43 protein-coding genes and 2 pseudogenes (1 of these 45 running past the window's edge) are annotated in these 57671 nt (G+C 69.8%); 22 read left to right on the plus strand and 23 right to left on the minus strand.

Features of this window, described 5'->3' with window-relative positions:
* Together MET9862_RS29170 and MET9862_RS05065 are read left to right on the plus strand one after the other, a co-directional pair.
* Positions 1 to 402: pseudogene (locus tag MET9862_RS29170) on the plus strand (ribonuclease E/G); the annotation flags it as partial.
* Between the two features lie 357 nt (positions 403 to 759).
* Positions 760 to 1905, plus strand: coding sequence for a methyl-accepting chemotaxis protein (locus tag MET9862_RS05065; RefSeq protein WP_244612577.1), 1146 nt, complete (start codon positions 760 to 762; stop codon positions 1903 to 1905).
* A 118-nt stretch (positions 1906 to 2023) separates the two neighbouring features.
* Here MET9862_RS05065 and MET9862_RS05070 read toward each other — a convergent pair whose 3' ends face one another.
* The gene (locus tag MET9862_RS05070) at positions 2024 to 3178 is read right to left on the minus strand and encodes a pyridoxal phosphate-dependent aminotransferase (protein ID WP_142582020.1); all 1155 of its coding nucleotides are present in this window, start codon (positions 3176 to 3178) and stop codon (positions 2024 to 2026) included.
* A 230-nt stretch (positions 3179 to 3408) separates the two neighbouring features.
* On the opposite strand from MET9862_RS05070, the gene MET9862_RS05075 reads away from it, so the two are divergent.
* The 5 genes from MET9862_RS05075 (at position 3409) to aat (ending at position 7492) form a co-directional block, all read left to right on the plus strand.
* Positions 3409 to 4185 carry a DsbA family protein gene (locus MET9862_RS05075; protein WP_142582021.1) on the plus strand — a complete coding sequence of 259 codons (777 nt, stop codon included), beginning with the start codon at positions 3409 to 3411 and terminating at the stop codon, positions 4183 to 4185.
* A gap of 187 nt (positions 4186 to 4372) precedes the next feature.
* On the plus strand, positions 4373 to 4822 hold the full coding sequence (gene aroQ, locus MET9862_RS05080; RefSeq protein ID WP_142582022.1) for a type II 3-dehydroquinate dehydratase: 450 nt from the start codon (positions 4373 to 4375) through the stop codon (positions 4820 to 4822).
* Between the two features lie 43 nt (positions 4823 to 4865).
* Complete coding sequence (gene accB, locus MET9862_RS05085) at positions 4866 to 5339, plus strand: acetyl-CoA carboxylase biotin carboxyl carrier protein (RefSeq protein ID WP_142582023.1); 474 nt, start codon at positions 4866 to 4868, stop codon at positions 5337 to 5339.
* 9 nt (positions 5340 to 5348) lie between these two features.
* Positions 5349 to 6701, plus strand: coding sequence for an acetyl-CoA carboxylase biotin carboxylase subunit (gene accC / locus MET9862_RS05090; RefSeq protein WP_142582024.1), 1353 nt, complete (start codon positions 5349 to 5351; stop codon positions 6699 to 6701).
* A 116-nt stretch (positions 6702 to 6817) separates the two neighbouring features.
* The gene (gene aat, locus MET9862_RS05095; protein WP_142582025.1) at positions 6818 to 7492 is read left to right on the plus strand and encodes a leucyl/phenylalanyl-tRNA--protein transferase; all 675 of its coding nucleotides are present in this window, start codon (positions 6818 to 6820) and stop codon (positions 7490 to 7492) included.
* A 7-nt stretch (positions 7493 to 7499) separates the two neighbouring features.
* Here aat and MET9862_RS05100 read toward each other — a convergent pair whose 3' ends face one another.
* A complete protein-coding gene (locus tag MET9862_RS05100; RefSeq protein WP_142582026.1) occupies positions 7500 to 8141 on the minus strand; it encodes a DUF2155 domain-containing protein in 642 nt (213 codons plus the stop codon).
* Between the two features lie 161 nt (positions 8142 to 8302).
* Positions 8303 to 8719 carry an NADH:ubiquinone oxidoreductase subunit NDUFA12 gene (locus MET9862_RS05105; protein WP_142582027.1) on the minus strand — a complete coding sequence of 139 codons (417 nt, stop codon included), beginning with the start codon at positions 8717 to 8719 and terminating at the stop codon, positions 8303 to 8305.
* Positions 8720 to 9243: 524 nt separating this feature from the next.
* Between MET9862_RS05105 and MET9862_RS05110 the strand changes: the two genes are divergently transcribed.
* Entirely contained in the window at positions 9244 to 12966 is a 3723-nt protein-coding gene (locus MET9862_RS05110) for a vitamin B12-dependent ribonucleotide reductase (protein WP_142582028.1), read from the plus strand.
* A 494-nt stretch (positions 12967 to 13460) separates the two neighbouring features.
* Here the strand turns inward: MET9862_RS05110 and MET9862_RS05115 are convergent, their stop codons facing one another.
* The gene (locus MET9862_RS05115) at positions 13461 to 14195 is read right to left on the minus strand and encodes a helix-turn-helix transcriptional regulator (RefSeq protein WP_142582029.1); all 735 of its coding nucleotides are present in this window, start codon (positions 14193 to 14195) and stop codon (positions 13461 to 13463) included.
* Positions 14196 to 14513: 318 nt separating this feature from the next.
* Between MET9862_RS05115 and MET9862_RS05120 the strand changes: the two genes are divergently transcribed.
* Positions 14514 to 15236, plus strand: coding sequence for a Crp/Fnr family transcriptional regulator (locus MET9862_RS05120; protein WP_142582030.1), 723 nt, complete (start codon positions 14514 to 14516; stop codon positions 15234 to 15236).
* An 8-nt stretch (positions 15237 to 15244) separates the two neighbouring features.
* On the opposite strand, the gene MET9862_RS05125 is transcribed toward MET9862_RS05120, so the two are convergent.
* The 3 genes from MET9862_RS05125 to MET9862_RS05135 all read right to left on the minus strand — a co-directional run bounded on the left by MET9862_RS05125 (position 15245) and on the right by MET9862_RS05135 (position 20301).
* A complete protein-coding gene (locus MET9862_RS05125; protein WP_142582031.1) occupies positions 15245 to 17278 on the minus strand; it encodes a S8/S53 family peptidase in 2034 nt (677 codons plus the stop codon).
* Positions 17275 to 18255 (minus strand): phosphatase PAP2 family protein, encoded by a 981-nt coding sequence (locus MET9862_RS05130; protein ID WP_185156752.1) that lies wholly within the window; start codon positions 18253 to 18255, stop codon positions 17275 to 17277. The genes MET9862_RS05125 and MET9862_RS05130 overlap by 4 nt, the downstream gene beginning before the upstream one ends.
* Before the next feature lie 138 nt (positions 18256 to 18393).
* A complete protein-coding gene (locus MET9862_RS05135) occupies positions 18394 to 20301 on the minus strand; it encodes a hypothetical protein (RefSeq protein WP_142582033.1) in 1908 nt (635 codons plus the stop codon).
* 831 nt (positions 20302 to 21132) lie between these two features.
* On the opposite strand from MET9862_RS05135, the gene MET9862_RS05140 reads away from it, so the two are divergent.
* On the plus strand, positions 21133 to 22515 hold the full coding sequence (locus MET9862_RS05140; protein ID WP_142582034.1) for a cytochrome P450: 1383 nt from the start codon (positions 21133 to 21135) through the stop codon (positions 22513 to 22515).
* 372 nt (positions 22516 to 22887) lie between these two features.
* On the opposite strand, the gene MET9862_RS05145 is transcribed toward MET9862_RS05140, so the two are convergent.
* Both MET9862_RS05145 and MET9862_RS05150 read right to left on the minus strand, forming a co-directional pair.
* Positions 22888 to 24654: a monovalent cation:proton antiporter-2 (CPA2) family protein gene (locus MET9862_RS05145; RefSeq protein ID WP_142582035.1), complete on the minus strand. Its 1767-nt coding sequence runs from the start codon at positions 24652 to 24654 to the stop codon at positions 22888 to 22890.
* A gap of 103 nt (positions 24655 to 24757) precedes the next feature.
* Positions 24758 to 25696, minus strand: coding sequence for a pirin family protein (locus MET9862_RS05150; RefSeq protein WP_142582036.1), 939 nt, complete (start codon positions 25694 to 25696; stop codon positions 24758 to 24760).
* Positions 25697 to 25972: 276 nt separating this feature from the next.
* On the opposite strand from MET9862_RS05150, the gene MET9862_RS05155 reads away from it, so the two are divergent.
* Positions 25973 to 26584: an SOUL family heme-binding protein gene (locus MET9862_RS05155; RefSeq protein ID WP_142582037.1), complete on the plus strand. Its 612-nt coding sequence runs from the start codon at positions 25973 to 25975 to the stop codon at positions 26582 to 26584.
* Between the two features lie 172 nt (positions 26585 to 26756).
* Here the strand turns inward: MET9862_RS05155 and MET9862_RS30410 are convergent, their stop codons facing one another.
* The 6 genes from MET9862_RS30410 to MET9862_RS05185 all read right to left on the minus strand — a co-directional run bounded on the left by MET9862_RS30410 (position 26757) and on the right by MET9862_RS05185 (position 34127).
* Positions 26757 to 28505 (minus strand): flagellin N-terminal helical domain-containing protein, encoded by a 1749-nt coding sequence (locus MET9862_RS30410; protein WP_280178952.1) that lies wholly within the window; start codon positions 28503 to 28505, stop codon positions 26757 to 26759.
* Positions 28506 to 28787: 282 nt separating this feature from the next.
* Positions 28788 to 29516: an SDR family NAD(P)-dependent oxidoreductase gene (locus MET9862_RS05165; protein ID WP_142582038.1), complete on the minus strand. Its 729-nt coding sequence runs from the start codon at positions 29514 to 29516 to the stop codon at positions 28788 to 28790.
* The gene (locus MET9862_RS05170; RefSeq protein ID WP_142582039.1) at positions 29513 to 30148 is read right to left on the minus strand and encodes a DUF938 domain-containing protein; all 636 of its coding nucleotides are present in this window, start codon (positions 30146 to 30148) and stop codon (positions 29513 to 29515) included. Before MET9862_RS05170 ends, MET9862_RS05165 begins: the two co-directional genes overlap by 4 nt.
* A 98-nt stretch (positions 30149 to 30246) precedes the next feature.
* Positions 30247 to 31050, minus strand: a complete 804-nt coding sequence (locus MET9862_RS05175) for an alpha/beta fold hydrolase (RefSeq protein ID WP_142582040.1) — start codon at positions 31048 to 31050, stop codon at positions 30247 to 30249.
* Entirely contained in the window at positions 31031 to 32731 is a 1701-nt protein-coding gene (locus MET9862_RS05180) for a GMC family oxidoreductase (protein ID WP_142582041.1), read from the minus strand. The genes MET9862_RS05175 and MET9862_RS05180 overlap by 20 nt, the downstream gene beginning before the upstream one ends.
* Positions 32732 to 32738: 7 nt before the next feature.
* Positions 32739 to 34127 carry a UbiD family decarboxylase gene (locus tag MET9862_RS05185; RefSeq protein WP_142582042.1) on the minus strand — a complete coding sequence of 463 codons (1389 nt, stop codon included), beginning with the start codon at positions 34125 to 34127 and terminating at the stop codon, positions 32739 to 32741.
* Positions 34128 to 34312: 185 nt separating this feature from the next.
* Here MET9862_RS05185 and MET9862_RS05190 point away from each other — a divergent pair, with 185 nt between their 5' ends.
* The 7 genes from MET9862_RS05190 (at position 34313) to MET9862_RS05220 (ending at position 43622) form a co-directional block, all read left to right on the plus strand.
* On the plus strand, positions 34313 to 35245 hold the full coding sequence (locus tag MET9862_RS05190) for a LysR family transcriptional regulator (protein ID WP_142582043.1): 933 nt from the start codon (positions 34313 to 34315) through the stop codon (positions 35243 to 35245).
* A gap of 146 nt (positions 35246 to 35391) precedes the next feature.
* On the plus strand, positions 35392 to 36852 hold the full coding sequence (locus MET9862_RS05195) for an aldehyde dehydrogenase family protein (protein ID WP_142582044.1): 1461 nt from the start codon (positions 35392 to 35394) through the stop codon (positions 36850 to 36852).
* A complete protein-coding gene (locus tag MET9862_RS05200; protein WP_142582045.1) occupies positions 36849 to 37424 on the plus strand; it encodes a UbiX family flavin prenyltransferase in 576 nt (191 codons plus the stop codon). The genes MET9862_RS05195 and MET9862_RS05200 overlap by 4 nt, the downstream gene beginning before the upstream one ends.
* Before the next feature lie 178 nt (positions 37425 to 37602).
* On the plus strand, positions 37603 to 39303 hold the full coding sequence (locus MET9862_RS05205; protein ID WP_142582046.1) for a thiamine pyrophosphate-requiring protein: 1701 nt from the start codon (positions 37603 to 37605) through the stop codon (positions 39301 to 39303).
* A 1-nt stretch (position 39304) separates the two neighbouring features.
* Complete coding sequence (locus MET9862_RS05210) at positions 39305 to 40549, plus strand: alpha-hydroxy acid oxidase (protein ID WP_244612578.1); 1245 nt, start codon at positions 39305 to 39307, stop codon at positions 40547 to 40549.
* Positions 40550 to 40716: 167 nt separating this feature from the next.
* A complete protein-coding gene (locus MET9862_RS05215; RefSeq protein ID WP_142582047.1) occupies positions 40717 to 42183 on the plus strand; it encodes a sodium:solute symporter family protein in 1467 nt (488 codons plus the stop codon).
* Positions 42184 to 42188: 5 nt separating this feature from the next.
* Positions 42189 to 43622 carry an FAD-binding oxidoreductase gene (locus tag MET9862_RS05220; protein WP_142582048.1) on the plus strand — a complete coding sequence of 478 codons (1434 nt, stop codon included), beginning with the start codon at positions 42189 to 42191 and terminating at the stop codon, positions 43620 to 43622.
* A 106-nt stretch (positions 43623 to 43728) separates the two neighbouring features.
* Here the strand turns inward: MET9862_RS05220 and MET9862_RS05225 are convergent, their stop codons facing one another.
* The 8 genes from MET9862_RS05225 to MET9862_RS05260 all read right to left on the minus strand — a co-directional run bounded on the left by MET9862_RS05225 (position 43729) and on the right by MET9862_RS05260 (position 53418).
* Positions 43729 to 44208 (minus strand): TIGR02444 family protein, encoded by a 480-nt coding sequence (locus tag MET9862_RS05225; RefSeq protein ID WP_142582049.1) that lies wholly within the window; start codon positions 44206 to 44208, stop codon positions 43729 to 43731.
* A 9-nt stretch (positions 44209 to 44217) separates the two neighbouring features.
* Positions 44218 to 45564: an MFS transporter gene (locus tag MET9862_RS05230; protein WP_142582050.1), complete on the minus strand. Its 1347-nt coding sequence runs from the start codon at positions 45562 to 45564 to the stop codon at positions 44218 to 44220.
* Between the two features lie 162 nt (positions 45565 to 45726).
* A complete protein-coding gene (locus MET9862_RS05235) occupies positions 45727 to 46518 on the minus strand; it encodes an enoyl-CoA hydratase/isomerase family protein (RefSeq protein ID WP_142582051.1) in 792 nt (263 codons plus the stop codon).
* Between the two features lie 44 nt (positions 46519 to 46562).
* Positions 46563 to 48113, minus strand: coding sequence for an AMP-binding protein (locus tag MET9862_RS05240; protein WP_142582052.1), 1551 nt, complete (start codon positions 48111 to 48113; stop codon positions 46563 to 46565).
* Positions 48106 to 48639, minus strand: a complete 534-nt coding sequence (locus MET9862_RS05245; RefSeq protein ID WP_142582053.1) for a (2Fe-2S)-binding protein — start codon at positions 48637 to 48639, stop codon at positions 48106 to 48108. The genes MET9862_RS05240 and MET9862_RS05245 overlap by 8 nt, the downstream gene beginning before the upstream one ends.
* Positions 48630 to 49466, minus strand: coding sequence for an FAD binding domain-containing protein (locus MET9862_RS05250; RefSeq protein ID WP_142582054.1), 837 nt, complete (start codon positions 49464 to 49466; stop codon positions 48630 to 48632). Before MET9862_RS05250 ends, MET9862_RS05245 begins: the two co-directional genes overlap by 10 nt.
* Entirely contained in the window at positions 49463 to 52429 is a 2967-nt protein-coding gene (locus MET9862_RS05255; protein WP_142582055.1) for a xanthine dehydrogenase family protein molybdopterin-binding subunit, read from the minus strand. The genes MET9862_RS05250 and MET9862_RS05255 overlap by 4 nt, the downstream gene beginning before the upstream one ends.
* Before the next feature lie 134 nt (positions 52430 to 52563).
* A complete protein-coding gene (locus tag MET9862_RS05260; RefSeq protein ID WP_142582056.1) occupies positions 52564 to 53418 on the minus strand; it encodes a helix-turn-helix domain-containing protein in 855 nt (284 codons plus the stop codon).
* 427 nt (positions 53419 to 53845) lie between these two features.
* On the opposite strand from MET9862_RS05260, the gene MET9862_RS05265 reads away from it, so the two are divergent.
* The 4 genes and pseudogenes from MET9862_RS05265 to MET9862_RS05280 form a co-directional block, all read left to right on the plus strand.
* Complete coding sequence (locus MET9862_RS05265; RefSeq protein WP_142582057.1) at positions 53846 to 55210, plus strand: MFS transporter; 1365 nt, start codon at positions 53846 to 53848, stop codon at positions 55208 to 55210.
* A gap of 30 nt (positions 55211 to 55240) precedes the next feature.
* A complete protein-coding gene (locus MET9862_RS05270; protein WP_142582058.1) occupies positions 55241 to 56371 on the plus strand; it encodes an L-talarate/galactarate dehydratase in 1131 nt (376 codons plus the stop codon).
* Positions 56372 to 56397: 26 nt separating this feature from the next.
* Positions 56398 to 56801 (plus strand): annotated as a pseudogene (locus MET9862_RS05275) (hypothetical protein); the annotation flags it as partial.
* A 289-nt stretch (positions 56802 to 57090) separates the two neighbouring features.
* A protein-coding gene (locus MET9862_RS05280) for an HPP family protein (protein ID WP_142582059.1) crosses the window boundary here: on the plus strand, positions 57091 to 57671 show its 5' portion. 556 nt of this gene lie beyond the right edge of the window; the window shows 581 of its 1137 coding nt (coding positions 1-581); it begins with the start codon at positions 57091 to 57093; the stop codon falls past the right edge of the window.

Here is a 57671-nt window from a genome sequence, read left to right on the forward strand (position 1 = left end):
CGTGGCCGCCGCGGTGGTCGCGGCCGCTCCGACCAGCGCGGTCGCGAGGACGGCGCCGACGAGGCGGGCGAGGAGACGGACGCGGAGGCCGAGCGCGAGGAGGCCATCGCGGCCCTGGCGCCCGAGGAGCCGGTCAGCGCCGAGGCCCTGGCCGCTTCCGCCGAGACGCCGGCCGCGCCGGTCCCGCTCGAGACCGCGGTCGAGACCCCGGTCGAGGCCGCCATCGACCTGCCGGTCGCCGCACCGTCCGAGCCTGAGGCGGCAGCGGAGCCCGCTCCGGCGCCAGCCCCTGTTCCGCCGCCGGAGCCGGTCGCCGTGGTCCTGAGCACGCCCTCCGACCCCGACCGGCCGAAGCGGGCCGGCTGGTGGTCGCGCACCAAGGCCGCGCTCACGGGGGAGTGAGCGGCCCTGATCGATCCGGACGCGCGGCGTCCCACATGTCCGGCGGGGCTTTGCCCCGCCGTTCGCGTCTCGGTCTGACCGGAAAACGGTCATTCCAGGGCCGGTTGTGACGGCGTTCGACGGGAATCCGAGGATCACATTTCGGAGGCCTGCACGAGACCTTGAAAATCTGCTGGCAATTTAACCGGCGGTTGAGCACCTGCGCGGCATTCTCGTCTGACGCATAGCTGTCGGAGAGGGGCCACCATGTTTGCACTGTTCCGCGGAGGACGCCCTGCGGAGCTGCCGCCGGTGACGGCGCCGCTCCCGTCGGAGAGCCCCGCCGAGACAGCGCCTTCGGCGCGGGAGCCCCACCCGATGGACGATCCCGCCGTCCTGAAGCTGCAGGCCGGCCTCTCGGCCGCCGCCTCGGAGGCGGGCACCTCGATCGGCTGGATCACCCATGATTCCGCGCAGATGGCCGAGCAGGCCCGCCTGATCGCCGCGGCGAGCGAGGAACTCGCCGCCACGACGAGCGAGGTCGCCGCCCGCTCGCAGGCCTCCGCCGAGACCGCCGAACGAGCGCGCGCCGGCATCGCCGAATGCGCCGCCGACATGCGGCTCGCCGGCGAGCGGATGCAGGTGATCCAGGAGCGCGCCTCCGAGATCGGCGGCTGCCTCGACGGCTTCGCCGCCGCCGCCCGCCGCATCGAGGAGATGGCGAGCGCCATCGCCGCGATCTCGGCGCAGACGAACCTGCTCGCCCTCAACGCCACGATCGAGGCGGCGCGGGCCGGCGAGGCCGGCCGCGGCTTCGCGGTGGTGGCCGGCGAGGTCAAGGCGCTCTCCGCCCAGACCGCCAAGGCCACCGACGAGATCCGGGCCCGGCTCGGCGCCCTGCAGGGCGAACTCGCGGCCATGCAGGGCGCGGTCGACCAGAGCCGCACGGCGGTCGCCGCGGGTTCCGAGGTGATGGCGCGGGCCAATCACCGGGTCGAGGCCGAGAGCGCCGCCGTGGCCACCGCGGCCTCGGAGATGCGCGCCATGGCCGCCATCATGGACCAGCAGATCGCGGCCACCGGCGAGATCGCCTCCAGCGTCGGCAACATCGCGTCCGGCATCGACAAGTCGCGGCGCGAGATCGGGGACGCGATCGGCCGACTCGACAGCCTGGAAGGGATGAGCCGCACCCTGCTCGACCGCTACGCGGGCGATCCCCTCGTCCTGCGCCTCGGGCGCCTCCCGGCCGATTGCGCCTCCTGGCGCCGCCGCCTGGCCTCCGCCCTCGTCGGGCTGCTCCCGGTGGCCGAGGCGGCCGCGGTGGCGGTCCGTCCGGATCCGGCGCTGCCGGGCCCCGTCCATGCGGCCCTCAGCGCTGCCAATGCCCGGGCCGAGGCGATGCTCGGCCATATCCGCGCCGCCGCCTGGGGCGAGGCCGCCGGAGCCTTCACCGATTTCGAGGCTCGGATCGCCGACACGCTGAAGGCCGCCGAGGCCGCGATCCCGACGGCCGCCGCGGCCTGAAATCGGGGATCCCAAAGGGATTATCCCTTTGGCCGGAAGCCGGAGCTGTTGCTCCGGCGTCTCCACCGGGGCTCCGCCCCGGACCCGCGAGAGGGATGATCCCTCTCGACACCCGGGTTCAGCCGAGCCAGCCGCGCAGGCGCCGCACCGCCTCGCGGCACTCGTCCTCCGAGCCGGCGAAGGAGAAGCGCACATGGTGCGCCCCCTCCACCGGATCGAAATCGAGTCCCGGGGTCGCCGCGACACCCGCCTCGTCGAGCATCCGCCGGCAGAAGGCCGGCGCGTCGTTGGTGAGGCCCGAGACGTCGGCGTAGAGGTAGAAGGCACCGTCCACCGGGTGGGTGCGCCCGAGCCCCAGGCCCGGAAAGGCGTCGAGCAGGATCGCCCGGTTGCGGGCATAGCCGTCGCGCACCGCGTCGAGCTCCGCGCCCGCCTCGAAGGCCGCGAGCGCGCCGACCTGCGAGAGGTAGGGCGGCGAGATGTAGAGGTTCTGCGCGAGGCGCTCGACGGGGCGCACGAGGCTCTCCGGCACGATCATCCAGCCGATGCGCCAGCCGGTCATGCAATGGTATTTCGAGAAGGAGTTGATCACGACCGCGTCGGGATCGAATTGCAGCGCGGTCGCGGTCGGCACGCCGTAGCTGAGCCCGTGATAGATCTCGTCCGAGATCAGGGGCAGGCCGAGGCGCGCGGCCTCGGTGCAGAGATCGGCGAGGGCCGCGGGCGTGATCACCGTGCCGGACGGGTTGGCCGGACTCATCACCAGCACGCCCGCGAGCGGGGCCGTCGCATGGGTGGCCGCGAGCAGGGCGGCGGTCGGGGCGAAGCGGTCCTCGGGCCGCAGCAGCATCGGGGCCGGCACGAGGTCGAGGGCGTTGAGGATGCTGCGATAGGCCGGGTAGCCCGGCTGCGGCACGCCGACCCGGTCGCCGGCATCGAACAGGCTCATGAAGGCGAGGATGAAGCCCGCCGAGGAGCCCGTCGTGACCACGACCCGCTCCGGCGGGACCGCGACGCCGTAGCGCTCGCGGTAATCGCGGGCGATGCGCTCCCGAAGGGCGGCCAAGCCGAGCGCCTCGGTATAGGGCACGCGGCCGGTCTCCAGGGCGCGGCGCGCCGCCTCGATCACCGGCCGCGGCGCCGGTGCCGAGGGCTGGCCGACCTCCATATGCACCACGCCGGCACCCGTCCGCTCCCGGGCGGCGGCCGCGGTCATCACGTCCATGGCGAGGAAGGGGGCGACCGCCGCGGCGCGGCGTGAGGGCAGGGGCATGGGATCTGGTGTCCGCAGGTCTCGAGCGGGTGTCTCGTCTCGCGGCCGAATGGCCGGCTTTCCGGTGCCCGGCAAGGGACGCTTCGCCACGGGAGCGGCCGGACGGTCCGGCCTCCGGCACAGGACGGGCCCCCGCGATTGCCGGGCGCCGTGAAAACGCCTAACCCGGCCGCTACCGATCCGCCAACCGCCGTCCGGCCCGGCCGGCGCCCCGCGCGCAGCGAGGACGCATGCTCTTCTCCCGTTCCCTCCCGATCCTGGCCCTCGGTCTCGGCCTCGCGGTCGCGCCGGCGCTCGCCCAGCAGCAGGGAGCCTCGCCCTTCACCGATGCCCAGCGGCAGGCGATCGAGGCGATCGTCAAGGACTACCTCGTCAAGAACCCCGAGGTTCTGCAGGAGGTGATCGCCGAGGGCGAGAAGCGGCAGCTGGAGACGCAGCGCCTCGCGCAGGCCGCCGCCTTGAAGGAGTCGAAGGACGCGCTCCTCAACAGCCCGCACGACGTGATCGCCGGCAACCCGAGCGGCGACGTCACCCTGATCGAGTTCTTCGACTACAATTGCGGCTATTGCCGCAAGGCGCTGGTCGACGTGCAGACGCTGATCAAGAGCGATCCGAAGCTGCGCGTGGTGATCAAGGACTTCCCCGTCCTCGGCCCGGAATCGCTGGAGGCCAGCCAGATCGCGCTCGCCGTGAAGCAGCAGCTCAAGGGGGAGAAGCTGTTCGAGTTCCACCAGAAGCTTCTGGAGTCGAAGGGCCGCGTCAACGGCGCCCGCGCGCTCGAGGTCGCCAAGGCGATGGGCCTCGACGTCGCGAAGGTCCAGAAGGATGCTCAGGGGCCGGAGGTGAAGGCGGCGCTCACCGAGAACCGGGGGCTCGGCGACAAGCTCGGTCTGTCCGGCACCCCCGCCTTCATCATCGGCGAGGAGATCATCCCCGGCGCGGTCGGCGTCGAGCCGATCCGCAAGACCATCGCGGACGTGCGCCAGTGCGGCCACGCGTCCTGCTGAGCGGCCGGTCGTGAGGGCCGCGGGCCTTGACCGGTAGCGCGCCTTCGCCCGGAGCACGAGGGCCGGGCCGTTCCGCGGTGTCGCAGTTTCCGCGACGAACCGGGGTGCCCTGCGGCGGAGAATGCTCTAAGAGCGGCCCCGCCGCCCGGCCCGGGCGAAGCGATCGCACGATGCCATGAATCCGGCCATGATTCCGATCCACGTCCTCAACGGGCCGAACCTCAACCTTCTCGGCCGCCGCGAGCCCGGGATCTACGGCACCGCGACGCTCGCCGACATCGAGCGCGACCTGCGCGCCCAGGCCGAGGGCCTCGGGGTCACGCTCACCGTCCGGCAGACCAATCTCGAGGGCGAGCTGGTCGGCTTCGTGCAGGAGGCGGGCCTGGCCGGCGCGGGGGTGCTCATCAACGCCGCCGCCTACACCCACACCTCCGTGGCGCTCCGCGACGCGATCAGCGGCAGCGGCGCCCTCGCGGTCGAGGTGCATCTCTCCAACGTGCACGCCCGCGAATCCTTCCGCCACGTCTCCCTCATCGCCCCTGTCTGCGCGGGCGTGATCTGCGGCTTCGGTCCCGACAGCTACGGTCTCGGCCTCGACGCGCTCGCGCGCCTGATGGCCCGCCGGCGCGCGCCTTGAAGCCGACCTCGCCGTGAACCTCCCTTCGAAGAAGACTGCCCCGATGCCCAAGCACGATTCCATCGATCCCGACCTCGTGCGCGAGCTCGCGAACCTCGTCACCGAGACCGGCCTGTCCGAGATCGAGGTCGAGAAGGGCGACCTGCGCATCCGCGTCGCCCGCCGCCTGGAGCCCGTCAGCGTCCAGGTCGCGGCGCCGGCCCCCGTCGCTGCGGTGAGCGCCCCGGCGCCGGCCGTTCCGGCCCCGGCCGCCACCCCGGCCCCCGAGCGCGGCCGGGCCCATCCCGGCGCCGTGCCCTCGCCGATGGTCGGTACCGCCTACCGGCGGCCCTCGCCCGACGCCAAGCCCTTCATCGAGGTCGGCGCCCGCGTCGAGGTCGGCGACAAGGTCCTCCTGATCGAGGCGATGAAGACCTTCAACGAGATTGTGGCGCCCCGCGCCGGCACGGTCAGCGCGATCTTCGTCGAGGACGGCCAGCCCGTCGAGTTCGGCGAGGCGCTGCTGGTGATCGAGTAAGGCGGGTCCATGTTCGACAAGATCCTGATCGCCAACCGCGGCGAGATCGCGCTGCGTATCCTGCGGGCGGCGAAGGAGCTCGGCATCGCGACGGTGGCGGTCCATTCCACGGCCGATGCCGACGCCATGCATGTGCGCCTCGCCGACGAGAGCGTCTGCATCGGCCCGCCCGCGGCCCGCGAGAGCTACCTCAACATCCCCTCGATCATCGCCGCCTGCGAGATCACCGGGGCCGATGCGGTGCATCCGGGCTACGGCTTCCTCTCCGAGAACGCCCGCTTCGCCGAGGTGCTCGCACACCACAATATCGGCTTCATCGGCCCGAAGGCGGAGCATATCCGCACCATGGGCGACAAGATCGAGGCCAAGCGCACGGCGCTCGCGCTCGGCATCCCCTGCGTGCCAGGCTCGGAGGGCGGCGTCGAGGATATCGACGAGGCCAAGCGCGTGGCTGCCGGGATCGGCTATCCGGTCCTGGTCAAGGCGGCGGCCGGCGGCGGCGGGCGCGGCATGAAGGTCGCCCGCACCGAGGCCGACCTGGAACAGGCGATCGGCCTCGCCCGCACCGAGGCCAAGGCCGCCTTCGGCGACGACGCGGTCTATCTCGAGAAGTATCTGGAGAAGCCGCGCCATATCGAGGTGCAGGTGCTGGGCGACGGCCGCGGCGGCGCGGTGCATCTCGCCGAGCGCGACTGCTCCCTGCAGCGGCGCCACCAGAAGGTCTGGGAGGAGGGCGGCTCGCCCGCCCTCAACGACGCGATGCGGGCCGAGATCGGCGGCATCTGTGCGGGCGCGATGCAGAAGCTCGGCTATCTCGGCGCCGGCACCATCGAGTTCCTCTACGAGGACGGGCGCTTCTACTTCATCGAGATGAACACGCGCATCCAGGTGGAGCACCCGGTCACGGAGATGATCACCGGGATCGACCTCGTGAACGAGCAGATCCGGGTGGCGGCGGGCGGCGACCTCTCGGTCTCGCAGAACGAGATCCGGGTCGAGGGCCACGCCATCGAGTGCCGCATCAACGCGGAGCATCCCGCGACCTTCCGGCCCTCTCCGGGGCAGATCACCTACTATCATCCGCCGGGCGGCCTCGGCGTCCGCGTCGACTCGGCCGCCTTTCAGGGCTACCGCATCCCGCCGAACTACGACTCGCTCATCGGCAAGCTGATCGTGCACGGGCGCACCCGCAACGAGTGCCTGATGCGCCTGCGCCGGGCCCTCGACGAGTTCGTCATCGACGGCGTCGACACCACGCTGCCGCTCTTCCGCACGCTGGTGCGCAATGCCGACGTGCAGAACGGCCTCTACGACATCCACTGGCTCGAACATTTCCTGGAGAAGGAGGGGCTTCCGGCCTGAGCCGGGTGCCACCTCCCACCTTGTGGCCGGGGCCTCGGATCCGGTACGCCTGGGAGCCCGGCAGTTTGCTGCGGCCGGCTCTGGCGTAACGGCCGAGCCCGCGTCACACTGGACCCATGCACGACGGCGCCCGCGTGGAGATCACCCCGGAGATCCTGCTCAAGGCCTATGCCGCCGGCATCTTCCCGATGGCCGAGGACGCGACCGACCCGACCCTGTACTGGGTCGAGCCGCGGGCTCGGGGCGTGCTGCCGCTCGACGGTTTCCGCGTGTCGCGGAGGCTCGCCCGCACGGTGCGCTCGGACGTGTTCGAGGTCCGCAGCGACACCGATTTCGACGCGGTGATCTCAGGCTGCGCCGCGCCGCGCCGCGACAGCGAGCGCACCTGGATCAACGGCCGCATCCGCGAGCTCTACGGTGCCCTGTTCGACCGCGGCTACGCGCACACGGTCGAGGTCTATGCGGAAGGGCGCCTCGTCGGCGGGCTCTACGGCGTCTCCCTCGGCGCGGCCTTCTTCGGGGAGAGCATGTTCCACACGGTGCGTGACGCCTCGAAGGTCGCCCTCGTGCACCTGATGGCGCGCCTCAAGGCCAGCGGCTACCGTCTGGCCGACACGCAGTTCGTCACCGACCACCTCGCCCAGTTCGGGGCCGAGGAGCTGCCGCGCCATGTCTACAAGAGGCGCCTCGCCGAGGCGCTCACTCACCACGCCGACTGGAATTTTTGGCCGAGCGACGGCAGCGTCAGCGGGGGGCGGGCGCTCGCGGTGCTCGGGCCCGTCGAGACCTAGGCGAGCCTTACCGGAACAGGGCGTCGAAGATCGATTGCGGCTGCGGCGGGGCCGGCGCAGGCCCCTCGTTCGACGGGAAGAACTTGCGCGAGGGCTTCTGCCGCGGCTGCACCGGCACGCCGCGCGGCGCCTCCACGTCGACCTGACCGGCGGCGTTGATCTGCTGGGCCGTCTTCGTCGCGTCGCGGCCCTTCTTCTTCTCGGGCTTGGAGGCGAGCGCCGGCACGTCCTCCTGCTCCTTGGCCTCGGCGATCACGTCGGTGCCGCCCTTACAATCGACGAGCCAGACGTCGTAGATCGGGTGCTCGATGGCGTGCAGGCCCGGGCTCGCGGCGAACATCCAGCCGGTGAAGATGCGCCGGTACTTGTTGTCGAGAGTAACCTCGTCGACCTCAAGGAAGGCCGTGGTCTTGGCGCTCTCGGTGGGCGGCCGGGTGTAGCAGACCCGCGGCGTGAGCTGCAGGGCGCCGAACTGCACCGTCTCGTCCACCGCCACCTCGAAGGAGACGATGCGGCCGGTGATCTTGTCGAGCCCGGAGAACACGGCGGTCGGGTTCTTGATCTTGTCCGCCGAGGCGGGCAGGGCGCCGAGGATGAGTACGGTCGCGGTGAGCGCGGCGCGCGACAGGCGTGCGGGGATGCGGCTCAAGGCTCAGGCCCTCCGGGCATGCGCGGGATGGACGTCGCGCGGCCCGTGTTCGGTGTCTCTCAACGGACCTTCCCGGCCTCGCGGCCGCTGGAAGGACTCCCGGTCGGGAGCGTCGTGGCCGGCACTCAAGACCCGAACGGTGGTGAATTGAGGGCGAAGGCCTACGCGTCGGGCGTCCACGGCACGTAGTCGCCGGTCGCGGCCGGTCGCGCGCCCCAGGAAAGCTGCGAGCCCTTCGGCCGGTAGGCGTCGGGCGAGCCGGTCTGGTTCTCGACATGCGGCTTCTGCCAAGCGCGGGGCTGGTAATCCTCCTCGCTCGGCGGAACGTCCCCGTTATGGCAGAGCCAGGCGCGCCAGCCCGGCGGCACCTTCGAGGCGTCGGCATAGCCGTTATAGACGACCCAGCGCCGCTCCGGCCCGACTGAGCGGTCGATCAGCGGCCCGATGGCCTTGTAGTACTTGTTGCCGAGCTCGTCGCTGCCGACGAAGGTGCCGCTGCGCGCGGTGTACATGGCGAGCGAGACCGTCTGGCCGTTCCACCACGTGAAGATGCGCAGAAGCGTGTCCTTGAGAGCCATCGCCGTTCCCGAGCCGTCCGCCGAGCCCCGCGCAGGCGCAGGGATTCCTGCGCGGTTATGGTGAGCCCGCGCCTGCGAGTCCAGCCGAAAGGCGGCGGCAGCATGGGCCGGAGTGTCGCCGAAATGTCGCTCCCGGACGCGGCCCGCAGGAATCGAGGCGGGCGGGTTGCCGACGCCTGTGAATCCAAAATTTTCCCGCTCCGAATCCCGGAAGCCGAAAGAGCACTTAGCGGCGGGGTGCCGGATATCCACAGGGATTTCGCATTCTCTACCACATCTAGCGGGGAACTCGGAGCCGGCACACCACTTGTTGACGTGACGGCGAGCCCGGCGTTAATCTCCGGGTCATGGTTCGGGCGCCCCGGGCGAGTGGTTTCGAGGGGCGTCCCGAGCCTTCACGTCATAGCTGCCGGCCCTGACTCCGCGTCGCGGATGTAGCGGAGCCGGCATCCCCAGAGTTGGGACCATAACCTGCGCAGCCGCGCGGGCAGGGTCGTCGTGCCCTGTCGGGAGAGGTGTGTTTCATGCGGTTCGAGCGTCGCTACACCACGGCCGGCCAGCCTCCCTATGCGGCCATTGCCTTCCGCAAGGTCCTGAGCGAGATCCGCAATCCGGACGGCTCGGTGGTCTTCCGCCTCGATGGCATCTCGGTGCCCGAGAGCTGGAGCCAAGTGGCGAGCGACGTGCTCGCCCAGAAGTATTTCCGCAAGGCGGGCGTGCCCGCGCACCTGCGCAAGGTCGAGGAGAACGACGTTCCCTCCTTCCTCTGGCGTTCGGTCGCCGACGAGGCGGCGCTCGAGGCGCTGCCTGAGGAGGAGCGCTACGGCTCCGAGACCTCGGCGACGCAGGTCTTCGACCGGCTGGCCGGCTGCTGGACCTATTGGGGCTGGAAGGGCGGCTACTTCTCCTCGGAGGAGGACGCCTCGGCCTTCATGGACGAGCTTCGCTTCATGCTCGCCCGCCAGATGGTGGCGCCGAACTCGCCGCAATGGTTCAACACCGGCCTGCACTGGGCCTATGGCATCGATGGCCCGAGCCAGGGCCACTATTACTGCGACTGGAAGACGGGTGCGCTGACGAAGTCGGCCTCGGCCTACGAGCATCCGCAGCCGCATGCCTGCTTCATCCAGTCGGTCCAGGACGACCTCGTCAACGAGGGCGGCATCATGGACCTCTGGGTGCGCGAGGCACGCCTGTTCAAGTACGGCTCCGGCACCGGGTCCAACTTCTCGATGGTGCGGGCGGAGAACGAGAAGCTCGGCGGCGGCGGCAAGTCGTCGGGCCTGATGAGCTTCCTCAAGATCGGCGACCGGGCGGCGGGCGCGATCAAGTCCGGCGGCACCACCCGGCGCGCCGCCAAGATGGTGATCGTCGATATCGACCATCCCGATATCGAGGCTTTCATCGACTGGAAGGTGAAGGAGGAGCAGAAGGTCGCCGCCCTGGTGACCGGCTCCAAGGTCGTTTCGAAGCACCTCACGCTGGTGATGAAGGCCTGCACGCAGTGCGAGGCGGAAGGGGATGCCTGCTTCGACCCCGAGCGCAACCCGGCGCTGAAGCGCGAGATCCGGGCCGCCCGCAAGGCCTCCGTGCCGGACGCCTATATCAAGCGCGTGGTGCAGTTCGCTCGCCAAGGCTTCACCAAGATCGAGTTCCCGATCTACGACACCGACTGGGATTCGGAGGCCTACCTCACGGTCTCGGGCCAGAACTCCAACAACTCGGTCTCGCTGACCGACGGCTTCCTGCGGGCCGTCGAGGCGGATGCCGACTGGAACCTCACGGCCCGCACCACGGGCAAGGTCTCGAAGACCCTGAAGGCGCGCGACCTCTGGGAGCGGATCGGCGAGGCGGCCTGGGCCTCGGCGGATCCGGGCCTGCACTTCAACACCACGATGAACGATTGGCACACCTGCCCGTCGGGCGGCCGGATCCGGGCCTCGAACCCGTGCTCCGAGTACATGTTCCTCGACGACACGGCCTGTAACCTCGCTTCGACGAACCTGCTCACCCTCTACGACCGTGAGACCAAGCGCTTCGACGTGGAGGCCTACGAGCACCTGAACCGCCTCTGGACGGTGGTGCTCGAGATCTCGGTGATGATGGCCCAGTTCCCCTCGAAGGAGATCGCGGAGCTGTCCTACCAGTACCGGACGCTGGGCCTCGGCTACGCCAATATCGGCGGCCTGCTGATGACCATGGGCCTGTCCTACGATTCCGATGCGGGCCGGGCGCTCGCCGGCGCGCTCACCGCGATCATGACCGGCGTGGCCTATGCCACCTCCGCCGAGATGGCGGCCGAGCTCGGCACCTTCCCGGCCTACGATGAGAATGCCGACGCGATGCTGCGGGTGATCCGCAACCATCGCCGGGCGGCCCATGGCGAGGCTGCGGGCTACGAGTTCCTCAACGTCATCCCCGTGCCCCTCGACCACGCCAACATCCCGCAGGCCGATCTCGGCGCCCATGCCAAGGCGGCCTGGGACCGGGCGCTGGCGCTCGGCGAGGAGCATGGCTACCGCAACGCGCAGGCCACCGTGATCGCGCCGACCGGCACGATCGGCCTCGTGATGGATTGCGACACCACCGGCATCGAGCCCGACTTCGCCCTGGTGAAGTTCAAGAAGCTCGCCGGCGGCGGCTACTTCAAGATCATCAACCGCGCGGTGCCGGACGCGCTGCGGGCGCTGGGCTACCGGGAGTCCGAGATCGCCGAGATCGAGGCCTACGCGGTCGGCCACGGCTCGATGGGGCAGGCGCCGGCTGTGAACCCGGGCTCGCTCCGGGCCAAGGGCTTCTCGGACGAGAAGATCGCGGCGATCGAGGCGGGCCTGAAATCGGCCTTCGACATCAAGTTCGTGTTCAACCGCTGGACGCTCGGCGACGACTTCCTCACAGGGACCCTGAAGGTGCCCGCCGAGAGGCTGTCGGACCCGACCTTCGAGCTGCTGCCGTTCCTGGGCTTCTCGCGGAAGGAGATCGAGGCCGCCAATACCCATATCTGCGGGGCGATGACCCTGGAGGGAGCACCCTTCCTGAAGGTCGAGCACTATCCGGTCTTCGACTGCGCCAATCCCTGCGGGCGGCTCGGCAAGCGCTACCTCTCGGTCGAGAGCCACATCCGGATGATGGCGGCGGCCCAGCCCTTCATCTCGGGGGCGATCTCCAAGACCATCAACATGCCCAACGACGCGACGGTGGAGGATTGCAAGGCGGCCTACCTGCTGTCCTGGCGCCTCGCCCTCAAGGCGAATGCTCTCTACCGCGACGGCTCCAAGCTGTCGCAGCCCTTGAATGCCGCCCTGATCTCGGATGAGGCGGACGAGGCCGAGGAGGCGATCGAGGCTCTGGTCCAGGCCCCGGCTGCGGCCAAGGCGGCGATCGCCGCCGAGAAGATCGTCGAGCGGGTGATCGAGCGCGTCGAGCGCATCCGCTCCCGCGAGAAGCTGCCGGCCCGGCGCAAGGGCTATACCCAGAAGGCGGTGGTCGGCGGCCACAAGGTCTATCTCCGCACCGGCGAGTACGATGACGGGCGCCTCGGCGAGATCTTCATCGACATGCACAAGGAGGGCGCGACCTTCCGGAGCCTGATGAACAACTTCGCCATCGCGATCTCGCTCGGCCTGCAATACGGCGTGCCGCTGGAGGAATATGTCGAGGCCTTCACCTTCACCCGCTTCGAGCCGGCGGGCTTCGTGCAGGGCAACGACGCGATCAAGAACGCGACCTCGCTGCTCGACTACGTCTTCCGCGAGCTGGCGGTCTCCTATCTCGGCCGGGCGGACCTCGCCCATGTGAACCCGAACGAGATCGGCGGCACCGTGATCGGCGGGGGCGAGAGCGGCGACACCACCCGCGAGGGCCCGAAGCCCGCGCCCGCCTCGATGGTCGTCTCGCGCGGCCTGCTGCGTGGTTCTGCAGACCGGCTGACCCTGATCCAGGGCGGCCCGGCGGGCGGCACGGTCGGCATCGGCTCGGCCTCGGCCGGTCAGAGCGCGCCGGCCGGCGGCACGGTCCACGCACTGCGCGGCGCCACCGCGCTGAAGGCGGAGCCGGCCGAGGCCATCGAGAGCCTGCCCTTCCAGCAGCCCGAACCGGCCGAGCGCAGCGTCGCCGACCGTCGGGCCGAGGCGAAGATGAAGGGCTATGTCGGCGAGGCCTGCCCGGAATGCGCGAACTTCACGCTCGTCCGTAACGGCACCTGCCTCAAGTGTGACACGTGCGGGAGCACAACAGGGTGCAGCTAGTTGTTCCGGCTTGTTTTGTCGCGCGCCCAAGAATTATCCTGAAGTGTGGATATAAATAGGCGCGGGATCTTGCTTCGTGTATCCAAGCTTGAAGCAGCGGCGGCTGGGCGACCGGCCGCCGCTTTCGTTACTCAACGGACAAGTCGATGTGCGACGTTTGATGGATTTGTCCCAGCATCGAGATGGTTGGTGTCGAGGCGATGCCTCCACGCTTCTTGACTGAACGAAACCTCCCGTTCGACGATGCGAGCAGCCCAAGGCTTGCCATGGCGCCAGAGGTGCTTCGTCCACAGCCCATGAAGGCCCGCGGCCCGAAGTCCGGTGAGGATAGTCGCTGTGCACGATCATCCTGCACCTGGATGCGCTCCCTGGCCGCATCCGCATCGGGGCGAACGGCTCTCCGGCGAGGCCGATGCCTGGCATGACGGAATGCGCCGCCGAGGCCGCACGACCACATGATCGGCACAGGACATGCCGCCGACCTCCCTCGCCAGTCAGCCCGGCATACCCTGACCGATCATCGGTCGGGGACAGAGAAGGAGCAGACGGATGAGGGCGGCTTGGCGATGCGTCCCCGTCTTCTCGAACAGGCGGCGCAGGTGAACGCGCCCCGTGCTTGGTGCGATTCCGCGGCGGGCTGCGCTCGTCGCCAAATCGTTGCCGGCCAGCAACTCGAGAGCGAAGGCCGCCTCCGTAGGCGTCAGTCCGAAATGATCCCGCAGCGCGTTTCCGTCGGGCAGCCGGATCCGCGCGGGATTGATCAGGCGCAGGAGGATTGAGGCCTCGGTGGGCGGGAAGCCGGGCGTCGAAATCGGGCTCGCCGCAATGAGCAGGGTGTCGTCCTCGCCCACGAGCCGTATCGCGCTCCCGCATCCGTCCGCGGCGCAGCGGGCGATCATCTTGCGGAGCGCCATACTGGTGTTAGGCGCCCTGGCGCGCAGATATCCGTCGACGAGGAACAGGTGAGCACCGCCGACGATGGCTCGGGCGGCACGGTTCAGGAAGAGCGCGCTCCCGGTCCTGTCGACAACCGCCACCCCTTCTTCGAAATGCTCGACGAAGGCGTAGAGAGCGGTGTCCACACCCGTGGAAAGGGTCGAAGGATGGGCGGAAGCGCGCTGCTGCGTCTCGACGAGGCCTGGCCTGTGGAATGCGCCATGGCTCGGCGGATGGGGATCGGCTCGCGAAACGCCGTGCTGGAAGGACACTCTGTTGGTGGCAGCTATCATGCGCGGCCCCTGCTGAGGTTCGAGTCGAACGACCCTCTTGGACTCCGATCGTAGGACACCGCGATGCCGTGTGGATGTGAGCCTCGTCACGCTCGCGGCGCAGAGCGCCCATCCTTGTCCGAAGCGCCCGTCGCTGTATCCTGTGATCCTCGCTTCCTGGGAGCGAGGACGCGGGGACGCTGCGGATGTGGTCGGCCATGCGCGAGCCGGGACGAAGCGGCGCGTCATCGCGGCACGACTTGGCGGTGGGGCCAGAGCTAGGCGCGGTTCGCCGCGAGCGTCCGGTCGCCTCTCGGCGATCGGGCGGGAGCCTGTCCCGTGCCGCCCGGTAGGATCGAGGCGCGGTTCGACAAGCACGCCGCGCTGTCGCGGCACGAGTTGTTCCGCGAGGCGCCCCAGGCCGTCATCGAGCGCCTCGCCCTGCGGGCGCAGCCGCTCACCTTCCGCCCCGGCGAGCGCATCTTTTCACGCGGGGACGAGAGCCATGGGCTGCTCGCCGTGGTGAGCGGCTACGTCCGGATCTCGACGGCGGGCCCGGAGGGACGGTCAGAACTGGTCATGAACCTGATCGGCCCGAACGAAGTGGTCGGGGAGGTCGCCCTGCTCGACGACGGACCGCGCACGGCGGACGCCATCGCTGCCACGCGCTGCTGCTTGGTCCTGATCGAGCGGCGCGACCTTCTTCCCCTCCTCGGCGATTGCCCGATCCTGGCCGTGCGTCTCTTGGAGATCCTGAGCAGGCGCTTGCGGCGTACCAGCCAGCAACTGTCCGACCACGCCTTCGCGGGAGCCGAGCAGCGGCTGGCGAAGGCGCTGCTCGCGCTGGCGGGCGATGCGGACCGCGACGGCGTGCGCGTGCTGACCACGCAGCGCGAGCTTGGCCATATGATCGGCCTCTCGCGCGAAGGCGTGAACCGCCATCTCTCGGCCTGGCAGCGCAAGGGTTGGATCGCTCTGGCCCCGGGGGCCTGCAGGATCTGCGACCACGCGGCCCTGCGGATCATCGCTCTGGGCAACGAGGGGACGGATGCCGGGCCGTGATCGGGCCGTCACGCCGGTTTCAGGTTCCCGCCGCCCCGCCTCGCAATTCCGGCGGGCGTGGTCGGCACATCGGTCGCGGGCGGGAGGGGCGGATCGGCCAGGTGACGGGCGAGTTGGGGAGCCGCCGCACTGGTGCCGACCAGACGGACGACGCCTCCGCTCCTGCTGCCACCGGCAGGGACACCCCGGAGGGCGTCGGAGCTGTCGCACGGAAGGAGAAAGTCCGGGCCTGCACGCCACGCGAGAGGGCCGGGGCGCGCCGGCCCCGCCGACGCGTAGGGCGACGGGCGGCCTTTGGCGATCATGTAGCCGCCGGCCACGTGCAGGCCGGTTGCCCGCGCCGTGGCGATTCCATTGAGCGTGCCGGAGCGGCTGATCAGCGAACCCGCCTCGTCGAACATCCCCTCGGCATAGGTGAGGGCGGCCTCGGCGGCCCGGTCCGCCTCCCACGCGTCGTCCCGGAAATAGGATCGCTTGGCCCCCGTGCGGGCGCCCATGTTCGGGTCGCTCCGCGCCACGTAGGCGTGAACCTCGGTCCCGTCCGCGAGGCCCGAGACCGTGATTCGCCAACTGCCGTGCTCCGCCCCGCCGCGGGTCGCCTGAACCGCAAGCAGCCAGACCGTGTCCGTGCCGCGTACGATCGGGCCGCAGATCCGGAAGGTGGGGGATGACGCGTTCGACGCCGGCACGGATGCGCCCGCCGAGACGGCCGCACCGCTCGGCGCGGTGAGCGTGACGGTCACGGGATCGGCGTCGCCGGCGATCCAGACCTCGGCGAAGCAGACGACCGGATTGTCGGGAAGCAGGCGCCAAGTCCAGGCGACGGCGTCGGCCGATCCGGGGTGACGGATGTGAGCGATGTGGCTCCCGCTCAGGTAGCTGTTGCCGGCCGGCAGGACGATCTCGAGCTTCGGCTTGCCGGAGGTGCCGTTGAAGCCGGCCACGAAAGCCTGCAGGGCCTCCTCAAGGTCCGAGGTGCCATTGTGGGGGCCGGTCGTGATGCCGTAGCTGACATTGATCACGACATGCTTCGTGTGTTTCGGATCGATGAAGGACAGGATGTAGCGGATGCCGTCGAACACGTAGGCCTTCAGCCAGACGCCGGTCGCGTCCGCGATGCAGGCGTCGGAAAACTGGACGAAGACGATGTCCGCCTTCGAGGCCGGATCGGTGGCGGCCCGCCAGCTCGGCGGATCGCGCCTGTCCCCGCCCGGTCCCGCCGGGCCCAGGCGCGATGAGACCGGCATCCGCCCGGCCAGTGCGTCCATCACGTGCGCCCCATGGGACTGGCGGGCGCGGAGACGTCCGAAGCCGCCCTCCGCGTAGCCCCCGTCCTCGTCGATGCTCCCGCCGCTAGCGTGCAGGGCGATCCACTCGTCGAGGTCGATCTGGTTCGGCGATGACAGGGACTCGACTCCGCGCCGGAACTCAAGGCCGTAGCGGAATGCCTTCGGGACCTCGCCGAAGAGGCGGTCGACGCCCGCGCCGTCCTTGTACTGGACCGGCTGCCGGGACTGGGTCTGATCCCAGATGCTCCGCACGCGTGTGCTTGCGGGCCCGCGCAGGAACTGGGCCGCGGCGAAGGGGCAGCCATCGTCGAGCATACCGATGAGCAGCGATCCGGGTCGTTTGCGAGACTTCCTGTGATGGCGCAGCATGAGTGTCTGCTGCGGGATGCTCACCGGCTCGATCGGCAATGACAGTTCGACCCGATCGACGCAGGCATCCCAGATCGGGATCGCTTCCGGCTTCGTCACCCCGTCCGAACCGGTGAACGCGGTGGCGAACCGGCCCTGGTCGCTGTCCGGCCCCAGCGCGATAAGAATTCCGGCCTCCTGCTGCATCCGGGCCGCGAAGGCAGTCGCCGAGCCGGCCTGCTTGAACGCGATGAGGAGGAACAGCGGCGGCGTCTTGCCGTCGGCGGGCTTGAAATCGCTGAAGTCCGTGGCGATCGCGTAGCGGAGATAGGGGCCGAAGCAGCGCGGCGATGCGGGCCCGAGGCTGCCGTCCTGCGTGGTCACGGTCTCACCTCCATCGCTCACGGGAAGCGTCCGACCCACTCGGCGCTGGCGCGCGCCCAGACCTGTTCCATCAGCGGCGAGGGGGAGATCGGCGCGCCTGTCGCCTGCGCATAGAAGGGAGCGCCGAGTCCTTTCTGAGTCGGGCTGAACGGGTTGAAGTCCGTCTTCATCCTGTTCGGATCGTCGATCGCCGCCGCGAGGAAGGTCCGGCCGGGAAACGCCACGCCGCTGGTGCAGCGTCCCACGACGTACTCGCCGAGCGCGGTGCCCAGCATGCGCCCCGCCAGGCTATCGACCGGGAAGTGGACGCCGGCGATGACCCTGTTCGTGGCGATGCGCGCGGCCTGCCGTTCCAACTGCTCGACGACCTTCGGATGGTTCGGTTCGAGGCCGAGCAGGGCCTTCAGAACATGGACGACGGCGTAGGCCTGCGTCGCGTGCCCGCTGGGGAAGCTCCCATGTCCGGGCGTGGTGATCATCGGCTGGACCTGGGCGCTGTACTCGACCGGGCGCCAGCAGGCGAGCGCCTGCTTGATCCGCATCTCCACGTAGACGCAGGTTTGCAGGACGATGTTCAGGAGTTCGAAGGTGCGCTTGGTCCGATCCGGATGCAGGTAGACGATGGATGACCAGAACGCATATTGCGGATCGATCTGGGCCAGGATCTCGGTCGCACGCTCGCTGCGCAGCTCCGACCAGCTGAGGACGAGGGGGATCTGGGCCTCGAAGGTGGCCGCCTGCGGTCGCCCGATCTCCGCGATCAGCTCGCTGCCGCAGGTGACCTTGTAGCCGGAGGCCGTGCCCTCGAACGCGATACCCTGCAGCAACGCGCCGACGGCGATGTAGGCGCGGACCCAGGGCTCCCAGCGGTCGAGCTGGGCCGGATCGTCGATCGCGGGGAGGCCTGGTGCGTGGCAGGTGGTGTCACCCGTCACAATGCCCTCGCGCTCCAGGATCAGCGCATCCACCATGACCGGGTTCGCGAAGGCGTCGGCCATGGTGCCGATAAGCGCCCCGCCGGCGCCTCCTGCTCCACCTGCTCCCCCGGCCCCGCCCGCGCCGCCGGCCCCACCGGCGCCTCCCGCTCCGCCTGCTCCGCCTAGCTGTGCCATCCCGGCCGCTCCCCACAGTTCAGGTCATCGCCCACGCGGCAAACCGGCCGCCGCCAAGCAGCGCGCCCAGTCCCGCCCCGTGTCGAGATCCGCGTTCGGCATTCGCGCCAGGTAGCTGTCCACTGTCAGATTCGGCTCCAGGTGTCGGACGTTGCGGACCGCTTCCCGGGCCTCATCCATCCGGCCCTGATGGACGAGGGCGATCGTCAGGACGCGCCAAGTCGAGGAATGCATGCGGTTCAGTGCCAGCGATGCGCGTGCCAGCCGCTCGGCGCTCTCGTAGCGGTGGGCCGACAATTCTGCGGTCGCGCCGAGGGACTCGAAATAGTAGCGGTGCGGGTCGAGCGGCGAGAGTTCCAGCGCGCGCCGCGTCGCCTCGACCGCGGCATCGCTCTGGCCGAGGAAGGCCTGGATGGTGCCGCGATAGAGCCAGCCCAGAGCGTGGCTTGGGTTCACGTTGATGGCTTGGTCGCATCGCTGCCGGGCCACCTCCAGATCCTTCAGCAGATGGCAATGGACGAAGCCTTCGGTCGCGAGGGCGAGGGCGTCCGAGGGGTCGCGATCGAGCGCGGCGCGGGTCGCCCGCAGGGCCTCTGCGGCCTCCTGAACGCGGTCCTCGGACCACCCGCGCGTGAGGCGCAGGATGAACCAGTTGCCGAGGAGCGCGTGCGGGGCGGCCATGCGGTTGTGGCGGTTGATCAATTCGTCGAGGAGCGTTCGGGTCTGAAGGAAGTCCTGCTTGTTGGAGCGGTGCATGAGCGCAATGCTGCCGAGGAGCAGGGAGTAGCTCTCGAGGCACGGCAGGGGCTGAGTCCGGATTTGCTCGACCTCGGTTTCGAAGATCGCCGTGTGGACCTCCTGGGCGATCCGACTGGTCAGTTCGCTGTCCGGCGCGAGGAGGTCGCCGACGCTTCCGCTCGACCGGCGGGCCCAGATCACTTGGTTGTTGCTGGCCTGGCACAGCTCTGCCGACACCAATACGCGGTCGCCGTCGGCGACGTAGCTGCCGGTCAGGACGTAGGTGGCGTTGAGAACGTCGGAGACCTGTGCCGCGAGGTCGGGGCGATTGCGGAAGGCGGCGGTCGAGAGGCGGGAGACGACCTTGAGGTTCACCGCCTTCGACAAGCGGCAGATCACGCCATCGGCGATCAAGTTGCCGACATCGAGATAGGCGCGCGTGTCGCTCCGGGCTTCGAACGGCACCACGGCGATCGTCGGAGCCATGGGCCGTCCGTAGTCCCGCCGGCCGGTGAGATAGGGCTGCGGCGAGGCTGGGCCGAGCCGGTAGGCCCGGACCGGCATGTCGAAATGCTTGAGGAAGCAATCGCCCAGATCTTCGCAGGTGGCGTCGATGCCGTTCGTCAGCGCGTCCCGCGCTGCGGCGTTGCCGATCGTCTCCCCGGGCTGTCCAAGGCCCGCCAGGGCGGCGGCCAGCTCCATATAGGCCGACATCCCGGCGATCGTCTCGCCAGGGCCGGCCAACGTCGCCAAGCGCGCGGCCAGATTGATGCCCGTTCCATAGACATCCTGCGCATCGCACCAGGCGAATGCAGCGTTCAGACCGGCACGGAGGTGGAAGTGCTGATCGCTCGGAAACCCGGCGTTCTGCCGGGCCGCCGCACGATGCATGGCGTGGGCGGCGGAGGCTGCGTTGAGGACGGTCTCGAACCGGACGAGCAGGCCATCCCCCAGGCTCTTGACCAACACGCCCTGATGCCGGGGCAGGATCTCCCGGGTGACAGTGCCGACGAAGTCGGTCCAGCGGTGGATTGTGTTGTGCTCATGCTGCTGCATGAGCCGGACCGACTCCACAAGGTCGACGAGCAGGACAACAACCTTCTCGCGTACGAGACCCCGGCTCGCGGGGTTCGCGCCAACATGATCGGAAAGGATGGTTTGCTCATCAAGTCTGATGGCGCTGCCCTCATCCAAATCGAATCGGCACGTCCTCCGGCGCGTTTCTGAATAGCATATCAGTCCCGGAACCTCACGCTCCATCAAGTCCAGATTCCGGCCTTGCGGCCAGAGCATCTTTGCTTGCTGGTTGGAGTGCGGAGCAAGCGATTGCGCGGCCCCAACATTTCTCGCCCGCCAGCAACGCTGGGGTGCCTCGCCGGCACCGTCTTGGGTCTGCGCTTCTCGGCGGATGTTCGCTGAGCATGTTTCTCAGCGTCGCTGGCGTGGCTCACGATGACACTCTCGTGTCCCCGTCGATGGTGCTGGGGGGCCGCATCCGCGGTCAATCTTCAGGCGCAGCGCTCGCCCCACTCTGCGCAACGGTTCGCTGATCAGACTGAGCTCCGTCGTCCGCGCACCCGATGTGATCCCGCTCCACCTGAGTCGAAGCCTGAGCGCAGGCGAGATCTGCAAGATCATTCAACGCATCGGCTGTAGCGGGTGTGCAAATCAGTACGAAGATCGTTGTCATTGCAAGAACACGCATTGCAAGACTCCATCGCGTTGCAAGCATGTTCTACATGCGGCCGGTGAGTGTGGCGTCCTTCGTTCGGATTACGCGCTTGAGCGAGTATCGCCACCGCCTCCGACTGGCCGCGCCTGCCAGAATTTTGTTTCGGTATGCGGCTTGTAATTCATATTTGTAATGTAACTCATGATACAATCTTGATGCGCGCTGGGACGAAAATTGACATCGTAAAAAATCGCGTCGATGATGATTCGATTTTCAGGGTTTTCTGTGTGATTCTTGAGGCTGCGGTTGCCAGGACTGCGACTTGCATCGGATTTGCTGATGGAGGTGCGACGATGCCCGTCAACACCATCTCTCATCTCCCTGGCACAACGGCAGATTCGCTTCCTCGGCCACCGCCGGGCCCGCAGGGGCTTCCTCTCATCGGAAGCCTTATTCCGTTCGCTCGCGATCCCTTGGGCTTCCTGACGGACTGCGCGCGCCGGTACGGCGACGTCGCCGCATTTCGTGCCGGTCCACAGACGATGCTCATCCTCACGCATCCGGATGAGATCGAGAGAGTGCTCGTGAAGGAGCACGGCGCCTTCCCGAAAGATCGCCGGTTCTGGCGACAGGTCACGGCCGTTTTCGGCAACGGCCTCCTGACCAGCCAAGGCGACCTGTGGCAACGTCAGCGCCATCTCGCCGCTTCCGCGTTCGCGGGGCCAAAGCTCGCCGCTTATGCCGAGATCATGGCGGATGCGACAGAGCGCACGCTTGATGCATGGCGCACTGGAGAGGTGCGCGACCTGCACGTCGAGATGATGGCGCTCACCCTGAAGATCGCCGCCAGGGCCCTGTTCGGCACGGAGGCCGACGAGGATGTCGCCGTGATGGAAGCGGCTCTCGACGATGTGCTCGGCGAAATCGCCACCCGGATCACGCGACCCTTTCCGATTCCGGATGCCGTGCCGCTGCCCGGCCATCTCCGCTACCGGCGTGGCCTGCGCCGGATCGAAGCGATTGTCGCACGCATGATCGCCGAGCGGAGGAGGTCGTCGAGCGGCACGCTCAACCTTCTCTCTGCCCTGATGAATGCCCGCCATGAGGACGGCTCGGCGATGTCTGATCGGCAGCTTCGCGACGAGGTCATCACCTTTCTGCTCGCGGGACACGAGACGACCGCCCTGGTGCTCTCCTGGACGATCCACCTGCTTGGCCAGCATCCGGACATCGACGCGAGCCTGGCCGCAGAGGCGTGCGAGGTCCTGGGGGGACGCTCGGCCGGGATCAGTGACATGCCGCGCCTGCGTCTTGCCGAGCGGGTCGTGACCGAGAGCATGCGCATCTATCCACCGGCCTGGGCGTTCGGTCGTGAGGCGCGGCAGGACTGTGTGATCGGCGGTTACCGCGTTCGGGCTGGAACGCCGATCTACATTCTCCCCTGGATCATGCATCGCGATCCGCGCTTCTTCGACGAGCCCGAGGCGTTCCGCCCGGAGCGCTGGGCAGGCGATCTGGCACGGCGGCTGCCACGCTTCGCCTACATGCCGTTCGGGGGTGGTCCTCGCATCTGCATCGGCAATCGCTTCGCGATGATCGAGTCGGTGCTGATCCTTGCCAGCTTGGTCCGGCGATTTCGGTTCGTCATCCCAGCCGACCGGAAGGTGATCCCGTTTCCATCGATGACCCTGCGATTACGGGGTGGGCTGAGAGCCAGGATCGCGGAGCGACTCTGATCGAAGGATCGAGCCCGCGTGCGGCCCGCGCGAAGGCGATCGGGAGCTGGACGCACGAGGATCGTCGGTTGCGATCCAGACCGTGAGAACGACCGGGTAACGACTTGGTCGATGCGAGGAGACGCATGCGGTCGACGCCATTCGCGCTCGCAGCACGCGTCCTGCGCCCCCTCGGAATGCCGCGATCCGTCCGCGGACGATCGGAGGCCGAGGGCCTGTCAGGGCCGCAAGCCGCGCCGGAGGCCCGATGAGCCCAGGATCGGCTCCTGGCGCTAGAGCCGCTCCCGATCGCGTTGCAATCAAGAACGGCTCCAAGCCTTTTTCAACGCGCGCTCTCTCGCCGAGCCGGCATCCAATTCGGCGGAGAGCGCTCTAGCCGGCCCCGTTCGCCGAGACGGCCATATTGCCCTGGATGAGGTCCCGGCCGGCATAGATGCCGCCGACGACCTCCAGGTCGAGACGCTCGGCGTCGCGGCGGCGAACCTCCTCCATGATCGCGCGCGCCGCCTCGGGCTCGGCCCCGACCGTCAGGAGCGCCGTCTCGCCGAGGGCCAGCGCAGACTCGACGGTCTCGCGGACTTGGTAGGTCACGCCGGCCTGGATCAGCTCGACCGCGTGCTCCCGGTCGCGGGCGCGGGCCAGGACCGGCACCAGAGGGAACTCTGCCTTGGCCATCTCCGCGATACGCTTGGCCATCGCGGGGTCGTCGACGCAGATCAGGATCGCCCGGGCCGTCATGGCGCCGGCCGCGCGCAGGATATCGAGCCGGGTGCCGTCACCGTAATAGACCTTGAAGCCGAACCCTTCGGCCAAGCGGATGTTGCTCGGGTTCGTGTCGATGATCGAGACGGAGCAGCCCTGCGAGATCAGCGGCTGGCTGGCGATCTGCCCGAAGCGGCCGAAGCCCACGATGAGCGCGCTGCCGACGAGATCCTCGGGGGCCTCGACGCCGTCGGTGGACAATGAGGCCTTGGGCCCGAGGCGATCGAAGGCGATGACCATCAGCGGCGTGATCGCCATCGACAGGATGACGGTGGCGGTCAGGACGGCATTGGTGGTGCCGCCGATGATGCCCGCGCTCGCGGCCGCCGCATAGAGGACGAAGGCGAATTCGCCGCCCTGCGCCATCAGGGCCGCGCGCTCCAGCGACTCGGCGTGCGAGGCGCGCAGAGCCCGGGCCACGCCGTAGATGAGAAGGCCCTTCACGGCCATGTAGGCGGCGACGCTCGCGAGGATCAGGCCCGCATTCGCGGCAATCACGGTCAGGTCCAGCGACATCCCGACGCCCAGGAAGAACAGGCCGAGCAGGATGCCGCGGAACGGCTCGACATCGGCCTCCAGCTGATGACGAAAGCTCGATTCGGAGAGGAGGACGCCGGCCAGGAAGGCGCCCATGGCCATGGAGAGGCCGCCGAGCTGCATGGCGAGCGCCGAGCCGAGCACCACCAGAAGGGCTGCTGCCGTCATCACCTCGCGCGCTTTCGCTGCGGCGAGCAGGCGAAACAGCGGGTTGAGCAGCCACCGACCCGCGGCCACGAGCGCGGCGACCGAAGCCAGGGCGATCACAACCGCGACGGCGCGCTCCATTCCGCTCGCCTCGGCGCCGCCCGGCGCCAGAAGCGCGACGGCGGCAAGGAGAGGAACGATGGCGAGATCCTCAAGGAGCAGGATCGCGACGATGCGCTGGCCCTTCGGCGTCGAGAGCGCGCCGCGCTCCTCCAGAAGCTGCATGACGATCGCGGTCGAAGTCAGCACGAAGCCGGTGCCGGCCACGAAGGCCACGCTGACCGGGAAGCCCAGGGCGATTCCGACCAGGGTGAGGGCCGCGATGCAGGCGCCGACCTGGGCGAGGCCGAGGCCGAAGATCGCGCGGCGCATGCCCCAGAGCCGGGAGGGCTCCATCTCCAACCCGATGATGAAGAGGAACATCACCACGCCGAGTTCGGCCACATGGAGGATGGCGTGCGCATCCGTGAACAGGCCGAGGCCGAACGGGCCGATCGCGAGCCCCGCCAGGAGATAGCCCAGCACCGACCCGAGCCCGAGCCGCTTGAAGATCGGGACGGCGATGACGCCCGCAGCGAGCAGGGAGACGACTTGGACGAGGTCGCTGGCGGCCCCGGACGCTTCGACAGCCATGGCGTAGTCCTACCTCGTGAGCGGGGAGCAGCGCCGAACGAGCGCCGGGCTTCGGAGAGACCGCGATCACGCCGCCGTGAACGAGGGCCGCGGTCGCGTCAACTCAGGGGTAGTGGACGGGCGGGGGATCCTCGGGCAGCGGGATGAACTCGGCGTCATTCGGCACGGTGTCGAATCGGCCCTGGCGCCAATCCTCCTTGGCCTGCGCGATCCGCTCGGGCCGCGAGGAGACGAAGTTCCACCAGAGGTGGCGCGGGCCGTCCATTGGCTCACCGCCAAGCACCATGAAGCGGGCGGCTTCCGTTGCGCGCACGCTGATGCGGTCGCCGGGGCGGAACACCAGCAGCTGCCCGGGCCCGAAGCCGTCGCCGGCGATCTCGATCGCGCCCGTCACCGTGTAGATCGCGCGCTCGTCGTAGGTGGGATCGAGGGGCAGCACGGCGCCCGCCTCCAGAGCCACGTCGGCGTAGACCATCGGGCTCGAGCTGCGGACGGGCGAGCGCGTCCCGAAGGCCTCGCCGGCGATCAGGCGCACGGTCTTGCCTTCGCCGGTGAGCACGGGCAGCGCTGCGGCATCGTAGTGCTCGAAGGCGGGTGCCTGCTCCTCGTCGCGGGCCGTCAGCGCGACCCAGCTCTGGATGCCGAACAGCCGGGAGCCGGTCCTGCGCAGGTCGGGGGCTGTCCGCTCCGAATGGGTGATGCCCCGGCCGGCCGTCATCCAGTTCAGCTCGCCCGGCCGGATCGGCAACTCGGTCCCGAGGCTGTCACGGTGCATGATCTCGCCGTCGAACAGGTACGTGACGGTGGACAGTCCGATATGCGGGTGGGGCCGCACGTCCATGCCGGCGCCCAACAGGAACTCGGAGGGGCCCATCTGATCGAAGAAGATGAAGGGCCCGACCATCCGGCACTCGGTCGAGGGCAGCGCGCGGCGCACCGCGAAGGATCCGAGATCGCGCGAGCGCGGCACGACAATGGTTCGAATCGTGTCGCAGCTGAAACGGTCGCCCGGAACCGGGTCGTCGGCACTATGCCAGCTCATCGCTCATGCTCCCTGTTCGACCGGGACGAACCCGGCGGGTCACGATGCACCCTGAGGGCACGCCGTCAGAAGCAGTCTGCGCGAAACGGCTTGGATCGAAAACAGAAACAAACGAAATGCATCGTTTCCGAATGGAACTAGATCGGCGGAGCTTCGGCCGATCACGCGAGGGTCGGGACGATCCCGGCCGAACCTGTAATCGGCGGCCTGCCACGGTTGGAACGGCTCCGGGAGATCGGCCTTGTCTCCGTAACTCCGACCTCGGATGCCAGCCTCTTGGACAAGTTCCTCTACTATCTCATCACCTGTCTCGAATCCGCCTTGTCGGTCGTCGGCATCCGCGCGACGTACGAGCAGCCGCGCTACGCGGTGGTCGGGCGCCTGGACCGCGGCGTCGAGATCCGAGCCTATGAAGGCCGCGTGGCCGTCGAGACCGCGACGAAAGGCCAGCAGGACGGCGAGGCGTTCGGGCGGCTGTTCCGCTACATCACCGGAGCGAACCGCGATGGCGACCGCATCGCCATGACGACGCCGGTCGAGACCAAGGGGCGCCTGATCGCGATGACGGTCCCCGTCGAGCAGGGCGCGGCGGGTACGATGCGGTTCTATCTACCGCACAAGGTGGTCGAGGCCGGGGCGCCCGAACCGACCGAGCCAGGCGTCAGGCTGGTCCGCATCCCGCCGGAGCGACTGGCGGTGCTGCGCTTCTCGGGCAGCGCGACGCCCGAGGCACGGGAGGAGCAGGCCCGCATCCTCACCGAGGTGCTCGACAAGGCAAGTCGGAAGCCGGCGGAGCCGCCCTTCTTCATGGGGTACGACCCGCCTTTCTCGATCCCCTTTCTGCGCCGGAACGAGATGGCCGTGCGGTTGCCATCCTCGGGGCCGTGACCCGGGACGCGTGTCGAGTCCTGATCTGATGGGATGGGGCGAGCCCGCCTCGTTCCCGATCACGCTGTCACAGTCCAAGAGCGTGCATTGGCCTTGACGACAGGTTGGGGCGGCTCCGAGCCAATCCGCACGAACTCCGGCACCAGACACCTCATGGAGGCCGGTCATGCCCTTACTGCCGGAACAGCGTGAGGATGGTCTGGCTCGAGACGTTCGCGATCGAGAGCGCCTGAAGCGCCAACTGTTGCTGCGTCTGCAGGGCTTTCAGCCTGGTTGATTCCTCCTCGATGTCGGCATCGACGAGGATCCCGAGTGCCCGGACGTTGGCCTTCATCAACGTGTCGAGGAACGCCCTCTGGCCGCCGACCTGCGTGCTGGCTGCCCCAAGCTTCGCGCCCGCATCGGTCACGCGCGCAATCACGCCTTCGACCTGATTGATCAGGCTTGAGATCAGGCCGGTCCCGGCCTGTGCGATGTCGATGCTCTGCACGGAGAAACCCGTGGCGATGTCGACCGTGTCGAGGAGGCCGCGCCCCAGCCCGCCGATGGCGTCGGTGCCGCTGCCGACGATCTGGCCGCTGCTGCCGCTGCCATAGCCGAGGCTCAGGTCGGCCGTTGTCACAGGGGTGACTGAGATGTCGTCGAGATGCCAGTAGCTCGGCACCTGCTGTGCCTCGAAGCTGAGCACCGTGCTGGTGCCCGTGGCGGTGACGGTGAAGGTCTCGTGCGTGTAGGGTTGCGCGGCCGTGTTGGTGAGCGACAACAGCGGCGTACCACCCCAGGAGGCCGTGAAGCTGCTCGGGGTGCCCCCGGGGTTCTGCAGCCAGAATTCGAGGGTGTAGGTCTGGCCTGGCACGGTGGCGAGGGTCCGGCTCACGGTCGTGGTTCCGGTGACGGTGCCGAGTGCGAGGCTCCGGGCGCCGCTATGGGCCGGAACGCCGGGCGAGACATAGGTGGCGTCTCCCGACACCGTCCACCCGGCCAAGCCGCCCTCGAAGCCGCCGTTCGTCATGAGGTCGGTACCCGTGCCGCCGGCCCCGGCGCTTGTCCGATCGACGACCAGCGAGCGTGCCGCTCCCGTCGCGGTGGTCTCGAACGAAAGTCGCCCGGCGGCGTCGAGCCCGGCGGTAACCCGACCGGCGAGCGCCGGGGTGCCGGCGATCTCGTTGTTCAAGGCCGCCACCACCTGCGGGGGTGTCACATGCGTGAGGTCGGGCACCGCGGCGGCTAGGCGCGCTGCATCGAGAACGAGATCCTGGGGCAAATTGCCGTCGACTTGCAGAGCGAAGCGCACGGATTGCCCCCCGCTCAGATCGACGGTCGCCGGCAGCGCGGCACCGCCGGTCACACGGGCGGTGGTGGCCGGGACGGCACCCCCGCTCGCTGCGGCATCGTAGAGCGCGATCTCCGTGGTGCGGATCTCGACGTTGGAGAGCCCGACCGTGCCGTCGATGCCGCGAGAGAAGGCGACAGGGATCCGCTGGATCGCCCGATAGAGTGGGTCCGCCGAGTTCACGGCGAGCCAGTTCTCGCCGGAGCTGACCGAGGAGGCCGCCGTCGCCTTCATGGTGGCCTGGAGCGCGGTGATCTCGGTCTGGATCTTGGAGCGGTCCGCGCCTGGCTGCAGGGCGGTCTGCAGCTTGGCACGCAGCGTGCTGAGATTGCCGAGAACTGCGGTCAGGCCATTGTAGGCGATGTCGATCGACGAAGCGCCGAGGCCAAGTGCGTCCTTCACGGCCGAGAGCGAGGCGTTGTCGGTACGCACCGCCGTGGCGATCGACCAGTAAGCGGCGTTGTCCGAAGCATTGGAGACGCGCTGGCCCGTCGAAATACGGTTGCTCGTCTTATCGAGCTGCTGACCAATCCCTTTCAGCGTCGTCAGAGCGGTCATCGCCGCAATGTTCGTCAGCAGGCTCGTCACGCTTCGCCTCGGAACATCCGCTGTATTGATGTATGTTATATTCGTTCGGCTTGTCTGCTGGACTAATTGCAGCAAACAAGCGGCGTCATTCGGAGTTGTATCGATGGTTAATTTCGAGTTGGTTAATGCCTCTGCTCGACGCAACCGAAAATGGTTCGGCCTCGTTCAGGCATGATCCGTGACTATCCTTCAGGCAATGTGCCGACGGCGCTCTCGGCATTCCACAAGCGATCTGCCACGATCGCGCGCGCCGCACCGGATGCATCCCGGCCAGTGGCTCGCTCAGGCTGGGATCCGCGTGCCATCCCAAGCAAAGACGCCACCGGTGTCCTTCGTCCCGAGGCTGCCGAGCACACGCAGAAGATGAGCCGCGCTGATATCGGGCTGAAAGATGCCGTCGGCTCTCGGGTCTGGCCGGTAGGGTCGCGACAGGTCGGACGCGACCGTGCCGGGATGCAAGCCGACGACAATCGCGTCCGGTCGGCTGCGGGCCACTTCGATTGAGAGGGTGCGCAGGATCTGGTTCAACGCCGCCTTCGAGGCGCGGTAGGTGTACCAGCCGCCGAGCCGGTTATCGTCGATCGAACCGACCCGCGCCGACAAGGCCGCGAACACGCAGCGTCCCCTTCGCGCCAGCATCGGCACGAAATGCTTGGCGACGAGCGCCGGGCCGATCGTGTTGACTGCAAAGACGGTGGCCATCGCCGCAGGATCGAGCGCCTTGACCGTCTTCTCGGGTGAAACGCCATCTTGATGCAGGATACCGGTCGCGACGATGACCAGGCCGACAGGTCCAGCCTCGCCGACCTTGGCTGCAGCCTCGGCGATCGTCGCCTCGTCGCCCAGGTCGATCGGGTGTGTGCGAACGCTGGGCGGGACTGACGGCTGCGCGCGCGAGAGCGCGAAGACCGGCGCGTAGGCTTCGCTGGCAGCGAGTTTGCAGACCAGAGCCTGGCCGATGCCGCCGGAAGCGCCGACAACGACTGCACTGGTCGCGCTCGACGCAGTCATAGCGAAGGGCCGCCGATGCTCACGGTGGATCGGTCTGCCTTGCGGAAGATCAGGCTGAGGTTGTTGGCGGGCATCGCGACACGCTCGGCGAGATGGAGCCCGTGCGCGTCGGCGGTCGCCGCGACGGCCTCGACATCCCGCACACCCCAGGACGCGTTCCTGGCACGCAGGCTCTCGTCGAACGCCGCGTTGCTCTGCGCTGTATGGGCGCCATGCTCCCGAAACGGGCCGTAGAGACAGAGCAGTCCGCCCTCCGACAGAGTGGCTCCTGCGCCAGCCATCAGCCCGGTGGTCGCGTCCCAGCCCGCAATATGGATCATATTGATGGCGACGACCGCGTCGGCCCGCGCCACCGGCCATGGCTGCCGGGACGCGTCGATCGTCAGCGGCGCGCGGAGGTTGGGGAGGCCTGCGTCGCGCGCATGGGCAACGATGCTGCGGCGTGCCGCTTCGTCCGGATCGCTGGGCTGCCAATCCAGGGCAGGCAGGGCCCGGGCGAAGTGAACGGCGTGCTCGCCTGACCCGCTCGCGATCTCGAGGATGAGGCCGCTGGCCGGGAGAACGCGCTTCAGGACCTCGACGATCGGTGCGGCATTGCGGGCAAAGGAAGGCGAGAACAGAGCGTCCGACATGAGGAACTTATAGCGCTGGGTCGTCTGAGCTGCGCGACCCAGCGCTGCGACATGGTTGCCTCTCAGGAGCGTACCCGCGATCCTCGCTCGACGCGGGTTTATATGATTCTGTTCTCGATCGAGAATCTCAGAATGATGTCTATGATGCCCGCAGGGTCCTGATCCTGGGGGGCGTGGCCCAGTTCCGGCAGGTGATGAACCTCCACATGAGGACAGGACTGGGTTACGGCATCGATCTGCACCGCGCTGCCGTAACGGTCCTTCTCGCCCTGGACGAGGAGGAGAGGTACGGTCAGGGCCTGCAAAGCCGATCGGACATCCCATTCGCCCCGCCCGGGATCGAGCCAGGCGTCTCTCCATCCCCGGAAGGCGCCCTCCGCATCCAGGTGCTGCAAGGCCAGGCGCTGCTTCAACGCGCCGGTCTCGAACGCCTTGGCGGCACGTCTGACGCCCTCGAGCGTGACGGCCTCCACCACGACGTGCGGCGCGATCAGGGCCGCTCCTCGTATGCGCAGGTCGCCGGACGCCGCCGCGAGAGCGGCGATCGTCGCGCCGTCCGAGTGGCCGACGAGAATGCAGTCGCGGATGCCGGCCGCGTCGAGCACGCGCGGGAGAACCTCCGCCGCCTCGCGCTCCAGGTAATCGATGGAACGGGGCAGCGTGACCGCGCTTGATCGCCCGTATCCCGCGCGGGAATAGGCGAAGACCCGGCATGTCGACGCCTCGGCGAGCGCGTCGGCGAATGGCCACCAGCCATCGGCCGAGCCGAGCCCCTCGTGAAGGAGCACGAAGGTGGTGGATCGCCGCGGTCGTAGAGCGGCGCGCCGGTATTCGAGACGCTGCGTACCGAGATCGAGGAAGCCGGAGGCGGGTTCCTCGGCCTCACGCGGCTCGGAGGCCATCGGCGATCTTCTCGGCGATCATCAGGGTCGGAATGTTGGTGTTGGCGCTCGGCAGACGCGGCATGACGGAGGCGTCCGCGACCGTCAATCCGTCGATCCCGATGACGCTGCCGGCCGGGTCGACGACGGCACCGGGATCGCCGCGATCGCCCATCCGGCAGGTGCCGCTCGCGTGCCAGACTCCAAAGACGCTCTCACGCACGTAGTCCGCGAGGGCCGTCTCGTCGTCGACGATCCGGGGGAAGTCGCGCCCGCCCGTGAAGCTGCGCAGCATCAACCGGCGGAAGGGGCGCGGCCCATCGAGCAGGCGCGCGAGGGCCGCCGTGATCAGGCGGTTGCGCCGGCCGACGCGGCTCAGCCGGCGGATCGCCGGGGAGAAGCTCGCCGGGAAGATCTCTGCCGGGTCCGGGTTGAGGTGGGGCGAGACGGCGAGCGCGACGAGGCGCCGGACGCCATCCGCGAGGCGGGCAAGGTCGCGCGGATCGGACAGGAGATTGAGGTCGATCGCGGGGCGGCCCGCGGGATCGGTCGGGTCGAGGCGCAGGGACCCGACGGAATGAGGCTGGTTCACCCAGAGGAAGTGGAGGCCGAGCCGCGCACCGAGGGCGTGCCAGCCGGCCCGGGCGGAGACCGTGAGGTACATGTCCGACGCGCTACCCCCGGGCAGGCCTGAGGAGTAGCGCATCGCCAGGAAGCTCGCCCGGCGCTGGTGCGCCTCCAGCCGGAGGGCAGGCGGCAGGAACTGCGCGATCGTCAGGGCCGGATGATCGCGCAGGTTCGCGCCGACACCGGGCCGGTCGGCGGTGACCGCGATCCCACAAGCCCGCAGGTGTTCGGCCGGACCGATCCCGGCGCGCAGCAGCAGGACGGGCGTCTGCAGCGCCCCGGCGCAGAGCACGACGCGGCGGGCAGCTACGACGCGCTCGGTCCCGTCCGGCAGCCGTAGCCGGGCGCCGGTGACGCACCGTCCCGCCCGCTCCAGCGCCCGGACCTCGGTGCGGGCCGCGATGGCGAGGTTCGGCCGCGCCCGGACCGTGACGTCGAGATAGGCCTCCGCCGACGAGACCCGGGCATCGTCGCGGTTCGAGAAGGCGGGCGGGAACAGGCCGTCCGCGAAGTCCCCGTTCTGGTCGAGCCGCCGCGGCAGGCCGCTCGCGTCGAAGGCCCGGAAGGCGGCGTGGGCGAAGGGCGGCCAGACGGGCTCCAGAAGGCGCCGGATCGGCAGCGGACCCGCGCGTCCGTGCAGGGGGCCGTCGCAGTCGAGGTCAGTCTCGAGCCTGCGGAACCAGGGCAGGACATCGTCCCAGGCCCAGCCCCGGCAGCCCGCCTCCGCCCAGGCATCGTAGTCGCGCGGCAGGCCGCGATTGGCGGACTGGACGTTGATGCTCGACGAGCCGCCCATCACGCGGCCCTGCTCGTAGGGGCGCCGCCGTGCCTGCCCGTCCGGCCCCCGCGTCACCGCCGCGTCGAGGCCGGGCCAGATATAGGTGTCGCCGTGGAACAGCGGCATCGGGTAGCTGTCGCGGATCGCCTCCGGCACGGCGCCGGGCGGCGTGTCGATCCCGGCCTCCACGAGCAGGACGCGGCGCCCCGGATCCGCGGACAGCCGGTTCGCCAGGACGCAGCCGGCGGAACCGCCGCCGACGATCAGGACATCGACGGAATCAGGCAGGTTCTGCATCGGGGGCTCAGGCGGACGCGGCGTCGCGCCAGTCGGCCTCGGGCACGATGACGGCGGCGAGGTCCACGGCGTCCTCGCCCGGCACGCGGATACGGGTGAACTTCATCGGCGGCGCATCGAGAGGCGCGGTGGCGTCGAGGCCCATCTTCGCGCCGACCCCGTCGCGGGTGGAGGGATCGAGCTTCGAGCCCTGACTGCCCGCGATCACCACGAGGTCGCGGTCGGCCTGGAAGCGGGTCGAGACCGCCCACTCGACCTCCTGCGGATCGTGGATGTCCACATCCGTGTCCACCACGACCGCGTGCTTGATGTCGTAATGGGCGGCGAAGGCGCCGAGGAGCACGTTCTTGGCCTCGCCCTCCTGCGACTTCCGCAGCTTGACGTAGAGATGGTAGCGGCCGACGCCGCCGAGCGAGAGGTGGACGTCCTCGACGCCGGGGAAGCTGCGCTGGAGCGAGGCCAGGATCGTGGCCTCGCGCGGGATCGCGCCGAGGAGGAGGTGCTCCAGGCCGCCGCCGACGATCATGTGGAAGATCGGGTTCTCGCGGTGGGTCACCGCGTCGACCGTCATGACGTGGCGCTTGGCCCGCTCGCCGTAATATTGCGGGAACTCGCCGAAGGGGCCTTCGAGCTCCCGCACCTCCGGCAGGATCCGGCCCTCGATCACGATCTCCGCGGTGGCCGGCACGCGCACGTCGTTGGTCAGGCACTTCACCACGTCGAGGGGGGCGCCGGTGAGCGCGCCCGCGATCTCCAGCTCGTCGTGGCCGAGCGGCACGATCGCCTGCGAGGCCAGCAGGCAGGCCGGATCGACGCCGACGACGAGCGCGACCTCCAGGCCCCGGCCGGCAGCCTCGGCCTTCCGGTAGAAGTTGTCGGTGTGGCGCGGCAGGACGAGCACGCCGATGCGGTCCGGCCCGCTGACCTGGCAGCGCAGGATGGCGACGTTCTGCGCGCCCGTCTCGGGATCGCGCGAGATCATCAGCCCGGCCGAGATGTAGGGGCCGCTGTCGTGCTCGTTCAGCGTCGGCACGGGCAGGATGCGCAGGATGTCGATGTCGGAGCGGTGCACCACATCCTGGGCCGGGCCGGTCTCGCGCTCATGCCAGGGCAGCGGCTCGGCGCAGGCGCGCTGGAACTGCGCGATCAGGCGGTCCTCGCGGGTGCCGAGCGCCTCGGCCATCCAGGCGCGGCTGGAGACGAGGCCCGAGACGATGGTGCCGGGCCGGCCGCCGGGCCGCGGGAACAGGGTGGCGCTGCGCCCGTCCAGGCGGTTGGCCACCGCCGCCGCCTCGTGGCGCAGGCCGATGCCGGGGCGCGCAACGCTGAGGCGCCCGATCGCGGCGAGGCGGTCGAGCCAGTCGCGCAGGGAACGCGCGGGGACCGGGTCGCTCATGATGTCCTCCCGTTCGCCGCTCGTCGTCGGCGGCGTCGTTCTCCCCTGGTTAGGACGTTCGCGGAGCGCGCCAAAATAAGGATTGTTGATACCGGCGATCAGACAGTCTGAATTGCTCCGCCAGCACCGGCATGGTCCAGTCGGAGACGGTATGGCCGCAGAGCCGGACCGGGGAGGCACGAGCGTTGGACCTGCGCCAGATCTCGTATTTCGTGGCGCTGTTCGAGGAGGGCAGCGTCACCCGCGCGGCGCAGCGCATGAACGTGGTGCAGCCGGCGCTGAGCATGCAGATCGCCAAGCTGGAGCGGGAGCTCGACCAGCGCCTGTTCGACCGGCAGCCGAAGGCGATGGTGCCGACCGCGGCCGGCCGCACGCTGCACAGGCTCGTGCAGCCGATCCTGCGCGACGTCGCCGAGGCGCGGGCGGCCATGGCGCGGTTGTCCGAGAGCGTGTCCGGCCGCGTCACCGTCGGCATCCTGTCCTCGCTCGCGATGAGCGTCGTCCCGAGCGTGCTCGCCCGCTTCTCGGCCGCCTATCCCCAGGTCGAGCTGTCGCTGGCCGATGGCTACAGCAGCACCTTCATCGAGGGCGTCGGCAACGGCAGCCTCGACCTCGCCGTGATCAACAAGCCGCCGCGCCGTCTCGGCCTGCTGGTCGACCCCCTGCTCGACGAGGAGATGGTGGTGGTGGGCGGGCGCGACACCCCGCTGCCGATCCCGGTCCCGGTCCGCATGCGCGACCTGACGGAGCTCGACCTGATCCTGCCCTCGCAGCGGCACGGCCTGCGTCTCGAGCTCGACCGGCGGGTCGGGTCGGAGGACATCGCGCTGAGCCCCAAGCTCGAACTCGACCTGCCGCCGGCCATCGCCGATTTCGTGGCGCGCTCGGACTGCTTCACCGTTCTTCCGAGCGTCGCCGTCAGCCGCCAGCTCGCCGAGGGAAGCCTGAAGGCCTACCGGATCGTGGCGCCGCGCATCACGCGCCAGCTCGTGATCATCCACCACCCGAAGCATCCGCTGAGCCCGGCGGCCATCCGCTTCATCGAGATGCTGTCGGAGGATCTCTCCGCCGCGGCGAACGCGCTGCAGGCCCATATCGTGACCGGCCCGGAGCGGTGACCGCCGCACGCATGCAGTCCCGCTGATCGCGCCTATCAACCTTCCTTATTCGACAGGCCCGCCCGCAGGCTCCTACGATCGGCGGAAACCGCCCGCCCGACGCCCGGGGCGTGGGGGATCTCACGATCGAGGGCGGGGAAACGACCATGGACGGCAACGCGCATCATTGGATCGATGGCGAGTGTTGCGGCACGCCGGCGGCGGAGAGCCTCGACCCGGCCGATGGCAGCCTCGTCGGCCGCCTCGCCGATGGCGGCCTCGGCGAGGCGCGGGCGGCGGTCGCCGCGGCCCGGCGCGCGTTCGACCGCGGCCTCTGGGCCTCGTCCCCGCGCCTGCGCCAGCAGGTCCTCCTGCATTGGGCCGCGTCCCTCGAGGCGGAGCGCGAGCGGCTCGCCGAACTCCTCACCCGCGACAACGGAAAGGCCATCGCCCAGTCCCGCGGCGAGATCGCCGGTGCGATTTCCGAGGTGCTCTACTATGCGGGCCTTGCCCGACACATCCCGGGCCACGTGCTGGAGCCAGAGCCGGGCGTGCTCTCCACCATGCTGCGCGAGCCCGCGGGCGTCGCCGGCATCATCGTGCCCTGGAACGCCCCGGCCGTGCTGCTGGTGCGCTCGCTGGCCCCGGCGCTGGCGGCGGGCTGCACCGCAATCGTCAAGCCGGCCGCGCAGACCGCGGTGTTCAACGCCGCCCTCCTGGCCCCGCTGCTCGCCGCGCCGGGCCTGCCCGCGGGCGCCGTCAACGTCATCGTAGAGACAGGCCATGCCGGGGCCGAGCATCTCTCGGTCTCGCACGACGTCGACGTCCTCAGCTTCACGGGCTCCACCGCCACGGGCAAGGCGATCATGCGCGCCGCCGCCGACAGCATGAAGAAGCTCTCTCTGGAACTCGGCGGCAAGTCCGCCTGCCTCGTCTTCCCCGATGCCGGGATCGATGCCGTGGCGGGCAGGATCGCCGCGGCTGCGACCATCATCTCCGGCCAGCAATGCACGGCGGCGCGCCGCGTCCTCGTGCACCGCTCCCGGCTGCCGGAGATGCGCGCGGCCCTCACCGCCGCGCTGTCCGCCCTCCGAGTCGGGCCCGGACTCGATCCGGCCACCCAGGTCGGCCCGCTCATCGATCGTGCGACCCGCGACGCCGTCGCGGCCCGTGTCGAGGCGGCCTGCGCCGACGCCGACGCGGTGCTGCTGCGGCCGCGCGTGCCCGAGGGGCCCGGCGCCTTCCTGACGCCCGCGCTCGTCGAGCACGCCGACACGCGCGCGGATTTCGTACAGGAGGAGATCTTCGGCCCCTTCCTCGTCCTCGAAGGCTTCGAGAGCGAGGCGGAGGCGGTTGCCAGAGCCAATGACAGCGTGTTCGGGCTCTCGGCGAGCGTCTGGACCCATGACGGCGCCCGCGCCCTGCGGGTGGCGCGGGCTCTGCGGAACGGCACTGTCTGGATCAACGACCACAACAAGCTCTTCGCCGAAGCCGAGACCGGCGGCTACCGGCAGAGCGGGCTGGGCCGCCTGCACGGCTACGACGCCTTCATGGACTTCACCGAACTGAAGCACGTCTACCAAGCGCCGGGCCTGATCGGGGGCCAGGCCGAGGGGGCGTCCGCATGAGCCGCAACCTCCCCCTCGTCGTCGGCATCTCGGGCGCCTCGGGCGTGGTCTACGGGATCCGCCTGCTCGAGATCCTGCGCGACCTCGACATTCCGGCCCATCTCGTGATGTCGCGCTCGGCCGAGGTAACGCTGGCCCACGAGACCGACCTGAAGGTCGCCGACGTCCGCGCGCTCGCGGCGAAGACCTATGCCCAGGCCGATATCGGCGCGGCGATCTCCTCCGGCTCCTTCCGCACCCGCGGCATGATCGTGGCGCCCTGCTCGGTGCGGAGCATGTCGGAGATCGCGGCCGGCACCACCACCGGCCTGCTGACGCGGGCCGCCGACGTGGCGCTGAAGGAGCGTCGCCGCCTCGTCCTGATGGTGCGCGAGACGCCGCTCCACACCGGGCATCTGCGGACGATGACGGCGCTCTCCGAGATGGGCGCGATCATCGCCCCTCCCGTGCCCGCCTTCTACGCCCGGCCGGAGAGCCTCGCCGAGATGGTCGACCACACGCTCGGCCGCGTCCTCGACCTATTCGAGATCGATGCCGGCTGCGTGCGGCGCTGGCGTGGTGATCCGGAGTGAGCGCGCGCCATCATTGATGGTGATTGCCTGCATAAGACAAGATTATTTGCCAGAATTATTGTTCCGGCGTTGAATTGGAAACCAAAAAACGGCCCATCGCGAGCGCGAGCGAGGCCGAATACCGGGCCTTTCTCCCATTCGATGGGGCCGGCCGGGGAACAAGAACAGGGAGGTCCGAATGAAGGTCGAGCTTCAGCCAGGGACGCGCGCCGGCGAGGTACAAAGCGCGGCAGACGTCCTGCTCCGGCAGCTCACCGCCTGCGGCATCGACTATTTCTTCGCCAATGGCGGCACGGATTTCCCGCCGATCGCCGAGGCCTTCGCGCGCGCGGAGGCCACTGGCGAGAACGTACCGCGGCCGATGGTGATCCCGCACGAGAACCTCGCCGTCGCCATGGCCCACGGCGTCTACATGGTCTCGGGCCGGGCGCAGGCCGTGATGGTGCACGTGAATGTCGGCACCGCCAACGCGGTCAATGCCGTGCTCGACGCCAGCCGGGACGAGACACCGGTCCTGCTGTTCGCCGGCCGCTCGCCCTATTCGGAGGCCGGCCGTCACGGTGCTCGCACCCGATACATCCATTGGGCACAGGAGATGTTCGATCAGGCCGGCATGCTGCGCGAGGCCGTGAAGTGGGATTACGAGCTCCACCTGCCCGAGCAGGCCGGGGAGATCGTGGCCCGGGCCCATCAGGTCGCCATGTCGGCGCCGCGCGGGCCCGTCTACGTGACCCTGCCGCGCGATACGCTGGCGGGCGCCGCGGCCCTGCCGGGTGCTGCCTCGGCTCCTGTCCTCGCGGCGGTCCCTGCGCCCCACCCCGATCCGGTCGCCGTCGCACAGCTCGCCGGCTGGCTCGCCGAAGCCCGGCGGCCCGTGATCGTCACCGCGAGCGCCGGGCGCAGCGAGGCCGGCTTCCGGGCGCTCGCCCGCTTCGCCGAGCGCCATGCGGTGCCGGTGGTCTCCTTCCACCAGCGCTTCCTCAACATCGCCACCGATCATCCGAGCTTCGCGGGGTTCGAACCCGGCCCCTGGATCCAGGACGCCGACCTCGTCATCGCCCTCGACTGCGACGTGCCCTGGATCCCCTCGATCCAGAACCCGCCGGAGGGCGCGCGCATCGCCCATCTCGGGATCGATCCGGCCTATACCCGCTACCCGATGCGCGGCTTCCGGGCCGATCTCTGCCTGCCCGGCGAGACGGCCACTCTGCTCGATGGGCTGGAGCGCGCCCTCGAAGGACGCCAGGACGAGATCCGCGCCGCGGAGCGCCGGGCGGCGATCGGGCAGCGCCGGACCGTCGCCACGCAGCTCTCGGCCAGCGACCCGATCACCCCCGAATGGATCAGCGCCTGCCTGACCGAGGCCGTCGGGCCGGAGGCGATCATCGTCAACGAGTATCCGCTGCGCCTCGACCATTGCCCGCGCACGCGAGCGGGGACCTATTTCGGGCTGAGCCCGGCCGGCGGCCTCGGCTGGGGGCTCGGTGCCGCGCTCGGCGCGAAGCTCGCGGCGCCCGACACGCTCGTCGTCGCGACCTTGGGCGACGGCGCCTACATCTTCGCCAACCCCACCGCGAGCCACTGGGCCGCGGCGGCACACGGGCTGCCGGTGCTCACGGTGGTCTTCAACAACGCCCTCTACGGCGCCGTGCGGAACTCGACGCTCGCCATGTACCGCGAGGGCTACGCGGCGAAGGAGCGCGGGCGCATGCTCGCCGATCTCGGGCCCTCCCCCGATTTCGAGCGGGTGGTGGAGGCGAGCGGCGGCCTCGGGCTGCGCGTCGAGACGGCCGAGGCCCTGCCCGGCGCCCTCGCCGAGGCGGTCGCGGCGGTGCGCGCCGGCCGGCAGGCTCTCGTCAACGTCGTCTGCGAGTACTGAGGTGACGGCGACTCATCCGAGCGTCGCCGAGGCCGTCGCGGGGCGGGGCACGGCGCCCGTCCGCGCTGCCGGATGGGGCAGCGGCGGTCTCGACGGGCGCGCGGCCCTCCTGCGCCGCCGCTACCCGACGATCGCCGACCTGATGGTACGGGCGCGCCGCCGGACGCCGCGCTTCGCCTACGATTTCGTGGCCGGCGGAGTCGGCGACGACCTCTGCCTGGCCCGCAACCGCGCCGCCCTCGACGCCATCGCGATCACGCCGCGCCTCGGGCTCGACATGACGCGGGTCGACACCACGGTGCGGCTGTTCGGGCGGGATTACCGCGCGCCCTTCGGCGTCGCGCCGATGGGACTTGCTGGGCTGCTCTGGCCGGGCGTCGACGACGCGCTCGCCCGCGCCGCGCAGCGCGCCCGCATCCCCTACGTGCTGTCGACGGTGGCCAACACCACGATCGAGCGCGTTGGCGCGCTCGCCCCGGACGTGTTCTGGTACCAGCTCTACGGCGTGCCCGAGAACGACCACGCCGTCTCCTTCGACCTCGTCGCTCGAGCCGAGCGGGCCGGCGCCCACGCCCTCGTCGTGACCCTGGACGTACCGGTGCGCTCGAAGCGTACCCGCGACGTGCGCAACGGCCTCGTCGTACCCTTCCGCCCGACCCTGCGGACCGCTCTCGACGTCGCCCGCGCGCCGCAATGGGGCTTGGCCATGCTGCGCCACGGTCAGCCCCGTTTCGAGAACTTCCTCGCCTATGCCGGTCGGCAAGCGAGCACCGCGGATCTTGCGAGCTACGTCTTCCAGAAGATGACCGGTCCGATGACCTGGGAGACGGTGGCGCGCCTGCGCGAGGCGTGGCCGCGCGCCTTCCTGGTCAAGGGTCTGCTGCATCCGGACGACGCCGAGAAAGCGGTGTCGCTCGGCGTCGACGGCATCGTCGTGTCCAATCACGGTGGCCGCCAGTTCGACGCGGCGCCGGCCTCGATCGATGCGCTGGCCGAGATCGCCGCCCGCGTCGGAACCCGCACGAGCCTGATCGTCGACGGCGGCATGATGAACGGCCTCGACCTGTTGCGGGCCCTGCGCCACGGCGCACAGGCGGCCTTTGCGGGCCGCGCCTTCCTGTTCGGCTACGGCGCGCTCGGCGAGGAGGGCGGCGACCACGTCGCGCGCCTCTTCGAGGAGGAGCTGCGCCTCGCCCTCGCCCAGAGCGGCTCCGCCTCCGTCGCGGAGGCGCGCGCCACCCCCTGAAAGCCTGACACGGTCAACGGCACCCACGACCACACCGGTCCAACGAGGTCGCCGAGCCGCCCAATCCGGAGGAGCACCGATGACGACCGTACACGACCGCCACCCGGCAGGCTGCAGAGCCTTGCCGGAACGCCCCCTGCTGACCTTCGGCCGCTGAGGAGGCGATCATGCAAGCGAGTTGGACCGTCCTGTCGCTGACGGGACTCTACATGGCCGTCCTCGGCGTGATCAGCTTCGCGGCGAAGCGCTACGCCGACAGCGCCAAGAGCTTCACCTCCGGCGGCACGACCTTCCCGGCCATCCTGATCGGCTTCCTGCTGATGTCCGAGTTCATCGGCACCACGGCGAGCATCGGCACCGCGCAGGTGGCCTACAGCCACGGGATCTCCGGGGCCTGGAGCCTCGCCGTCCTCGGGATCGGCTTCATCCTCTACGCGATGCTGCTCGCACGCCGCTTCAAGGCGCTCGGCGAGAACACCATCTCGGGCGCGCTGTCGCGGATCTACGGACCGAAGGTCAAGGTCGCGACTTCCGCGATCATGATCTTCGCGATCCAGATCGTCGCGATCTCGGTCTACACGAGCGGCGGCGCCGTCCTGTCGAGCATCCTCGGCATCGATCGCACCGTGGCGATCGTCCTCACCGGGATCGTGGCGGTGCTCTACGTAACGGTCGGCGGCATGCGCTCGGTGATCTACACCAACGTGCTGCACGCGCTGGTCAAGTATCTCGGCATCGTCATCGCCTTCGTGTTCGCCCTGAACCAGGTCGGCGGGATGGGCGAGCTGCAGGCGCGGCTGCCCGCGCGGATGTTCGAGGCGAGCACAGTCGGCTGGCCGCAGATCATCGCCTGGTTCATCGCGGCGACCGGCGCGATCTTCTCGACCCAGTACGTGATCCAGGCGATCAGCACGGTGAGCGACGGCCCCAAGGCGCAGCGGGCGAGCCTCTACTCGGCGCTCCTGCTGATCGGGTTCAGCCTGTTGGCGGCCGGCATCGGCCTGTGCGCCGCCGTGCTCTCGCCGAACATTCCGCCGCTCCAGGCCTTCCCGAGCATCATCGCGCGGATGGACACCCTCACCGCGGCCTTCGTGGTCGCAGGTCTCGCGGGCTCGCTGTTCGGGACGATCTCGGCCGTGAGCATCGGGACCGCGACGCTCCTGTTCAAGGATTTCTATCAGCCCCTGTTCAAGGATCGCGGCGACAGCCAGCGCTCGCTCATGTTCGTGCGCATCGCGACGGTGGTGGTCGGACTGATCCCGCTGCCCTTCGCGATCCTGGCGCCCGACGTGGTCAAGGTGACCTTCCTCGCCAAGGCTCTCCGCGCGACGCTTGCCGTGCTGGTGCTGCTGCTGTTCTACGCGCCCTGGTTCGGCACGCGCCTCGGCGCCCTGATCAGCATCCTGGCCTCCCTCGTGCTGACGATCGGCTGGTTCCTGCTCGGCGATCCCTTCGGCATCGACAACACCTACATCGCGGTCGCCATCCCGATCGTCGTGATGAGCGTCTCGCACCTGCTGCGCGGGCTCACCGGCGAGGAGCGGCCCGGCCATCTGCCCGAGGTGGTGACCGGCGAGGAGAATGCGTCTGGACGCGCGCTGCCCCTGCACTCGACGCCCTCGCGGGCCGGGTGAGGGCGGTGTCCGACGTAGGGTCGGGAGCGGAGCTGCCGGCGCAGCTCCGCGACAGGCTCGGCGCGATCCTCGGCGCGCAGGGCCTCGTGGCGGATGCAGGCACACGCTACGGCGAGTCCTGGGGCGGGGCCTTCACGGCGCCGCCGAGCCTCGTGGCCCGGCCCGGCTCGACGGCAGAGGTGGCGGCGACCGTCGCGGCCTGCGCCGAGGCCGGGGTCGCGATGGTCCCGCAGGGCGGCAATACCGGCCTCGCGGGCGGTGCCCAACCGACCCGGCCGGGCTGCGTGATCATCTCGCTGGAGCGGATGCGGGCCGTGCGCGCGCTCGATCCGGTCAACGACACGATCACCGTCGAGGCTGGGATGACGCTGGCGGAGGTGCAGGCGCGGGCCGCCGAAGTCGACCGGCTCTTTCCCTTAAGCCTCGCCTCGGAGGGCTCCTGCCAGATCGGCGGCAACCTCTCGACCAATGCGGGCGGCACGCAGTGCCTGCGCTACGGCAATGCCCGCGCCATGGCGCTGGGCCTGGAGGTCGTGCTGCCGGACGGGCAGATCTGGGAGGGCCTGCGCGGCCTGCGCAAGGATGCGACCGGCTACGACCTCAAGCAGCTCTTCATCGGCGCGGAGGGGACGCTCGGCATCATCACCGCGGCGGTGCTGCGCCTGCTGCCGCGCCCGCGCGACGCGGCGACCGCCTTCGTGGCCGTGCCGGATCCGGCGGCAGCGCTCCGCCTGCTCGATCGCGCGCGCCGCCACCTCGGCGAGAGCCTGACGGGATTCGAGGTGATGCGGCGCGAATGCCTCGACTGGGTGCTGGTCGCGCTGCCCGGCACCGCCTCGCCCTTCGCCGAGCGCCATCCCTGGTACGTCCTGATCGAGGCGACCGGCCAGGGCGCGCCGGGCACCTTGGCGGGACTGATGGCAGAAGCGCTGGCGGCAGCCCTGGAGGAGGAGATCGTCTCGGATGCGACTTTGGCCGCCTCGGAGGCGCAGCGTCGGCGCCTCTGGGCCCTGCGCGAGGGTCAGGCCGAGGCGCAGAAGGCGGCGGGGTTCGGGATCAAGCACGACGTCTCGGTACCGGTCTCGGCCGTGCCGACGTTCCTGGCCCGCGCCGACGCGGCCCTGGCGGCGGCGCTGCCCGGCATCCGGCCCTTCGCCTTCGGCCATCTGGGGGACGGCAACATCCACTACAACCCGCTCGGGCCGGCGGGTGCGAGCGCCGCAGAGGTGGCGGCTCTGCGCCCCGGGGCGAACCGCATCGTGCACGACATCGTAGCCGATCTCGGCGGCTCGATCAGCGCCGAGCACGGCCTCGGCCAGCTCCGCACGGAGGAGGTCCGGCGCTACAAGTCGCCGGTCGAGCAGGCGATGATGGCCGCGCTCAAGCGGAGCTTCGACCCCAAGGGGTTGATGAATCCCGGCACGATCGTCCCGGCCTAAGACCAGACCGCGATGCGTGCGGCTCATCGCGGCCTGCCCGCGCGACGGCGGCCGTCCGCGTTGATCCCGACCAAAGGTTGGGATCAACGCACATCGATATAAGCCCTCAGGACCGGGCGAGCCCGTCCAGGAGCACGCTCAGAGCCTCCTGGGGGAGGGGCCGCCCGAGCAGCCCGGCATAATGGCCGAGATGGTCCCGCGCGGCCCGCCCCCGGTCGAGGGCCGGGCCCGGTTCCGGCGCGCCCGCGAACAGAGCCTCCTGCACGAGGCGCTCGGCTTCGAGCTCGACCGCCTTGATCCGCTCGCGATAGGCCTCCGATCCGAGGCGCGCGAGCGGCTCGGCCTTCAGCGCCCGACGGACGGCGCGAAGCGGCTCGACCACGGCCCCGCGCCAGGGCGCGATGCCCGCATCCGCTGCCCGGACCGCCGCGGCGTCCAGGGATCGGTCGGTCGCCGCGCACCAGAGCAGGTAGAGCACGAGGTTGACGTCGGCCCCCGCCTCGTCCTGCAGGGCGAGGCAGGCGGGCGCGATGCCCGGCCGGCGGTAGAGATCGAGGGAGAAGTCCCAGAACGGGTTGTCGGACATCGCGCGCCCTCAGCCGCGATCGAGATTGCCCCGCGTCTCCGGCATCAGGAAGGCCCCGACCAGATAGACCAGCGTGACCACCGTCGAGAAGATCGCCAATACCATCGTGATCTGTCCGGGGCCGTCGGCGGTGAGCGAGACCAGCGTCGGCAGCATGCCGCCGAGCGCGAAACCGATATTCCAGCTCAAGCCCGTACCGGTGGCGCGCAACGCCGTGGGGAAGGTCTCGTTGAGGAAGATCAGCAGCGGGCCGTAGCTCGCATTCGCGACGAAGGCGAGGAGCAGCGCGCAGATTCCGATCGTCACCGCATCCGTGGCCTGTCCCAGCGCCAGGAACAGGACGGGGAAGGCGACGAGCCGCACGGCGCCCATCAGCAGGAAGCAGCGCCGCCGCCCGATATGCTGGCTCAGCTCGCCCATGCCGCAGGCGCCGATGGCCGCGGCGACGCTCGCGCCGATCAGCATCAGGGAGGCGGTGGCGTTCGGCAGGCCGTTCACCAGCTTCAGGACGGTCGGGAGATAGCCGGAGGTGAGGTAGTAGGCCGCGCCGCCGCCGAAGGAGAGCAGCACTGCGAGGACGAAGTTGCGGGCGTGCTCGGCCGAGAACAGGGCGCGCACCGGCGAGGCCACCACCGGGGTCTCGCCGCGCCGGGCCGCCTTGTCCGCCTGGAGCTGGCGGAAGATCGGCGATTCCTCGAGGTTGCGAAACAGGATGAGCCCGACCACCGAGGTGAGGAGGCCGGAGAAGAACATCACCCGCCAGCCCCAGGCGGCGAAGGCCTCGCCCGGCGCGAGCAGCGAGACGATGGAGAAGACGAGAGAGGCGAGCAGGCCGCCGATCGCCGCGCCGCCGCCGCCGACCGAGCCCGACATCAGGCCGCGCCAGCGCTCGGGCACGGATTCGGTGCCGATCGTGTGCGAGGCCGCCACCACGCCGCCGACGAAGATGCCCTGAATCAGCCGGAAGGCCAGGAAGATCGCGGTGGCGAGCCAGCCGATCTGGCCGACGGTGGGCAGGAGGCCGAAGGCCGCCGTCGAGAGGCCGACGCCCATCACCGCCACCATCAGGGCGCGCCGCCGTCCGAATCGGTCGGCATAGGTGCCGAACAGGGCCGAGCCCAGCGGCCGGATCAGCAGCGTCACCGCGAAGGAGGCATAGGCGCCGGCGAGCGACAGCATCGGCTTGTCGGCCGGGAAGAACAGCGCGCCGACGACGGGCGCCACGTAGAGCAGGATGAACAGGTCGAACAGGTCGAGCCCCCAGCCGAACAGCGAGGCCAGAGCGGCGGTCGCGGTCTGTCGGGTGGTGGGCTTCGGCAGGGCCGCCGGGGCGGCCATCGTCGTGGTGGCGTCCATGGTGTCTCTCCCTCGGGCTCGGGCAGCCTCGGCCTCAGAGCCGACCGCCGGTCTTGCAGCCGGCGTGGCGGTCGTTCACGCGATCGGTGATGCGCGGCACTAAGTCTTTGTTTTGGCGCGCTCTCTCGCGCCGAGCCGGCATCCACTTCGGCGGAGAGCGCCCTAGCTGCCGATGAACTTCGGCTGGCGCTTCTCGTGGAAGGCCTCGACGCCCTCGCGGAAATCGTCCGACTGGCGCAGGCGGCTGTAGCAATGGCCCTCGAGCTCGATGGCGATCGCGAGCGTCGAATCCTCGGTGTCGTTGAGGAGCTTCTTGGCGGTGCGCTGGGCGATCGGCGAGAAGGCGCGCAGCTCGTCGACCAGCGCGTCGACGGCCTTCTCCAGATCGGCATCGGCCACGCATTCTGTGGCGATGCCCCAGTCGAGCGCCTGCCGGCCCGGGATGCGCTTCGAGCGCATCACGATGTCCTTGGTGCGGGTGATGCCGACGATCTTCTGCAGGCGAGCCGAGCCGCCGGAGCCCGGGATCTGGCCGAGCTTCTGCTCGGGGAGCGCGTAGCGGCAGGTCTCCGAGACGATGCGGAAGTCGCAGGCGAGCGAGATCTCGAACCCGACGCCGAAGGTGTAGCCGCGATTGGCCGCGATCACCGGCTTGGCGCATCGCGCGGGCGCGGCGATGTTCCAGGCGAGCTTCGAGACATGCTCGGGCGAGGCGTCAAGGAAGCCCTTGATGTAGCCGCCCGACGAGAAGTGCTCGCCCTCGGCGCGCAGCACGATCACGCGCACCCGCGGATCCTCGTCGAGCGCCTCGAAGACCTTCCGGATCTCGTCGCGCTGGGGCATCGAGATCACGTTCATCGGCGGCCGGTTCAGGATCACGTCGGCGCGCTCGCGGGCGGGATCGATCTCGACGCGGAAGCCGTCGAGGTTCGTCAGGCGGGGATCGTCGGTCATCGGGTCTCTCTTCTCCGAATGGGGTGGGGAGGATTCAGGCCGGGTCAGGCGGCGGCCGTGGGTTCGTCCGCGGGCTCGCGCTGGTATTCGCCCGCCACGAGCTGGCGGCGCAGGAGCTTGCCGACCGGCGATTTCGGGATGTCGGCGACGAAGACGTAGGCGCGGGGCAGCTTGTGGCTCGGCAGGCCGGCCGCTCGGCAATGCGCGTCGAGGGCGGGGCCGTCGGTGGCGTCCCGGCGCTTGACGAAGGCGGTCACGAGCTTGCCCCAGCGCTCGTCGGGCAGGCCGACCACGGCGACCTCCGAGACGCTCGGATGGAGGGAGAGGCAGCTCTCGATCTCCACCGGAGAGACGTTCTCGCCGCCGGTGATGATCATGTCGTCCACGCGGCCGGTGACGAAGATGTCGCCGTCCGGATCGGCGAAGCCCGTGTCCCCGGTGAAGTACCAGCCGCCGCGGAAGGCCTTCGCGTCGGCCTCGGGGCGGCGCCAGTAGCCCTCGAAGGCCTCGTCGCCGCTGGCGATCACCGCGATCTCGCCCTCCTCGCCCGGAGCGGCGACAGCCTCCGGGTCCGCGGCGCCGAGCGGCACCACGCGCACCATGGTGTTGAGGCCCGCCCGGCCGGCGGAGCCGGGTTTCGTGGCGGCGTCCTGGTTGATCGTGAAGGTGTAGACCTCCGACGAGCCGTAATGGTTGACGAAGAGGTCCGGCCGGAACGCCTCGGTGAGCTTGGCGAGCAGGCCGTCCGTCATCGGCGCGCCGGCAAATCCGAGCTTGCGCACCGAGGCGGTGTCCGTGCCCGCGAAATCCGGATGGTGCACGAGGTCGTGGTAGAGGGTCGGCACGAGGTAGAGGTTCGTCACCCGCTCGGCGGCGATCAGGCGGAGCGCCCCGGCCACGTCGAAGCGCGGCAGGCAGATGAAGGCGCCGCCGATCAGCGACATGGCGATGAGCGAGCGCACCCCCATCGTGTGGTAGAGTGGCATGACTCCGAGCGTGCGCTCGCCGCGCGCGTAGAGATTCTGCGCCACGTGGGCGAGGGCGGCGGCGCGCTCGGCCCGGTGGCGGCGGGGCACGCCCTTGGGCTTGGCCGTGGTGCCCGAGGTGTAGAGCATCAGCGAGGTCGCTTCCGCGCCGACGCGGGGCTTGGCGGGGGCCGCCCCCGGCTGCGCGAGATCGGCGAAGGCGATCGTCCCGGATCCGGTGGTGTGGCCGACCGCGATGCGCGGCAGCGCCCGGGCGGCGGCGCTCGCCCGCACCGCGGCAGCCGAGACCTCCTCGTAGGCGAGCGCCTTCGCGTCGGAATTCTCGATCGCGAAATCGATTTCGTCGGGCTTGGCGCGCCAGTTGATGGGTGTCAGCACGATGCCCGCGAACTGGCAGGCCCAGTGCAGCGTCGCCGCCTCCAGCCTGTTCTGCAGCGCCGTGACGAGGTGATCGCCGGGCTCCAGCCCGAGCCGGCCGAGTCCCGCCACCGTCGCGGAGATCAGCCCGTACCAGTCGGCGTAGGTCAGCCGGGTCTCGCCGTCGACGATGGCGAGGGCCTGCGGATCGCGGGAGACGCTCGCGAGGAAGCTGGTGCCGAGGTCAAGCATGGGCCGTCTCCTCCTGGTTCGCCGCTTGAGTGGATTCGCCGCGCAGGATGGCCGCGGCTTCGAGCGCCGCCGCGACGATCGGGGCGTAACCGGTGCAGCGGCAGAGATGGCCGCCGATGACCTCGGTCAGTTCCGCGCGGCCCGCGCCGGGCCTGAGGCGCAGATAGGCGTCGAGGGACATCAGGATTCCGGCGGTACAGAAGCCGCATTGCAGGGCGTGGTGGCGCCGGAAGGCAGCCTGGAGCACGCCGAGGCGGCCGGGCTCGGGCTCGAGCCCCTCGACGGTGCGCAGGTCGCAGCCCTCGACGCCGACCGCGAGAGTCAGGCAGGCCCGGGCCGGCACGCCGTCGATCGCGACCGTGCAGGCGCCGCAGACGCCGTGCTCGCAGCCGACATGCGTGCCGGTGAGCCCGAGGCCGTGGCGCAGCGCGTCGGTGAGCAGCGTGCGCGGCTCGACCTCACATTCGGCGGGCGCCCCGTTCAGGGTAAAGCGCACGCGATGGCGCTGTTGCGCGTCTAGCTGCATCGGAGGCTGTCCTGTCGCGCTTGGTCCAGCACCCGGCGTCCGAGCTGACGCACGAGGTCGCGGCGGTACCGGGCGGTGGCATGGAGATCCTCGCCCGCGCCGAGTTCCCAGGCGAAGGCGTTCAGGGCGTCGTCGAGGGCGGAGCCGTCGAGGAGGGGGAAGTCGCGGGCGGTCGGCCGGTCGGCGACGCCGCCGACCGCGAGCCGCATGCGCCGGGCATCCACCACGGCGGCGCAGGCGACGATGGCGAAGTCGCCGTGGCGGCGCCCGACCTCGGCGAAGGCGTACCCGGTCCCCGCTGCGCGGGTCGGGTAGGCAATCGCCTCGATCAGCTCGTCGTCGCCGCGCTCTGTCACCATCATGCCGGTGAAGAAGTCCTCGGCACGCACGCTGCGGCGGCGCTTGCGCGAGCGGAGCCGAACCTCGCCCTCGAGCGCCACGAGACAGAGCGGGATCTCGGCGCTCGGATCGGCATGGGCGACCGAGCCGCACAGGGTGCCCCGCGCCCGCGTCTGGACGTGTCCGACCCAGGGGAGGGCCGCGGCGAGCAGCGGCAGGTCGTCGGCTAGGCCGGGCCGGTCGAGCAGGATCGCCTGGCGGACGCCGGCCGGGATCACGAGCGCGCCCCGCTCCGGCACCGGCTCGCGCAGGGCCTCGATCCGCATCACGTCGATGAGCATCGCGGGCTTGGTCAGCCGCATGTTCAGCATCGGCAGGAGCGACTGGCCGCCCGCCACGATCCGGGCCTCGGCGCCGTGCCGGCCGAGGGCCTCGAGCGCTTCGTCGAGGCTCGCCGCGCGGAGATAGCCGAAGGGTGCGGGCTTCATGCCGAGATCCCCAGTCGGGCGAGGAGGCGGCGCAGCCAGCCCGGGCCGCTCCCAGAGCCGCCCGCCCGCCGCGCGAGGGCCGAGAAGAAGCCGCCGATGATGACGCGAGCCGCCCCGTCGAGCAGGCGCCCGCCCACCGCCGCGACCTTGCCGCCGACCGCCGCCTCGTAGCGGTAGCCGATGCGGGTGCCGCCGGACCCGTCCGGTTCCAGGGTGAGGCGGCCGGTGCCGCCGCCATTACCGAGCGCCCCCGTCACCGAGCCGGCGAGCGTCGCCGCACGCGGTGCATCGAGGTCGGAGAGGCGGATATCGGCCTTGTAGCGGCCCTTCACCGGACCAACGCCGAGGGTCACGTCGGCGGTGAAATGGGTCTCCGAGAGCCTGCGCACGCCGTGCGCGCCCGGGATGACCGAGGCGAGGACATCCGGATCGAGCAGCATCGACCAGACCGCCTCGGGCGGAGCGGTGACCGCCGCCGTGCCCTCGCCGCGCAGGGTGCGGTCGCCCGGCTTGCCCACGGGCTGGGCCTGGGCGGCGAGGCCAGCGGGGGGCGCCGGCTCGTCGCGGCCGGCGGCGAGGCCCGCGAGCTTGGCCGGGGTCAGCGGCAGGTCGATGGCGTCGAGGCCGAGCGCATCCGCCACCGCGTTGGCGAGGCAGACCGGCGTCGACATGCAATTGCCCTCGCCGACGCCCTTGGCGCCGAGCGGCGTGAAGGGCGAGGGACTCTCCACGTGCAGGACGGTGAGGTCCGGCATCTCCGTCGCGGTCGGGAGCAGGTAGTCGGCGAGCGTGCCGGAAAGGAAGGCGCCGTCGTCGCCGTAGGCCAGTTCCTCGTAGATGGCCGCGCCGAGCGCCTGCGCGAAGCCGCCGCGCACCTGCCCCTCGACCATGCGGGGATGCAGGATGCGCCCGCAATCGTGCATGGTGACGTAGCGGTCGATTCCGATCTTGCCGGTGACCGGATCGACCTCGAGCCCGCAGATATCGAAGATGAAGCCGTGGCAGAGCGAGGAATTGACCGCATCCGCCTCGTCGGGCGCCGTGAGCTGCGGCGGCGTCCAGAAGGCAGTCTCGCGGATCGGCGTCCCGTCCAGGTCCGGCAGCAGGCCCGGGGACCAGTGGGCGGTCGCGGCAACGCGCGCGAAGGGCAGGAAGGCGTCCGGGTTCGCGCGGGCGCTGACGCGCCCGCCGGCGAAGACGAGGTCCTCCGCCCGCACGTTGAGTTGGGCCGCCGCCACCGCCGCGAGCTTGTCCCGCAAGCGCGTCGCCGCCTGATGCGCCACGCCCGCCACCGCGGCGGCGAAGCGGCTCGAGTAGTTGCCTGAGGCGATCGACCACGCGTCCTTGGCCGTGTCGAGATCGGCCGTGACCCGGACCTGGTCGAGGGCGATGCCGAACACGTCAGCCACCACCTGCGCCAGCACGGTGCGGTGGCCCTGGCCCTGCGGCACGGAGGCGACCTGCACGGTGACCGAGCCGACCGGATCGAGGGTGATGGTCGCGGTGGCCTGCGCCCCGTTCTTCGGACCGGCCTTGGCCCGCTCCGCGGCGGTGAGAACCGTGGTGATGTAGCCCATGTTCGAGACGCTGGGCTCGACCGCGGCGGTGTAGCCGATCCCGTAGAGCCGCCCCTCGGCACGGGCGGCGTCCCGGCGCCGGACGAGCTCGGCGAGGCCGCCGTCGCGGGCCGCCACGTCGAGGGCGTGCTGGTAGTTGCCCGAATCGTAGAGCGCGCCCGTCGCCGTCCGGTAGGGGAAGGCGTCCGCCGGGATCAGGTTGCGGCGGATCACCTCGAGCGGATCGAGGCCGAGCGTGACGGCGATGCGCTGCATCAGCCGCTCCAGGGGATAGTAGACCTGCGGGCCGCCGAAGCCGCGCACCAGCCCGGTCGGCGTCTTGTTGGTCAGCACCACCCGGTTGCGCATCCGCACGTGCCGGATCGCGTAGGCGCCGGTCATGTTGCCGTGCATCCGGTAGAGCGTGGCGGGCTCGGGCGCGCGCAGATAGGCGCCGCAATCCTCGATCTGGTCCCAGTCGAGGGCCGCGACCCGGCCGTGCTCGTCGAAGGCGGCCGTCAGCGTGGTGACGCGGTTGGTCGCCGAGACCGAGGCCGCGAGGTGCTCGAGCCGGTCCTCGATCCATTTGACCGGGCGCCCGGACTTGCGGGACGCGGCCGCGATCAGGACGGCGTAGGGCGCGACGCCCTGCTTCACGCCGAAGCTGCCGCCGGAATCGGGGGGCGTGCGCAGGCGCAGGCGGTTGCCCGGCACCTTCAACGCCCGGGCGACCACGGCGTGGATGCTGAACGGCCCCTGGAAGTTGGCGAGCACGTCGTAGCTGTCGTCGGTGGGGTCGTAGGAGGCGACGACGCCGTAGGTCTCCATCGGAGAGCCGGTGTTGCGCGGGTAGCGGACCGTCACCGACAGGGTATGCCGGGCGTTCGCGAAGGCCGTCTCGGGATCGCCGTAGCGGAAGGCGCGGTCGCTGACTTGGTTGGCGCCGACGCCGTCGTGCAGCACGGGTGCATCGGCCGCGAGGGCGGCGAGCGGATCGACCACGGCGGGACGCTGCCGGTAATCGACCTCGATCAGGTCGCAGCCGTCCTCGGCGATGTAGCGGTCCGTCCCCAGGACGATGGCGACCGGCTCGCCGACATAGCGCACCCGGTCGACCGCGATGGCGCGGGCATCCACCGCCGCGCGCACGGCCGGGACGAGGCCCGCGGTGATGTCGAGGAGGTCGCGCCCGGTGAGCACAGCCGCCACGCCCGGTAGCGCCTGCGCCGCGGCGGCGTCGATCCCGAGGATGTCGGCGTGGGCGTGGGGCGAGCGCAGGATCGCCGCGTGCAGCGTGCCCGGCCTCGTGCCCAGATCGTCGATGTAGCGCCCGCGCCCCGACAGCAGGCCCGCGTCCTCGACGCGCTCGACCGACCGTCCGACGAACGGGATGTGCTCGATGCCCAACGTTCGCTTCCTCGTCCAGGGCTCTTGCTGGCCTGGTCCGAGCAGGATGCATCGCGTCAGGGGCGGCGGAGGATCCCGTCGCGTCTCAGGACTTACCCAAACGTCTCAAAAACGCCGCCGGCGCGCGGCGGCGCTCAGGCGAGCAGCGGCAGCCCGCCGCGGCGCACGATGCCGCGGAAGACGCTCGGCGGAACGCCGACATGGTCGCGGAAGAAGCGCGAGAAATGCGCGGGCGTGGAGAAGCCGAGGCCGAGCGAGAGATCCGTCAGGCCCTGATCGGTGCCGACGATGGCCCGCACCGCGCGCTCGACCCGGATGGCGTTCTTGAACACGTTCGGCGAGGCGCCGGTCGTCTGCTCGAACAGGCGATAGAAATGCGCCCGCGAGAGCCCGACCTCCCGGGCAAGCGCATCGATGCCGTCGCCCGTCCCCGGCTCCGCCCGGATCCGGGCGATGGCCCGCTGCACGCGCCAGTCCCGGCTCCGGCTCGCCGCCCGCAGGGAGGCCCCGGCCTCGCGCCAGGCGGTGAACCGCTCGATCAGGGCGATCATCAGCCCGGGCAGCAGGGTCTCGCGGATGTGGTTCGAGTCCGGCGCGTAGACCATCTCGGCTGCGAGGTCCCGGGCGAGCTGCCTGATCCGAGCCGTGATGAGGCCGACCGGCTGCTCGAAGAAGCCCGGGGCGCCGCTCGCGGCCCAGTTGTTGCGGAACGATCCGAGCCAGGCCGGCTCGACATAGAGCGCGAGGATCATGGCCTTGTCGCGGGCCGGATCGTGCAGGTAGGCGTGCGTCTCCCAGGCGTTGACGAGGACGGCCTGCTCGTCGGTGAGGCGGACGACGCGCTCGCCGACCAGAAACTGCGTATCGTCACCCTCGACCTTCAGCAGGACGTGGCAGTGATGATGCGCGTGCCGGACGAGGCCGCGGTCCATGTCGAGCAGGACCACTCGGCCGAAATCGCCATGGGCAATCTCGAGAGCTTCGGACATCCGTTCCGAATACCATACCGCCCGAGGAGCAGCCAAACGCATCCCTCCGCTCAGGTCTTTCCTCTCGCGGGCGCAAGGATCCATCTGGATTCCGGCACCCGGCGGCGTCTCGCCGCCCGACGCTTCGCCTCGGTGGACGCGCCTGCCGCGATCCGGCTGTGCCGGATTCTGGGCGCATGTCTCGGGACGTTTGGAGCACCTCACACCATTCCCGGCGGCTGTCCTGCTACGCGCCGGTCCATGGTGAGGTCAGACTGCGGAGCAGCGTCCCGAAGATGCGAAAGGCAGGATTGATGCTCGTGCCGCAATAAACAATCCAAATTTGGCGTTGGACAGCGATACGGGGCTGTTCCACCGATCATGCCGAACGAAGGTCTGCCACCGCTCGCATGAGCGCTGAGACGGGCCTCGGCATCGGAGGAACGCGATGGCTCAAGCAGGGCACGGCTTGAAGAAGACCAATGTCAGATACCTCATCCTGGCACTGATCTTCCTCGCAACCACCTTCAACTACGTCGACCGCGCCACCCTGTCGGTGGCCGCCCCTGCGATGCGCGGCGAGTTCGGCTTCGACGCGATCACGATGGGCCTCGCCTTCTCGGCCTTCGGCTGGGCCTACACGGCGATGCAGGTCCCCGGCGGCTGGGTGCTCGACAAGTATGGCGCCCGCCTCGTCTACGGTATCGGCCTGATCCTGTGGTCGGCCTTCACGATGATGCAGGGCCTCGTCCACGTCGTCTCGTTCACCTTCCTGGCGCTGTTTGCGCTGCGCTTCCTGATGGGCATCGCCGAGTCCCCGGCCTTCCCGGCCAACAGCCGCCTGACGGTGATGTGGTTTCCTACCAAGGAGCGGGCCTTCGCGACCTCGATCTTCCAATCGGCCCAGTATTTCGCCTTGGCCGTCTTCACCCCGGTGATGACCTGGATCCTGCATGCCCATAGCTGGCAGGCGATCTTCTACTGGGCGGGCGGTGTCGGCATCGTGCTCGGCGTCGTCTGGCTGCTCTACGTCCATGAGCCGCGCCACCACCGGGGCGTGAACCAGGCCGAGCTCGACTACATCGAGGCCGGCGGCGGCCTGCCGAACATGGGCGACAAGCGCGACCGCATCCGCTGGTCCGAGGTCAAGGCGCTCATCAGCAACCGCATGATGATCGGCATCTATATCGGCCAGTTCTGCCTCACCACGATCACGTGGTTCTTCCTGACGTGGTTCCCCACCTACCTGCTCGAAGCGCGGGGCATGTCGATCCTCAAGGTCGGCCTCGTGGCGGCGATCCCGGCAATCTGCGGCTTCCTCGGCGGACTCGCGGGCGGACTGTGGTCGGATTGGATGCTCCGGCGCGGCTTCAGCCTCACGGCGGCGCGCAAGCTCCCGATCATCGTCGGCCTGCTGTTCTCCAGCACGATCGTGCTCGCCAACTACGTCCAGTCCGACGTGTTCGTGATCGTGGTGATGAGCGTCGCCTTCTTCGCCAAGGGCATCGGCAATCTCGGCTGGTGCATCGTCGGCGATGTGTCGCCCAAGCAGATCATGGGCGTCAGCGGCGGCATCTTTAACCTCTGCGGCAACCTCGCCAGCATCGTCACACCGCTGGCCATCGGCATCATCGTCAAGGAGATGGGCTCCTTCGACCTCGCCCTCGTCTATATCGGCGTGGTCGCGCTGATCGGCGCCCTGTCCTACCTCGTCATCGTCGGGCCGCTGAACCGCCTTGAGATCCGCAGCGACGAGCGGGCTGCGGACAAGGCGCCCGTGCTGCCGCGCGATGTCGGCGCCGCCCGGGCCTGAGCGCCGCAATCCCAACCTCTGGAGGACATCATGGCTCAGGACACCGTCACCGGCATCCGCCTGCGCTCGGTCTATCTGCCGCTCAAGACGCCGATCAGCGACGCCAAGGTGCTCACCGGCCGCCAGAAGCCGATGACCGAGATCGCGATCCTGTTCTGCGAGGTCGAGACCGGCGACGGTCATCGCGGCCTCGGGATCAGCTACGCGAAGCGGGCCGGCGGGCCGGGGCAGTTCGCCCATGCCTGCGAGATTGCGCCGGCCCTTCTGGGCGAGGATCCGAGCGACATCGCCAAGGCCTGGGACAAGCTCGCCTGGGCCGGCGCCTCGGTCGGCCGCAGCGGCCTCGCCGTGCAGGCGATCGGCGCCTTCGACGTCGCGCTCTGGGACCTGAAGGCGAAGCGCGCCGGCCTGTCGCTCGCCAAGCTGCTCGGGGCGCAGCGCGATGCGGTCCGCTGCTACAACACCTCCGGCGGCTTCCTGCACACGCCCCTCGACGAGTTGCTGGTGAACACCGACCGCTCCCGCGAGAAGGGGATCGGAGGCATCAAGCTGAAGGTCGGGCAACCGGATTGGGCGCTCGACATCAAGCGCGTCTCCCGCGTGCGGGAGCATCTGGGCGACGCTTTCCCGCTGATGGTCGATGCCAACCAGCAATGGGACCGTCCGACCGCGATGCGGATGGGCCGGATCTTCGAGCAGTTCAACCTGATCTGGATCGAGGAGCCGCTCGACTGCTACGACGCTGCCGGCCATGCCGCGCTCGCCGCCGCCCTCGACACGCCGATCGCCACCGGCGAGATGCTGACGAGCGTCTCCGAGCACTGGGACTTCATCCGCCAGAACGGAGCCGACTTCCTGATGCCGGACGCGCCCCGCGTCGGCGGCATCACACCCTACCTGAAGGTCGCGACGCTCGCCGAATTCGCGGGGCTGACGATCGCGCCGCATTTCTCGATGGAACTGCACATCCATCTCGCCGCCGCCATGCAGCGCGAGCCCTGGGTCGAGCATTTCGAGTGGCTGGAGCCCCTGTTCAACGAGCGCCTGGAACTGAAGGACGGGCGGATGCTGGTGCCGACGCGCCCCGGCCTCGGCATCAGTCTCAGCGAGCAGGCCCTCGCCTGGACGCGGGACTCGGCCGGGTTCGGAAGCCTCGGCTGATCCGCGGCGCTCGGATCCGGCTGCCGGGTCGGGGTACGGGCCCCGGCCTGATCATGATCTACGGCTTCGCCGAGCAGTCGGGTGGGCGGGTGCGCATCTCGTCCGAGGTCGGGCAGGGCACGGCCGTCTGTATCGATCGCCCGCGCCATCACGGTGCGGCGGAGGAGGCCGATCGGCGCGCGGCACAGGCCCTGGCGCCGCGCGCCGAACAGGGCGAGACGGTGTTGGTGGTCGACGACGCGCCGGCCGTGCGGATGCTGGTGAGAGAAGTTCCGGAAGATCTCGGCTACGCGGCGCTCTCATCACCGGCTACGCGGAGACTGCGGCGGTGGGCAACGGCCATCTGGAGCCCGGCATGGCGGTGCTGACCAAGCCCTTCGCGGTCGAGACGCTCGGGGTGCGCATTCGCGAGAGGCTTGGGACCGGTTGAGGCCGAGGGCGGACGGCGACGTCCGGAGGCCACGACCCGTCCGCGCGGCCGGACTCCGACATCGTCCGGGGCCGATGCCTTTCGAGCCTGGGCAGGATGCGGTCCAGCGGCTGCCCGCCCAGGCCCGCGTTGCCTCGATGGCAGGCATCCTGCCTCTGCGCGTTGCAATTTGAGCCATGATCCGTCTACGAACGTCTGGTATGCCAGTGTTCTGGGCCGGCGAACGGAGCGTCTGCCTGTCGAACAGGCGCCTCCGGCATCGGTTCGGGCGAGCGAGGGACGCGCGCGGATGTCCAAGACCGTCAGCCCTGAGCAAGCCGGCAAGGCGTCCGGGTTTCGCCTGTTCAGGCCGATCCTGGCGGGCGCGACCCTGCGGGAACGCCTGATCGCGTGTCTCGGGGCGCTGGTCGGCATCACGCTGACCGGCCTGATCTGTGGTCTGGTCTTCGGCCAGGGACCCCACATCCCGCTGATCGTCGCACCGATGGGGGCCTCGGCGGTGCTGCTGTTTGCCGTACCCGCGAGCCCGCTCGCTCAGCCCTGGTCGATCATCGGCGGCAATACGATCTCCGCCTTCATGGGCGTGCTCGCCGCACATTTCATCCCGAACCCGGTCGTGGCCATCGGCGTCGGGGTGTCCCTGGCCATCGCCGCGATGTCGCTCACCCGCTGCCTCCATCCGCCCGGCGGCGCCGCTGCGCTGACAGCGCTCATCGGCGGTCCGGCCGTCACCTCGGCCGGCTTCCTGTTCCCCCTGTTCCCGGTCTGCGTGAACTCGGTGATCCTGGTCGCCCTCGGCGTCGCCTTCCACAGGCTCTCGCGCCGGAACTACCCGCACGTCCCGGTCCCGGCACCGGTCAACACGCACGG

Source organism: Methylobacterium symbioticum (assembly GCF_902141845.1).
In the GTDB taxonomy this organism is placed as follows: domain Bacteria; phylum Pseudomonadota; class Alphaproteobacteria; order Rhizobiales; family Beijerinckiaceae; genus Methylobacterium; species Methylobacterium symbioticum.

Bases quoted from the DNA above. Each gene is read 5' to 3' on its own strand.
- MET9862_RS05145 (WP_142582035.1), bottom strand. From the start codon at position 24,654: ATGGCTGTCGAAGCGTCCGGGGCCGCCAGCGACCTCGTCCAAGTCGTC.
- MET9862_RS05195 (WP_142582044.1), top strand. From the start codon at position 35,392: ATGGACGGCAACGCGCATCATTGGATCGATGGCGAGTGTTGCGGCACG.
- MET9862_RS05250 (WP_142582054.1), bottom strand. From the start codon at position 49,466: ATGAAGCCCGCACCCTTCGGCTATCTCCGCGCGGCGAGCCTCGACGAA.
- MET9862_RS05265 (WP_142582057.1), top strand. From the start codon at position 53,846: ATGGCTCAAGCAGGGCACGGCTTGAAGAAGACCAATGTCAGATACCTC.
- MET9862_RS05200 (WP_142582045.1), top strand. From the start codon at position 36,849: ATGAGCCGCAACCTCCCCCTCGTCGTCGGCATCTCGGGCGCCTCGGGC.
- MET9862_RS05130 (WP_185156752.1), bottom strand. From the start codon at position 18,255: ATGGCCGACGCCTTCGCGAACCCGGTCATGGTGGATGCGCTGATCCTG.
- MET9862_RS05175 (WP_142582040.1), bottom strand. From the start codon at position 31,050: ATGGCCTCCGAGCCGCGTGAGGCCGAGGAACCCGCCTCCGGCTTCCTC.
- MET9862_RS05270 (WP_142582058.1), top strand. From the start codon at position 55,241: ATGGCTCAGGACACCGTCACCGGCATCCGCCTGCGCTCGGTCTATCTG.
- MET9862_RS05180 (WP_142582041.1), bottom strand. From the start codon at position 32,731: ATGCAGAACCTGCCTGATTCCGTCGATGTCCTGATCGTCGGCGGCGGT.
- MET9862_RS05230 (WP_142582050.1), bottom strand. From the start codon at position 45,564: ATGGACGCCACCACGACGATGGCCGCCCCGGCGGCCCTGCCGAAGCCC.
- MET9862_RS05215 (WP_142582047.1), top strand. From the start codon at position 40,717: ATGCAAGCGAGTTGGACCGTCCTGTCGCTGACGGGACTCTACATGGCC.
- MET9862_RS05240 (WP_142582052.1), bottom strand. From the start codon at position 48,113: ATGCTTGACCTCGGCACCAGCTTCCTCGCGAGCGTCTCCCGCGATCCG.
- MET9862_RS05065 (WP_244612577.1), top strand. From the start codon at position 760: ATGGACGATCCCGCCGTCCTGAAGCTGCAGGCCGGCCTCTCGGCCGCC.
- MET9862_RS05110 (WP_142582028.1), top strand. From the start codon at position 9,244: ATGCGGTTCGAGCGTCGCTACACCACGGCCGGCCAGCCTCCCTATGCG.
- MET9862_RS05150 (WP_142582036.1), bottom strand. From the start codon at position 25,696: ATGAGCTGGCATAGTGCCGACGACCCGGTTCCGGGCGACCGTTTCAGC.
- MET9862_RS05140 (WP_142582034.1), top strand. From the start codon at position 21,133: ATGCCCGTCAACACCATCTCTCATCTCCCTGGCACAACGGCAGATTCG.
- MET9862_RS05225 (WP_142582049.1), bottom strand. From the start codon at position 44,208: ATGTCCGACAACCCGTTCTGGGACTTCTCCCTCGATCTCTACCGCCGG.
- aat (WP_142582025.1), top strand. From the start codon at position 6,818: ATGCACGACGGCGCCCGCGTGGAGATCACCCCGGAGATCCTGCTCAAG.
- MET9862_RS05235 (WP_142582051.1), bottom strand. From the start codon at position 46,518: ATGACCGACGATCCCCGCCTGACGAACCTCGACGGCTTCCGCGTCGAG.
- MET9862_RS05070 (WP_142582020.1), bottom strand. From the start codon at position 3,178: ATGCCCCTGCCCTCACGCCGCGCCGCGGCGGTCGCCCCCTTCCTCGCC.
- accC (WP_142582024.1), top strand. From the start codon at position 5,349: ATGTTCGACAAGATCCTGATCGCCAACCGCGGCGAGATCGCGCTGCGT.
- MET9862_RS05170 (WP_142582039.1), bottom strand. From the start codon at position 30,148: ATGTCGGACGCTCTGTTCTCGCCTTCCTTTGCCCGCAATGCCGCACCG.
- MET9862_RS05115 (WP_142582029.1), bottom strand. From the start codon at position 14,195: ATGATAGCTGCCACCAACAGAGTGTCCTTCCAGCACGGCGTTTCGCGA.
- MET9862_RS05165 (WP_142582038.1), bottom strand. From the start codon at position 29,516: ATGACTGCGTCGAGCGCGACCAGTGCAGTCGTTGTCGGCGCTTCCGGC.
- MET9862_RS05185 (WP_142582042.1), bottom strand. From the start codon at position 34,127: ATGAGCGACCCGGTCCCCGCGCGTTCCCTGCGCGACTGGCTCGACCGC.
- MET9862_RS05260 (WP_142582056.1), bottom strand. From the start codon at position 53,418: ATGTCCGAAGCTCTCGAGATTGCCCATGGCGATTTCGGCCGAGTGGTC.
- MET9862_RS05245 (WP_142582053.1), bottom strand. From the start codon at position 48,639: ATGCAGCTAGACGCGCAACAGCGCCATCGCGTGCGCTTTACCCTGAAC.
- MET9862_RS05105 (WP_142582027.1), bottom strand. From the start codon at position 8,719: ATGGCTCTCAAGGACACGCTTCTGCGCATCTTCACGTGGTGGAACGGC.
- MET9862_RS05075 (WP_142582021.1), top strand. From the start codon at position 3,409: ATGCTCTTCTCCCGTTCCCTCCCGATCCTGGCCCTCGGTCTCGGCCTC.
- accB (WP_142582023.1), top strand. From the start codon at position 4,866: ATGCCCAAGCACGATTCCATCGATCCCGACCTCGTGCGCGAGCTCGCG.
- MET9862_RS05205 (WP_142582046.1), top strand. From the start codon at position 37,603: ATGAAGGTCGAGCTTCAGCCAGGGACGCGCGCCGGCGAGGTACAAAGC.
- aroQ (WP_142582022.1), top strand. From the start codon at position 4,373: ATGATTCCGATCCACGTCCTCAACGGGCCGAACCTCAACCTTCTCGGC.